Source organism: Paraburkholderia sp., assembly GCF_047605525.1.
Classification (GTDB): domain Bacteria; phylum Pseudomonadota; class Gammaproteobacteria; order Burkholderiales; family Burkholderiaceae; genus Paraburkholderia.
Genome location: NZ_JASGFN010000011.1, coordinates 115,343 through 173,013, shown reverse-complemented (window position 1 = coordinate 173,013; position 57,671 = coordinate 115,343). Strand labels below are relative to the sequence as shown.

Annotated in this window: 53 protein-coding genes and 1 pseudogene (2 of these 54 running past the window's edge); 16 read left to right on the top strand and 38 right to left on the bottom strand. The window is 61.3% G+C overall.

Annotated features, from left to right (window positions below):
* The 13 genes and pseudogenes from QM685_RS17615 to QM685_RS17555 all read right to left on the bottom strand — a co-directional run.
* Positions 1 to 854, bottom strand: partial view of an efflux transporter outer membrane subunit gene (locus QM685_RS17615; protein WP_415117651.1) — the 5' portion only. Its footprint begins 640 nt before the window's first position; 854 of the gene's 1,494 nt are visible here — the first part of the coding sequence; it begins with the start codon at positions 852 to 854; the stop codon falls past the left edge of the window.
* Entirely contained in the window at positions 847 to 4,044 is a 3,198-nt protein-coding gene (locus QM685_RS17610; RefSeq protein ID WP_415117650.1) for a multidrug efflux RND transporter permease subunit, read from the bottom strand. Before QM685_RS17610 ends, QM685_RS17615 begins: the two co-directional genes overlap by 8 nt.
* Before the next feature lie 11 nt (positions 4,045 to 4,055).
* Positions 4,056 to 5,252: an efflux RND transporter periplasmic adaptor subunit gene (locus QM685_RS17605; RefSeq protein ID WP_415117649.1), complete on the bottom strand. Its 1,197-nt coding sequence runs from the start codon at positions 5,250 to 5,252 to the stop codon at positions 4,056 to 4,058.
* A 300-nt stretch (positions 5,253 to 5,552) separates the two neighbouring features.
* Positions 5,553 to 5,879, bottom strand: coding sequence for a hypothetical protein (locus tag QM685_RS17600; RefSeq protein ID WP_415117648.1), 327 nt, complete (start codon positions 5,877 to 5,879; stop codon positions 5,553 to 5,555).
* Positions 5,876 to 6,190: a tlde1 domain-containing protein gene (locus tag QM685_RS17595; RefSeq protein WP_415117777.1), complete on the bottom strand. Its 315-nt coding sequence runs from the start codon at positions 6,188 to 6,190 to the stop codon at positions 5,876 to 5,878. Before QM685_RS17595 ends, QM685_RS17600 begins: the two co-directional genes overlap by 4 nt.
* Positions 6,191 to 6,252: 62 nt before the next feature.
* A pseudogene (locus tag QM685_RS17590) lies at positions 6,253 to 6,492 on the bottom strand (Hcp family type VI secretion system effector); the annotation flags it as partial.
* Between the two features lie 191 nt (positions 6,493 to 6,683).
* Entirely contained in the window at positions 6,684 to 7,034 is a 351-nt protein-coding gene (locus tag QM685_RS17585) for a hypothetical protein (protein ID WP_415117647.1), read from the bottom strand.
* Between the two features lie 692 nt (positions 7,035 to 7,726).
* Positions 7,727 to 9,193 carry an amino acid permease gene (locus tag QM685_RS17580; protein WP_415117646.1) on the bottom strand — a complete coding sequence of 489 codons (1,467 nt, stop codon included), beginning with the start codon at positions 9,191 to 9,193 and terminating at the stop codon, positions 7,727 to 7,729.
* A gap of 402 nt (positions 9,194 to 9,595) precedes the next feature.
* Entirely contained in the window at positions 9,596 to 10,273 is a 678-nt protein-coding gene (locus QM685_RS17575) for an RraA family protein (RefSeq protein ID WP_415117645.1), read from the bottom strand.
* A 163-nt stretch (positions 10,274 to 10,436) separates the two neighbouring features.
* On the bottom strand, positions 10,437 to 11,540 hold the full coding sequence (locus QM685_RS17570) for a pyridoxal phosphate-dependent aminotransferase (protein WP_415117775.1): 1,104 nt from the start codon (positions 11,538 to 11,540) through the stop codon (positions 10,437 to 10,439).
* Positions 11,541 to 11,581: 41 nt separating this feature from the next.
* Positions 11,582 to 12,376, bottom strand: a complete 795-nt coding sequence (locus tag QM685_RS17565) for an amino acid ABC transporter ATP-binding protein (RefSeq protein WP_415117644.1) — start codon at positions 12,374 to 12,376, stop codon at positions 11,582 to 11,584.
* A 40-nt stretch (positions 12,377 to 12,416) separates the two neighbouring features.
* A complete protein-coding gene (locus tag QM685_RS17560; protein WP_415117643.1) occupies positions 12,417 to 13,361 on the bottom strand; it encodes an amino acid ABC transporter permease in 945 nt (314 codons plus the stop codon).
* A gap of 59 nt (positions 13,362 to 13,420) precedes the next feature.
* Positions 13,421 to 14,275, bottom strand: a complete 855-nt coding sequence (locus QM685_RS17555; RefSeq protein WP_415117642.1) for an ABC transporter substrate-binding protein — start codon at positions 14,273 to 14,275, stop codon at positions 13,421 to 13,423.
* 314 nt (positions 14,276 to 14,589) lie between these two features.
* Between QM685_RS17555 and QM685_RS17550 the strand changes: the two genes are divergently transcribed.
* From QM685_RS17550 to QM685_RS17505, 10 genes are all read left to right on the top strand, one after another.
* The gene (locus QM685_RS17550) at positions 14,590 to 15,492 is read left to right on the top strand and encodes a LysR family transcriptional regulator (RefSeq protein ID WP_415117641.1); all 903 of its coding nucleotides are present in this window, start codon (positions 14,590 to 14,592) and stop codon (positions 15,490 to 15,492) included.
* 18 nt (positions 15,493 to 15,510) lie between these two features.
* On the top strand, positions 15,511 to 15,744 hold the full coding sequence (locus tag QM685_RS17545) for a hypothetical protein (RefSeq protein ID WP_415117640.1): 234 nt from the start codon (positions 15,511 to 15,513) through the stop codon (positions 15,742 to 15,744).
* 14 nt (positions 15,745 to 15,758) lie between these two features.
* A complete protein-coding gene (locus QM685_RS17540; RefSeq protein ID WP_415117639.1) occupies positions 15,759 to 16,049 on the top strand; it encodes a nucleotidyltransferase family protein in 291 nt (96 codons plus the stop codon).
* A complete protein-coding gene (locus QM685_RS17535; protein WP_415117638.1) occupies positions 16,046 to 16,405 on the top strand; it encodes a DUF86 domain-containing protein in 360 nt (119 codons plus the stop codon). Before QM685_RS17540 ends, QM685_RS17535 begins: the two co-directional genes overlap by 4 nt.
* Before the next feature lie 221 nt (positions 16,406 to 16,626).
* A complete protein-coding gene (locus tag QM685_RS17530; protein WP_415117773.1) occupies positions 16,627 to 17,181 on the top strand; it encodes a recombinase family protein in 555 nt (184 codons plus the stop codon).
* Between the two features lie 247 nt (positions 17,182 to 17,428).
* Positions 17,429 to 18,298 carry a MurR/RpiR family transcriptional regulator gene (locus QM685_RS17525; protein WP_415117637.1) on the top strand — a complete coding sequence of 290 codons (870 nt, stop codon included), beginning with the start codon at positions 17,429 to 17,431 and terminating at the stop codon, positions 18,296 to 18,298.
* A 96-nt stretch (positions 18,299 to 18,394) separates the two neighbouring features.
* Positions 18,395 to 20,602 carry a gamma-glutamyltransferase family protein gene (locus QM685_RS17520; protein ID WP_415117636.1) on the top strand — a complete coding sequence of 736 codons (2,208 nt, stop codon included), beginning with the start codon at positions 18,395 to 18,397 and terminating at the stop codon, positions 20,600 to 20,602.
* A 180-nt stretch (positions 20,603 to 20,782) separates the two neighbouring features.
* Positions 20,783 to 21,292, top strand: a complete 510-nt coding sequence (locus tag QM685_RS17515; RefSeq protein WP_415117635.1) for a sigma-70 family RNA polymerase sigma factor — start codon at positions 20,783 to 20,785, stop codon at positions 21,290 to 21,292.
* Positions 21,255 to 22,325: a FecR domain-containing protein gene (locus tag QM685_RS17510; protein ID WP_415117634.1), complete on the top strand. Its 1,071-nt coding sequence runs from the start codon at positions 21,255 to 21,257 to the stop codon at positions 22,323 to 22,325. Before QM685_RS17515 ends, QM685_RS17510 begins: the two co-directional genes overlap by 38 nt.
* Before the next feature lie 165 nt (positions 22,326 to 22,490).
* Complete coding sequence (locus QM685_RS17505; protein WP_415117633.1) at positions 22,491 to 24,998, top strand: TonB-dependent siderophore receptor; 2,508 nt, start codon at positions 22,491 to 22,493, stop codon at positions 24,996 to 24,998.
* A gap of 71 nt (positions 24,999 to 25,069) precedes the next feature.
* Here the strand turns inward: QM685_RS17505 and QM685_RS17500 are convergent, their stop codons facing one another.
* The 10 genes from QM685_RS17500 to QM685_RS17455 are packed head-to-tail and all read right to left on the bottom strand — an operon-like array spanning position 25,070 to position 35,156.
* Entirely contained in the window at positions 25,070 to 26,059 is a 990-nt protein-coding gene (locus QM685_RS17500) for an NADPH:quinone oxidoreductase family protein (RefSeq protein WP_415117632.1), read from the bottom strand.
* Between the two features lie 4 nt (positions 26,060 to 26,063).
* A complete protein-coding gene (locus QM685_RS17495) occupies positions 26,064 to 27,182 on the bottom strand; it encodes a CaiB/BaiF CoA transferase family protein (protein ID WP_415117631.1) in 1,119 nt (372 codons plus the stop codon).
* Positions 27,179 to 27,835: a 3-hydroxyacyl-CoA dehydrogenase family protein gene (locus QM685_RS17490; protein ID WP_415117630.1), complete on the bottom strand. Its 657-nt coding sequence runs from the start codon at positions 27,833 to 27,835 to the stop codon at positions 27,179 to 27,181. The genes QM685_RS17495 and QM685_RS17490 overlap by 4 nt, the downstream gene beginning before the upstream one ends.
* A 2-nt stretch (positions 27,836 to 27,837) precedes the next feature.
* Entirely contained in the window at positions 27,838 to 28,713 is an 876-nt protein-coding gene (locus QM685_RS17485; protein WP_415117629.1) for a 3-hydroxyacyl-CoA dehydrogenase family protein, read from the bottom strand.
* A 10-nt stretch (positions 28,714 to 28,723) separates the two neighbouring features.
* The gene (locus QM685_RS17480; RefSeq protein WP_415117628.1) at positions 28,724 to 29,890 is read right to left on the bottom strand and encodes an acyl-CoA dehydrogenase family protein; all 1,167 of its coding nucleotides are present in this window, start codon (positions 29,888 to 29,890) and stop codon (positions 28,724 to 28,726) included.
* A gap of 13 nt (positions 29,891 to 29,903) precedes the next feature.
* Positions 29,904 to 30,659: an SDR family NAD(P)-dependent oxidoreductase gene (locus QM685_RS17475; RefSeq protein ID WP_415117627.1), complete on the bottom strand. Its 756-nt coding sequence runs from the start codon at positions 30,657 to 30,659 to the stop codon at positions 29,904 to 29,906.
* Positions 30,652 to 31,422, bottom strand: coding sequence for an enoyl-CoA hydratase/isomerase family protein (locus QM685_RS17470; protein ID WP_415117626.1), 771 nt, complete (start codon positions 31,420 to 31,422; stop codon positions 30,652 to 30,654). Before QM685_RS17470 ends, QM685_RS17475 begins: the two co-directional genes overlap by 8 nt.
* 2 nt (positions 31,423 to 31,424) lie before the next feature.
* The gene (locus QM685_RS17465) at positions 31,425 to 33,113 is read right to left on the bottom strand and encodes a class I adenylate-forming enzyme family protein (RefSeq protein ID WP_415117625.1); all 1,689 of its coding nucleotides are present in this window, start codon (positions 33,111 to 33,113) and stop codon (positions 31,425 to 31,427) included.
* 14 nt (positions 33,114 to 33,127) lie between these two features.
* Complete coding sequence (locus tag QM685_RS17460) at positions 33,128 to 33,907, bottom strand: enoyl-CoA hydratase-related protein (protein ID WP_415117771.1); 780 nt, start codon at positions 33,905 to 33,907, stop codon at positions 33,128 to 33,130.
* 19 nt (positions 33,908 to 33,926) lie between these two features.
* Positions 33,927 to 35,156 (bottom strand): CaiB/BaiF CoA transferase family protein, encoded by a 1,230-nt coding sequence (locus tag QM685_RS17455; protein ID WP_415117624.1) that lies wholly within the window; start codon positions 35,154 to 35,156, stop codon positions 33,927 to 33,929.
* 266 nt (positions 35,157 to 35,422) lie between these two features.
* On the opposite strand from QM685_RS17455, the gene QM685_RS17450 reads away from it, so the two are divergent.
* Positions 35,423 to 37,093, top strand: a complete 1,671-nt coding sequence (locus QM685_RS17450; RefSeq protein WP_415117623.1) for a sigma-54 interaction domain-containing protein — start codon at positions 35,423 to 35,425, stop codon at positions 37,091 to 37,093.
* Positions 37,094 to 37,294: 201 nt separating this feature from the next.
* On the opposite strand, the gene QM685_RS17445 is transcribed toward QM685_RS17450, so the two are convergent.
* From QM685_RS17445 to QM685_RS17415, 7 genes are all read right to left on the bottom strand, one after another.
* The gene (locus QM685_RS17445; protein WP_415117769.1) at positions 37,295 to 38,518 is read right to left on the bottom strand and encodes a porin; all 1,224 of its coding nucleotides are present in this window, start codon (positions 38,516 to 38,518) and stop codon (positions 37,295 to 37,297) included.
* 671 nt (positions 38,519 to 39,189) lie between these two features.
* A complete protein-coding gene (locus QM685_RS17440) occupies positions 39,190 to 40,248 on the bottom strand; it encodes a TauD/TfdA family dioxygenase (RefSeq protein WP_415117622.1) in 1,059 nt (352 codons plus the stop codon).
* A gap of 18 nt (positions 40,249 to 40,266) precedes the next feature.
* On the bottom strand, positions 40,267 to 40,506 hold the full coding sequence (locus tag QM685_RS17435) for a hypothetical protein (protein WP_415117621.1): 240 nt from the start codon (positions 40,504 to 40,506) through the stop codon (positions 40,267 to 40,269).
* Positions 40,507 to 40,520: 14 nt separating this feature from the next.
* Positions 40,521 to 41,369, bottom strand: a complete 849-nt coding sequence (locus QM685_RS17430; RefSeq protein WP_415117620.1) for an amidohydrolase family protein — start codon at positions 41,367 to 41,369, stop codon at positions 40,521 to 40,523.
* Between the two features lie 13 nt (positions 41,370 to 41,382).
* On the bottom strand, positions 41,383 to 42,039 hold the full coding sequence (locus QM685_RS17425) for an RraA family protein (RefSeq protein ID WP_415117619.1): 657 nt from the start codon (positions 42,037 to 42,039) through the stop codon (positions 41,383 to 41,385).
* A 148-nt stretch (positions 42,040 to 42,187) separates the two neighbouring features.
* Entirely contained in the window at positions 42,188 to 42,928 is a 741-nt protein-coding gene (locus QM685_RS17420) for a maleate cis-trans isomerase (RefSeq protein ID WP_415117618.1), read from the bottom strand.
* A gap of 71 nt (positions 42,929 to 42,999) precedes the next feature.
* Positions 43,000 to 43,761 (bottom strand): SDR family NAD(P)-dependent oxidoreductase, encoded by a 762-nt coding sequence (locus QM685_RS17415; protein ID WP_415117617.1) that lies wholly within the window; start codon positions 43,759 to 43,761, stop codon positions 43,000 to 43,002.
* A 372-nt stretch (positions 43,762 to 44,133) separates the two neighbouring features.
* Between QM685_RS17415 and QM685_RS17410 the strand changes: the two genes are divergently transcribed.
* The 5 genes from QM685_RS17410 (at position 44,134) to QM685_RS17390 (ending at position 49,597) form a co-directional block, all read left to right on the top strand.
* Complete coding sequence (locus tag QM685_RS17410; protein WP_415117616.1) at positions 44,134 to 45,582, top strand: FAD-binding protein; 1,449 nt, start codon at positions 44,134 to 44,136, stop codon at positions 45,580 to 45,582.
* Between the two features lie 35 nt (positions 45,583 to 45,617).
* The gene (locus QM685_RS17405; protein ID WP_415117615.1) at positions 45,618 to 46,463 is read left to right on the top strand and encodes an isocitrate lyase/PEP mutase family protein; all 846 of its coding nucleotides are present in this window, start codon (positions 45,618 to 45,620) and stop codon (positions 46,461 to 46,463) included.
* Positions 46,464 to 46,482: 19 nt separating this feature from the next.
* Complete coding sequence (locus QM685_RS17400) at positions 46,483 to 47,466, top strand: Bug family tripartite tricarboxylate transporter substrate binding protein (protein WP_415117614.1); 984 nt, start codon at positions 46,483 to 46,485, stop codon at positions 47,464 to 47,466.
* Between the two features lie 91 nt (positions 47,467 to 47,557).
* Positions 47,558 to 48,058: a tripartite tricarboxylate transporter TctB family protein gene (locus QM685_RS17395; RefSeq protein ID WP_415117613.1), complete on the top strand. Its 501-nt coding sequence runs from the start codon at positions 47,558 to 47,560 to the stop codon at positions 48,056 to 48,058.
* A gap of 6 nt (positions 48,059 to 48,064) precedes the next feature.
* Positions 48,065 to 49,597, top strand: coding sequence for a tripartite tricarboxylate transporter permease (locus QM685_RS17390; protein ID WP_415117612.1), 1,533 nt, complete (start codon positions 48,065 to 48,067; stop codon positions 49,595 to 49,597).
* A 136-nt stretch (positions 49,598 to 49,733) separates the two neighbouring features.
* Here the strand turns inward: QM685_RS17390 and QM685_RS17385 are convergent, their stop codons facing one another.
* The 8 genes from QM685_RS17385 to QM685_RS17350 all read right to left on the bottom strand — a co-directional run.
* Complete coding sequence (locus QM685_RS17385; protein WP_415117611.1) at positions 49,734 to 50,294, bottom strand: nuclear transport factor 2 family protein; 561 nt, start codon at positions 50,292 to 50,294, stop codon at positions 49,734 to 49,736.
* 83 nt (positions 50,295 to 50,377) lie between these two features.
* Positions 50,378 to 52,357 (bottom strand): hydantoinase B/oxoprolinase family protein, encoded by a 1,980-nt coding sequence (locus QM685_RS17380; RefSeq protein ID WP_415117610.1) that lies wholly within the window; start codon positions 52,355 to 52,357, stop codon positions 50,378 to 50,380.
* Positions 52,354 to 54,432: a hydantoinase/oxoprolinase family protein gene (locus QM685_RS17375; RefSeq protein WP_415117609.1), complete on the bottom strand. Its 2,079-nt coding sequence runs from the start codon at positions 54,430 to 54,432 to the stop codon at positions 52,354 to 52,356. The genes QM685_RS17380 and QM685_RS17375 overlap by 4 nt, the downstream gene beginning before the upstream one ends.
* Positions 54,433 to 54,487: 55 nt before the next feature.
* On the bottom strand, positions 54,488 to 55,243 hold the full coding sequence (locus tag QM685_RS17370) for an SDR family NAD(P)-dependent oxidoreductase (protein WP_415117608.1): 756 nt from the start codon (positions 55,241 to 55,243) through the stop codon (positions 54,488 to 54,490).
* A gap of 77 nt (positions 55,244 to 55,320) precedes the next feature.
* A complete protein-coding gene (locus QM685_RS17365; RefSeq protein WP_415117607.1) occupies positions 55,321 to 56,244 on the bottom strand; it encodes an alpha/beta hydrolase in 924 nt (307 codons plus the stop codon).
* Between the two features lie 9 nt (positions 56,245 to 56,253).
* Entirely contained in the window at positions 56,254 to 57,138 is an 885-nt protein-coding gene (locus QM685_RS17360; protein WP_415117606.1) for an NAD(P)-dependent oxidoreductase, read from the bottom strand.
* 17 nt (positions 57,139 to 57,155) lie between these two features.
* Positions 57,156 to 57,548 (bottom strand): carboxymuconolactone decarboxylase family protein, encoded by a 393-nt coding sequence (locus tag QM685_RS17355; protein WP_415117605.1) that lies wholly within the window; start codon positions 57,546 to 57,548, stop codon positions 57,156 to 57,158.
* A gap of 11 nt (positions 57,549 to 57,559) precedes the next feature.
* Positions 57,560 to 57,671, bottom strand: the 3' portion of a protein-coding gene (locus tag QM685_RS17350) for a flavin-containing monooxygenase (protein ID WP_415117604.1). Its footprint extends 1,538 nt past the window's final position; only the last 112 of its 1,650 coding nucleotides appear in the window; its start codon lies beyond the right edge, outside the window; it ends in the stop codon at positions 57,560 to 57,562.

Sequence of the window (57,671 nt, the reverse complement as noted above, 5' to 3'; positions counted from 1 at the left end):
GGGTCCAGCGCGCCGAACTGCGCGGCGTCGGCGATAGGCGGCGCCTGAGGTAGCGTGTCCCGCAGCGTCTCGTCGAGCGATCCGCCGATCAGCACTTCGAGCAGGTTGCGCTGCTGCGCGGTGGTCCGTTGCAGCTCGGCAAGCTGGGTCTGCGCCTGCGTGACGAGAATCGCGGCCTGCTCGTAATCGACCATCGACGTGACGCCCGCGTCGAGCCGCAGCTTCGCGACTTCGAGCGCGTAGCGGCGGCTCTCCAGCGTGCGCCGCGCGAGCTCGATGCCTTCGTCGCCCGAACGGATCGCGTAGTAGTTCGACGCGACATTGCCGATCAGCGACAGACGGAACGCGTGTTGTGCTTCGACGCTCGCGAGATACCGGCGCCGCGCGGCTTCGCTCGTGTTGCGCACGCGCCCCCAGAAGTCCAGCTCGAACGACGTCACCGCGGCCTGCACGTTGTACTGGTTGAACTGGACGGAGATGTCGGTGTTGTCGAACTCCGGGTCGATCGAACCGAGCGGCGCTTTCGTGCGCGTCGCGCCCGCGTTCGCGTTGACCTGCGGCAGACGCGCGGCGTTCTGGATGCGATAGAACGCGTGCGCCTGTTCGATACGCGCAATCGATGCCGCGAGATCGCGGTTGTGCGCAAGCGCCGCCTCGATCAGCAGCTTCAGTTGCGGATCGGCGAAGAAGGTCTGCCAGTCGATTTCGCTCGCGAGATGCGTGGCGGCCGGGTTGCCGGTGTCCGTCATGTCGAAGTGATCGGCGATCGGCAATTCCGGCTGGCGATAGGGCGGCGCGAAATTGCAGGCGGCGAGCGAACAGCAAGCTAGCGGAATCAGCAGGCGCTTACGCATCGTGCCGTCCTCCGCCCGTTTCGCCGGCCTCGGGGGCGAGCGGCGGCAGATCGTCGAGATCGATGCCGCGCTTCCTGCGGCTCAGCCAGCGGCGCGCGGCCACATAGAAAAGCGGCGTGAAGAAGATGCCGAACAGCGTCGCGGTCAACATACTGCCCATCACCCCGGTACCGACCGCGCGCCGGCTCGCCGCGCCCGCGCCGGTCGCGAGCACGAGCGGCAGCATGCCGAGCACGAACGTCACGCTCGTCATCAGGATAGGGCGCAGGCGCTGCTGCGCGCCGTTCTTCGCGGCCGTCATCGCGTCCTTGCCTTCGGACTCTTCCTTGATTGCAAACTCGACGATCAGAATCGCGTTCTTCGCCGCGAGCCCGATGATCGTCACGAGACCGATGTTGAAATACACGTCGGCGGACAGGCCGCGCATCATCGTCAGCAGCACGGCGCCGATCACGCCGAACGGGATGATCAGCAGCACCGCGACCGGAATCGCCCAGCTCTCGTACAGCGCCGCGAGCAGCAGGAACACGACCACCAGCGACAGTCCGAGCAGCATGCCGATCTGGCCGCTTGCCTGTTTCTCCTCGAACGCGGTGCCGGTCCATTCGTAAGTGAGGTTGCCGGTCAGCACATGCGACGCGATGCGCTCCATCTCCGCGATTGCCGCGCCGCTGGAACGGCCGGGCGCGGCCTGGCCCGACAGCGTCGCGGACGGAAAGCCGTTATAGCGTTCGAGCTGCTGCGGACCGGAAATCCAGCGCACGCGCGTGAACGCCGAGAACGGCACCATCTCGCCGCGGTTGTTGCGCAGCCGCAGCGAGGTCACGTCCTCGGCGCGCATCCGCTGCTCGGCATCCGCCTGCAGCAGCACGCGCAGCACGTTGCCCTCGAACACGAAGTCGTTCACATAGTTCGAGCCGAACGTCAGCGCGAGCGCCTGATTGACCTGGCCGATCTGCAAGCCGAGCGCGCGCGCCTTCACGCGATCGATCTCGACATAGAGCTGCGGCGCCTCCGGCATGCCCTCCGAGCGCACGCCCGCGAGCACGCTGCTTTGCGACGCCTCGATCATCATGCGCCGCGCCGCCTGTTGCAGCGCTTCGCCGCCGACACCGCTGCGGTCCTGGATCTTCATCGTGAAGCCGGTCGCGTTGCCGAGCGACGGGATCGGCGGCGGGTCGAGCGCGAAAATGAACGCCTCGGGAATCTGCCGGAACGCGGCATTCGCGCGGCGCACCAGCGCGCTCGCCGAGTTCGCTTCGCCGGGGCGCTCGCTCCACGGCTTCAGATCGACGAACGACAGCGCCGCCGACTGCCCCTGGCCGAAGAAGCTGAAGCCCGTCACCGACGCCACGTTGCGCACCTGCGGCTGTTGCCGCAGAAACGCCTCGACCTGGTCGATCGCGCGCTGCGTGCGCTGCTCGGTCGAACCCGGCGCGCCGGTGTAGGTGATGAATATATGCCCCTGGTCCTCGGTCGGCAGAAAGCCGCTCGGCAGACGCATGAAGAAAAACACGGTGATCGCGCAGGCCGCGACGAACGCCAGCAGCCAGCGCAGCGGCGAGCGCAGCATCGCGTCGACGCCGCCGATATAGCGGTCGGTGCCCGCGTTGAGCCCGTTGTTGAAGCCGTCGAACACACGGTGCATGAGGCGGGAAGCCGCGTTTTTCGGCCGCGTGCGGTCGGCGCTTTCGCTGCGAAGCAGCGCCGCGCACAACGCCGCGCCGAGCGTGAGCGCGAGCAGCGTCGACAGCAGGATCGATACCGCCAGCGTGACAGAGAACTGCCGGTAGATGCCGCCCGTCGAGCCGGGGAAGAATGCCATCGGAATGAACACCGCGACCAGCACGAGCGTGCTTGCGATCGCCGCGCCGGAAATCTGCCCGATCGCCTTGACGGTTGCGCGCGGCGCGCTAAGCCCTTCCTCGCGCATGATCCGCGCGACGTTTTCGACGACGACGATCGCATCGTCATTGAGGATACCGATCGCGACCACCATGCCGAACAGCGACAGGATGTTGATCGACAGCCCGAACAGATAGAGCCCCGCGCAGGTGCCGATCAGCGCGACCGGCACGACGAGGGTGGGAATCAGCGTCGCGCGCCAGTCCTGCAGGAACAGGAATACGACGACGGTGACGAGCAGCAGCGCCTCGACCATCGTCTGGATCACGCCGTGCACCGAGGTCGTGATGAACGGCGTGGTATCGAATGGCACCGTCCAGGTGACGCCGCGCGGGAAGGTCGGCTGCAACTCGGTCATGCGCTTGCGCACCGCGTTAGCGACCGCGAGCGCGTTCGCGCCGCCCGCGAGCTGGATCGCGATGCCGGCCGACGCCTTGCCGTTGACGGTGAGCCGGTTGCCGTAGCTGTCGTTGCCGAGCTCGACGCGCGCGACGTCGCCCACGCGCACGGTCGAGCCGTCAGGATTGGCGCGCACGATGATTTCGCGGAACTGCTCGGGCGTCGAGAAGCGGCTTTGCGTGACGATCTGCGCGGTGAATTCGGAGCCTGGCGCGATCGGTTGATCGCCGAGGCCGCCGCCGGCCGTCTGGCTGTTCTGCTCCTGGATCGCCTGCAGCACCTCGCTCGCCGACAGGCCGAAGCCCGCGAGCTTGCGCGGGTCGAGCCAGATGCGCATCGCGTACGACGAGCCGAACAACTGCACGTCGCCGACGCCGTCGATGCGGCGCAACTCGTTGACGATGTTGTTCGACGCGAAGTTACCCATCGCGACCGCGTTGGTGGTGCCGTCGGTTGCCTGCAGCGCGAGCAGCATCAGAAAGCCGGACGATGCCTTCGTCACGCGCACGCCGACCTGCCGGACTTCGAGCGGCAGGCGCGGCTCGACGCGGCTCAGGCGGTCCTGCACCTGGGTGCGCGCGATGTCGAGATTGGTGCCGGGCTTCAGCACGACCGTGATCTGCATCGTGCCGTTCGAGCGGCTCACCGACGACATGTACAGAAAATTCTCGATGCCGTTCATCTCGTCTTCGATGATCGACGTGACGGTACGCTCGAGCGTGCGCGCGTCGGCGCCGCTAAACGCCGCGGTGATGCTGAGCGACGGCGGCGCGACATCGGGATACTGCTCGACCGGCAGCAGTGCGACCGCGATCGCGCCGAACAGCACCGTGAAGAGGGCGATGACCCACGCAAAGACCGGACGGGCGACGAAGAAGCGATTCATCGGCGGGCCCGTCAGCGCGTGGCCGAAGCCGGGGTCGGTGCCGCGGCCGACGGCGTTTCAGGCACGGGCCGCGCGTCGACACGCTGGCCGGGCTGGACCTTCTGCCAGCCGTCGACGATCACGCGCTCGCCGGGCTTCAGACCATCGCGCACGGTCCAGCGTCCTTCGCCTTGCTCGCCGAGATCGATGTTGCGGTGGACCACGGTGCCGTCGTCGGCGACCAGCGCGACGCTCGCCACGCCGTTGTCGAGCTGCACCGCGCGCTCCGGAATCCGGATGCCTTGCAGGTTGCCCGCCGCGATGATGCGCCCGCGCACGAACTGTCCCGGCAGCAGCGTGCGGTCCGGATTCGCGAAGCGGGCGCGCACCGTTTGCGTGCCGGTGGACGGATCGACGACGAGGTCGGCGAAGTCCAGAAAGCCGCGCTCGTTGTAGACCTGGCCGTTCGCGAGGACCAACTGGACCTCGACGTGCTTCATATCGGTCGGCTTGCGCGTGCCGGACTGGATCTGTTGTTCGACGTCGAGCATTGCCGTGTTCGACTGCGTGAACACCGCATTGATCGGCGTGAGCTGGTTGACCTGCGTGAGCAGCGTGGCCGCGCCGGCGCTCACCAGCGCGCCTTCGGTGACGAGCGCGCGGCCCGCGCGCCCGGCGATCGGCGTGCGCACGATGCAGCGATCGAGCCGCAATTGCGCGAGCGAGACCGCGGCCCGCGCATCGGCCACGTTCGCCTGCGCCTGCTGCATCGTCGCGAGCGCGGCGTCGTATTCCTGCGCGCTGACCGCGTGACGGCCGACGAGCGGCTTGAAGCGGTCCACGACCGAAGCCGCGTTGTCGCGCACCGCGCTCGCGCGCGCAAGCGCGGCCTGCGCCTGCTGCAATTGCGCGCGATAGTCGCTCGGGTCGATCTGGAACAGCGGGGCGTTGGCGGGCAGGTCGGTGCCTTCCTGATAGAGCGTGCGCTCGACGATACCGTCGACGCGCGCGCGAATCTCCGCGGTGCGCACGGCCTCGATGCGGCCCGGCAATTCCACGACATCGGGCACGGCGGAGGTGGACACCGTTTCGACCAGTACGGGAACCGGCGGCATGGACGCCGCGGTGGGGGTTGCCTGCCGGTCGTTACAGGCGGCGACGAGAAGCGGCAAACCGGTGATCAGAAGCAATACGGCACGACTACGCAGGTGGGATGCGAAGCAGAGCAAGAGAAACTCCTCGGTAAAGGCACTCTTTTTTTGCGTGTTAGATCGGTTAGGGTTTGACGGCTTACGGTCTGAATAAGGGTTGAATAGACGGCATGATAATGCCTGGAAAAGATTTCCACTGATCGTACCGCGTCCTGGTGGCTTGTCAATTCATTCGTGGCCCTTGCGAATGAATTGAACTCGCTGGAGACGGGGGGTATCGCGCGAAGGGGGGGGCGTCAATATTGGCGGGTGGGGGCACGATGAATGCCCCCCGCCTGGTGCAGGGGGCAATAAATAGGGATTTTTAATGTCGCCGTTTTACAACCCTTTTCTCGCATACAGGCGGCATATCGTTTTCACACCGGCATAAAGAAGCGCGGCGACTATCAGCGTAGACAGTGCCCAATAGAAAAGCAGCGCAAGTATTTCCATGTCGTCGAGGTTCGCCAGATCGTCGTGTCCTGTTAGTGACAGGCAAAAGCGGATGAACATGTCCACCGGGTAAGGCATGTTGCTGCACGGGAACACATCGACTATGTTGCCGCACGGGATCACATCCGGGAGAAGCGCAAGAAACCAGCCGCCTATCACGGATGCAACCACGAATGCGACACCAGCCAAAAGCTTCATGACAAGTTTTTTCATTTCACTTCGACCGTTCCGTACGCTCGCAATGCTGTACCCGGGACAGACAGACGAGCCCCCTGCGAGCGGATGAATTTTTGCAGTCGGTCAAATTCATAGGGGTGTACGACAGTAATACATCCCTCGCTTAGCCCCATTCTTCCCGCTGGATGTAGTCTGAAATTACCCCGTTTGATCCCGTTGATGTTCGTCGTGTCTCCCGAAACAGGGTTCCACAGCATGAACCAGTTCCGTCTGTCGGTGGATCCGAAACCGTAGGCATCCCACAGGTCACGGAGCGGCCCGAGATAGCCCCCCGATTGCCGGTCTATCAGGTAATACGTGCCTTTGGGAAGCGGGCCGATGTTTTCGACGGCAGTAGCATCGGGATTAGATCAATACGACTGCCGGTAAAGCAGTATCTGGCCAGGTTCGGGCTCGCGCGATCCAGCGCGTGTGTGAACCCCAGTTCGGAAACAGTAGCCTTGCTGATGCCGCCGCCGGCCCCTGATTGCATGGCGGACTGTTGCGAGACCTGCCAACGCCATCCAACCACGTCGATTTCATTGAGATGCGAAGCGTCTTGCGATTCGCCGTCTATACCGTTAATTTTGATGAAGATATCCTGCGTCATCATCGTCCTTCCTGCCTTCTGAGTTGTTGTGAAAGACGCAGGTTAAGCAGACGCGAGGATCGACGGAATCGGAAAAAGCTGAAAAATTGCAGAGTCAGGAATAACGGCTATTTGGGATCGATATCCCGCAATGTTCATTGCGTGACGCACATCAAGCCATTGACGCACGAAACGACGGGTGAGCGCAGTCTTTAAATTGATTTTTGTGAATTTTTTCTCACGCAACGATGACACACCGCTCGAACACCGGAGTACAGAAGCGCGCCAACGAGCAGCGTGGACAGTACCCAGTAGAAAATCAAGGCAAGCACTGCCATATCGTCGGGGTTTGCCAGGTCGTCGTTTCCGGTTACTGACAAACAGAAGCGGATAAACATCTCCACCGGCTCCGGCATATTGAACGGCAACATATCGATCACATACGTCAGTTGCCATCCCCCGATCATAGAAATCGCAACCAGAGTTATGGCGATCGGGATCTTTGCGGAAGCTTTGCGCATATTGCCCAGTGATCCAGAACCGGCGCACTGTAACTGTTCCATACGCCTTCAGTGTCGTCTTCGGCACAGGCAAGGTCGCACGCTGCGAGCGAATGTGTCGTGCGAGCCATTCAAAATCATAAGGATTCGCCACGGTGATACATCCCTCGCTTTGCCCCATTGGTCCCGCCGTATCGTCCGGATTGTTTCGCCCCGCGTTTTTGCCAGAAAAAGCCTCGACGCCGCCTGGTCCGCGGCATGTGAGAAAGGACGTCGCTTTTCTATTAAGAAGGAATAGACAGTCTGCTGACATATGTGTCTCCGATATTGGCTCGAACTACCCGATTGCCTTTGCTGTCCGGCAGGGTAGAGCAACGTGGAGATCAACAGAATCGGAAAAAGCTGAAAAATGCCGCGAAGTCTGAAGCGGTGACCTTGATATACCGGTGTTGGCATCTCAAAAGTCAAACCATGGCAGCGATAGACAACAGAACGTAACCTTCACACTCCCGAATTTGCCCCCGCAATGGAAGCAGCCGCATCGATCTCCACCGCATCAACACGCTTCGCCGGCTTCGACCTCGACATCCACGAGGGCGAGAACTATCCGGACGACCTGAGAAGGGAATCGGCGAGTTGCCGGACCGGAGTCTCGTGCCGTGTCTCGCCGATGAGGTTTGAACGCGCGCCGGTTTTACCCGCGTTGCGTCGTCGCCTCGGTCATGGGTCACCGCGCTCGCGCGCGGTCGAAGCGCTCACGTCCGCCGGCGCTCCGGGTGACGCAGCACCGAATGATGGCGGCCGTACGACAGATAAATCACCATGCCGATCACGAGCCACACGACGAGCCGCATCCACGTGACGAGCGGCAAGCCCACCATCAGCAGCAGGCAGAACAGGATGCCGAGCACCGGCACGATCGGCACGCCGGGCACGCGGAACGGGCGCATCGCGTCGGAGTCGCTGCGCCGCAGATAGATCACCGCGCCGCACACGAGGATGAACGCGAACAGCGTGCCGATGCTGACCATCTCGCCGAGTACGCCGATCGGCGTCAACGCGGCCACCAGCGCAACGACCACGCCGATCAGTGTCTGGCTCAGATAAGGCGTATGCAGCCGATCGTGCACTTGCGCGAAAAACGGCGGCAGCAAGCCGTCCTGCGACATCGTGAAGAAGATGCGGCTCTGCCCATACAGCAGCACGAGAATCACCGTGGTCAGCCCGGTCAGCGCGCCGATCTTGATCAGAATCGAAAACCAGTTCAGGCCGATCGCGTCGACGCCCTTCGCGATCGGATCGGGGACGTTCAGCTCGGTGTACGGCACGAGTCCGGTGAGCACGGCCGCGACGAGGATGTACAGCACCGTGCAGATGACGAGCGAGCCGAGAATGCCGATCGGCATGTCGCGCTGCGGCTGTCGTGCTTCCTGCGCGGCGGTGGACACCGCATCGAAGCCGATGAACGCGAAAAACACCACGGCCGAACCGCGCAGAATCCCGCTCATGCCGAAGTTGCCGAACTCGCCGGTATTGGCCGGGATAAACGGATGCCAGTGCTCAGGCTTGATGAAGAAGAAGCCGATCGCGATGAACGCGATCACCACGGTCAGCTTGACCGCGACCATGATGTTGTTGATCCGCGCGGATTCCTTCGTGCCGAGCACAAGCATCGTGGTCAGGATCGCGACGATGAAGATCGCCGGCAGATTGACGAGACCGGTGGCCGTCGTGCCGTCCGCGAGCTTGACGATAGTGCCGGGCGCGGCGGCGAGAGTAGGGGGAATCTCGATGCCGACGTTGCGCAGCAGGCTCACGACATAGCCTGACCAGCCGACCGCGACGGTCGCCGCGCCCATCGCGTATTCGAGGATCAGGTCCCAGCCGATGACCCACGCGAAGATCTCGCCGAGCGTCGCATACGTGTACGTGTAGCTGCTGCCGCACACGGGCAGCATCGCCGCGAGCTCCGAGTAGCACAGGCCGACGAACGCGCACGCGATGCCGCCTAGCACGAACGACAGCATGATGCCCGGTCCCGCGAACTGCGCGGCCGCCGTGCCGGTCAGCACGAAGATGCCGGCCCCGATGATCGCGCCGATGCCCATTGCGGTGATGCTGGTGGCGCCGAGCGTTTTCGAGAGCTTGTGGCCTTCGTCCACATCGGCGCTATCGACGATATCGGCAACGGTTTTCCGTGCCATGTAACCCGTATCGGCCATGATGAGTCGTCCCGTTCAGATGTTGATTGGGCACGAACCGGCTCGCGTTGCGTCGGCTCGCGAAGCACGACAGACAGCAGCCGTCGCCGCCGGGCGGCAACGGTGAAGCGGAAAGCCTTTTGGCGGATGAAAGTCTGAGTTCAGTCTATGCCGGATCAAAAACAAAGTGAATATCCGGCTGACTGATCGGCTGCGATCGGGCAGTGGAGATGCGCATCGGATCGCATCGGGCGCGTTGCTTGCGAGCGAGGGGATTCGCGGTTTGCGATTGCAACGATCGTCCCATCTGCCGTCCGGTTCCGAACGGCGTGGCGATGTGCACTTGCGGAAAATCGCCCCGGAAACAGGGCGATTTCAGCGTGAGATCAGGGTGAGTTCAGGCCGGCCTGGTCCGACGGCGTGTTACAGGCCTTCGCAGCCCAACCGGCGCAGGGACTCGTCGATCCACGATTTGTCGTCGAACCTGTTCGCCAGCGTGTTCTCGAGGATCTTCGCTTCGCCCGCGCTTTTCTTCGCAGCCATCGCGTAGACCGTCTCGACATCGTCGTAGGGCACGCACACGAAGCCGTCCGCGTCGCCCACGATCAGATCGCCGGGCTCGACGAGCATGCCGCCGAAAGCCACGGACACGTTGATCTCGCCGGGGCCGTCCTTGTAGGGGCCGCGGTGAGTCACGCCGGCGGCGTAGACCGGCATATCGTGCTTGCTGATCCAGTCCGAATCGCGGATGGCGCCGTTGATGACCATGCCGGCAAAGCCGCGCTTCATCGCGTAGGACAGCATCAGCTCGCCGATGATGGCATTGGTCAGATCGCCGCCGGCGTCCACCACGATGACGTCGCCCGGCTGGGCCAGCGTCAACGCCTTGTGCACCATCAGGTTGTCGCCCGGACGGGTCTTGACCGTGAACGCGGGGCCGCTGAGCACGCCGCCGGCATGCATGGGGCGCAAGGTCGGGCCGCCCGCGGTCATGCGCGACATCACATCGCTGATGCAGGCCACGGGCACGCCGGCAAAGCGCCTGGCCACTTCCGCGCTGACCGCGCGCTTGCGGTCGAGAATTCTGAATCCGATTGGCATATTGGGGGCTCCTTGAAAGGCCCGGCACAATCCGGGCCGTGAAATGAATCGCCGTGGTCTGCTGCCGGCATGCGTACGGGTTCCCGGCAGGCTGTTACGGCAATAGACCCCGGGGGAATAGCCGAGCTTTTGTCTCAGCGAAGGCAGGAATCAGAGGCGGGAATCAGGAAAGGAGGCGTCCCAATCGCGCCACACCTTCTTCGATCGAGCGTTCATCGGTCGCATACGACAGCCTCAGCGCATGCCTGCCGCTGCTGCCGAACTCTTCGCCGCGCCTGACCATCACACCCGCTTCGGCGGCCCTGGCGGCGACTTCCAGCGACGTCCCCAGCTTGTCGGGATAGTGCAGCCAGAAATAGAAAGCGCCTTCGGAGCGTCTGAACCGGATGGAGGGAATCTTGCGCAGGCACGCCTCCATGAGGTCACGCCGCGTCTGGAAGATACGTCGCATCTTCTCCGCGTCTTCGCCCGCCTTCAGCAGCGCGGTCGCGCCGGCGAGCTGGTTGGCCGAATTGATCGCGCCATTGAACGTGCGGTGGGCCGTGGAGGCGGCCGCAACCAGGCGCGGCTCGCCGACGAGGTAGCCCAGCCGCCATCCGGTCATCGCGTATTTTTTCGAAAACGTGCGGCAGACGATCAGGTTGTCGCCCAGACCGGGTATGTCGAGCGCCGACACGAAATCGTTGTCGTAGGTGAGTCCTTCGTAGGCCTCGTCGCACAGGATCACGAGGCCGTTGCGCCTGACGATGTCCGCGAACGACGCCCATTCGATCGGGCTGATGACGGCCCCGGTCGGATTCGACGGATGGCACAGGACGATCAGTTTGGCGCCCTTGGCATCGTTGTTGATCGCGTCGAAATCGAGCTTCCCGTCCGCGTCCCTGGAAAACCGCTTCACGTTGGCGCCGACCAGATTGATCGCGTCCAGATAGAGGGAATAGGTCGGGTCTTCCAGCAGCACCACATCCCCGGGATTGAGGAGGCCCACAATGGTGGCGGTGAGGCCCGCCGAGCCGCCATGAGTGACCAGTATGTTCTCGGACGAAAAAGCTTTGCCGGCGACGCCGACCGCCGCTTGCAAGATCGCGTTCACGAGCTCGGAGCGGCCTTCTTGCGGCGAGTAATGCGTATAACCGGACCTGATCGCCTGTATCTGGGCATCGATGACCACTTGGGGCGTATCGAAGTCCGGCTCGCCGATGGCGAGCGAAACTTTGTCGGTAACGCCCGGAATCAGGTTCTTGCCCCGCAGGGACTGGCTCCTCACGCGCAATACGGCGTCGGATGAAATCGAGGGTAGGGGTTGATTCAATTTACTTTCTCCATTTTCCTCGGCACGACGCCAAGGAATTCCCGGGTTCTCTGTTGCCTGGGGTTGTCGATGACCTGATGCGCGGGACCTTCTTCCACGATGCCGCCATCGGCCATGAATACGACGCGGCTGCACACTTCACGGGCAAAGCCGACTTCGTGCGTGACGACGAGCATGGATATGCCGAGGGAGGCGACCTCTTTCATCACGTTGAGCACTTCGTTCACCAGCTCCGGATCCAGCGCGGAAGTGGGCTCGTCGAACAAAATGACTTCCGGGTCCATCGCCAGCGCCCGGGCTATCGCGACCCGCTGCTTCTGGCCACCGGACAGTTCCGACGGATAGGCGTTCACGCGCTCGCCCAGGCCGACCCGCAGCAGCAATTCGCGCCCGCGGGCGACGGCTTGCTCGCGGGGTGTTTTGAGAACATGCACCGGACCTTCGATGACGTTTTCCAGCGCGGTCTTGTGGGGGTAGAGATTGAAGTGCTGAAACACCATTCCCACTTTCTGCCGCTGCCTGGCAAGGCGCTTGCCGAAGATTTCCCTGAGCGTGTCGCCGCGGCGTTCGTAGCCGATGTAGTTGCCGCACACCTTGATGGAACCGCTCGTCACCTCTTCCAGGTGGTTGACGCAACGCAGCAGCGTGGATTTTCCGGACCCCGAAGGGCCGAGAATGGCGACCACCTCGCCCTTCATCACGTGGAGATCGATGCCGTTGAGCACGACCTTGTCGCCAAACTGCTTCTTGACGTTGACTATCTCAACAACCGGCGCTTCGGATTCGGCCATTGTCGTTTCCCTTTCTATCTATCGCTCGCCACGGAGGTGCTTAGGCGGTGTCCATATTCACGTTGATTTTTGCCGCGCCGTTTTTCCTGCCGTTGGACCGGTTATATCCCTTGCCTATCGTGCGCTCGAGATAGTATTGGCCGAGCGTGGCGACGGTAACGAGCGCGAGATACCAGATGGTGGCTACCACGAGCAGCGGCATGACCGCGTAATTGACGGAGTAGATCTCCTGGACATTGCTCAGCAGGTCGCCACCGGAAATGAAGGCCACCAGCGCGGTCGCTTTCAGCAGATTGATCGCCTGGTTGCCGGTGGGCGGCACGATGACTCGCATGGCCTGCGGGAGGATGATCCGGCGCATCGCCTGGCTTTCGGTCATGCCCGTCGTGATTGCCGCTTCCCGCTGGCCGGGATCGACCGACATGATGCCCGCGCGGACGATTTCGGCCATATAGGCGCCGTCGTGCAGGGAGAAGCCCACGACGGCGGCGGTGAAGCCCGAGATCACCGCATTGGTCTTGAGCATGATGCCGAGGTTTGTAAAGGGCACGCCCAGAAACAGGACCGGAAACAGCGCGGCGAGGTTGTACCAGAAGATCAACTGCACCAGCAGCGGCGTGCCGCGGAAAAACCAGAGATAGCCGTTCGCGATGGTCACGAATATGCGGCTTCTGGAGAGCCTCATGATTGCGACCAGGGTGCCGATGATGATCGCGAGAATCTGGCATACGATGGTGACCACCAGCGTCACGCGCACTCCGGACAGCACGTGCGAATCGAAGAGGTAATGGCCTATCACCGGCCATTGCATGTTCTCGTTGTCCGCGATGCGGAATAGAAACGAGAGCAGAAATATCAGGACCACGACACCAATCGCTATCTGGACTGGATGCTTGCTGCGAATAATGCGCAATTGACGAGTGCGCTCGTCATTCTGTTCCATCGAAGGGTCCCTCGCGTTCAGAGCGTCCGGCGCGACCGCCATTGCCTGGCGCTACGGTGCGCAGAGGCTACGCACCGTAGCGATGATTCACATGCCGGGTCTTAATTTTTCCCTTGCATGGCATTGATCACCGGGCTGTCGATCCGCATTTGAGACACGCCATAGAAATCGACGATCTGCTTGTCGATCCCCTGTTTGGAAATGCCCTCGAACGCGAGTTGCAAGGCCTTGGCGAGCTGCGTGTTGCTGGTCTTGACGGCCGCGCCATGGAGTCCGGATTCGAAAAGATCGCCGGTCAGCTCGGCCTTGTCGCCCGAGGTCTTGACGATATTGGCCGCGATTGCATAGTCGATGCCCATCGTGTCGATGCGTCCGGTCCGCAGCGCGAGGTCCGAAGCGCTGGCCGACGGATAGCCCTGCACGGTCACCGCCGGTTTGCCGGCCTTGGTGCAAGCCTCGGACTGCCGTTGGGCGATCGCAAGCGAGAGGCTGCCGACAGGTCCACCCGCGGTGGTGCCGCAAAGATCCGTCACGGAATGGATGTTCTTCGGATTGCCCTTGGCGACGATCAACTGCTGGCCGGTTTTCGTGTAGTCGACGAAGGTCACCTGCTTTTCACGCTCGGGCGTGTCGGAGAAGTCGGACATCGCCACGTCCAGGCGGCCGGAGGTCAGGCCTATCACCATGGACCCGAAATCGGTATTGATGACCTTGATATGCAGCCCGAGCGCCTGGCCGAGCGCCTGCATGAAATCCGCTTCGATGCCAGTAATGCCGCCATTCTCGCGATAAAGGTACGGGGGCAGGGTGGTTTCGCCGCCGATGGTCAGAACGCCTTTTTCCTTGATGTCCGCCGGCAGCGCGGCCACCGCGGCCGGGTTGAGGGTCGCCTTCGAGATTTTCGAATTGATCACGAAACCGTCGGCGTTATTTTCGGCATGCACCGAGCCGATCAAACCCAGAGAAACGGCGCACGCGAGCGAGATCGCGGAAATTGCCCTGAATCCATTTTTCTTAAGCATGGTTACCTGTTTTCAGTAAGAGGAGGTGGCTTCAAAAAACATCTGAACATCCCGGCCAATACTCAGGGTTTTCCCTTCGGGGTGCACCTGTCGCTCGGCGTATTAGCGTGCATCTACTGAAAGCGTATCGGTACAAATTCATGCGAAAAAGCGAATTTTTTATTTCTGATAGCATCGCTTTTTTTCATGTATCGGGTCGCCGTCGAATTGGGCCGGATCGATCCGCTCGAGCATGGGGGAGGGGAGCGGTGATTACGTTAAAGCAGGTCGAGGCGCTGTACTGGATTGCGGAGCTCGGCAGTTTCGATGCGGCCGCCTTGCGGCTCAGCACGACGCAATCGGCCATTTCAAAGCGCATCCAGGAACTCGAAAGCCGCTTCGATCTTCTGATCTTCGATCGCAGCCGCCGCGCCGCCGTCCTGACGCCCAAAGGCGAGGAGATCCTGCGTTCGGCGCGGCAACTGCTGAGCATGCGCGATGGCCTGCTGGTGCAACTGGGGGCGAAGGACGCGATGTTCCGCAGGCTGCGGCTCGGTGTGACGGAACTGACGGCGCTGACGTGGTTGCCTATGCTGGTGGCGCATTTGCGCAAGCGTTTTCCGCAGTTGGAGATCGTGCCGGAAGTGGGCTTGGGCCATATGCTGTACGAACGGCTCGCCGATCACACCATAGATCTGATCATCGTGCCCGATGTGTTCCACGACCCGCGCTTTTCCGTCATGCCGGTGGGTACGGTCAGGAATGCGTGGATGTACGCCGATGGCGTCTTGCCGGTCAAACGCGTTTTTCCCCTGACCGAGATCGCGCAACAAACCCTCATTGTCCAAGGCAAGGATTCCGGCATGGGCATCGCCTATGGCCAATGGTTCCGGGCCCACGGCATCGACACGCCCAGAACCGTCGTGTGCAGCAACCTGGTGGCCCAGATCGGCCTGACGGTGTCGGGGCTGGGCATCAGCTTTCTACCGAGGGAATGCCTGTCGCACCTGATAGCGCACGGCGCGCTGCGAACCGCGACAACGACGCCGGCATTGCCGAAAATCCAGTACGCCGCCATGTATCTGCCTACCGAGCACGTGGATTTTCTCGGCGAGGTGGCGAGGCTGTGCAGGACATGCTGCGATTTTTCCCGGCTGGTATTGCAGGTGTGAAGCAGGTGTGGACGGCGATTGAAAAGCGACAAAACGCGCGCTTTGGCTGCTCGCGCGTCGCGAATCGGTGACGATAGGCCGGTTCGCTTTTCGGTTCTCCGGAATGACTCGATCGGCGCGTTGTCAACGCAGTTTTCTCGTCGACAAGCTCGCCAAGGTAACCGGCGCGGCACTGAAATCAAGGCATTGAAATTCTCGAAAACAGTTCTTGAAACTCAATTCTTGATTGCATATCATCTCAACGAGTTTTGATAAGAAGGATGACCATGCGACCGTCCGTTGTGCTCGACATGAAGCGAAGCGCCGTGCGCGAAGCGGCAAGCCGCTTCCGTGCCGCGAATCCGCGCGTCTTCGGTTCGGTGCTGCACGGCACCGACCGGGATGGCAGTGACCTCGATCTGCTGGTCGATGCGCTGCCCGGTGCAACGCTGTTCGACCTGGGCGGCTTGCAAGACGAACTGGAATCCCTGCTCGGCATCCACGTCGATCTGCTGACTCCGGCCGACCTGCCGCCCAGGTTTCGGGCCAAGGTGCTCGCGGAAGCGGAGCCGGTATGAGCGAGAGTCGGCTGCCCGATTACCTGGACCACATGCAGCAGGCCGCGACTGATGCGTGCAGCTTCGTGGCAGGCCTGGCCAAGGACGACTTCCTCGAGGACAAGCGCACCCAGCAGGCCGTCATCATGAGCCTCATCATCATCGGCGAAGCAGCCACGAAGGTAATGGACGGCTATACCGAGTTCGCGCAGACGCACCCCGAAGTACCTTGGCGCGGCATGCGTGGCATGCGCAACCGCATTGCCCACGGCTACTTTGACATCAACCTCGACGTGGTGTGGGACACCGTGCAAACCGCGTTGCCGGAACTGCTCAGGCAATTGCCCGCTGTCAGCCCGGATGTTGAAGACGAATGAGTTGAAGTGGTCACAAAAGCAAGAACCTCATAGCCCGGTACTTGCAGCGCAAGGACAGACTATTGGGTGTGATTCGGCTCCATGCGGTCGCCGTGTCCAAGGCCAATCAGATGCCCGATCCTCGAACTCGCCAGCGTCATGTGGGAAGCACCTGAGCATGACGAGATTGCAGACTTCCATGCCACTGTCCCTACGGATCACGAGAGCTGAAATTGACAACGTTGATCGGTTACGCTCGTGTCTCAACCCACGAACAGAACCTTGAATTGCAGCGTAAAGCTCTGGTCAATGCCGGATGCCAAAAGCTTTTTGAAGATAAGGTGAGCGGCCCGCGGGCTGACCGCCCAGGCTTGACCAAGGCTCTGGAAGTGCTGCGTGAGGGCGATACATTGGTTGTCTGGAAGCTCGACCGACTGGGCCGCGGCGTCAAACAACTGGTCGATCTGATCGGTGATCTGCACAGGCACGGCGTCCAATTCCGGAGCCTCGCCGACTCTATCGACACCGGCACGCCGTCAGGCCGGTTTTTCTTCCACGTCATGGCCAGCCTGGCCGAGATGGAGCGCGAACTGACTATCGAGCGCACCCGTGCCGGGCTTGAAGTTGCAAAGCAGCTTGGCCGCAAAGGTGGTCGCAAGCCCAAGATGACCGACAGCAAGATCGAGTCAGCCAGGAAGCTGCTGGCCAGTGGTGTGCCGCCCAGGGACGTGGCCAGGAATCTCGGCGTGTCGGTTCCGACGCTCTACCGCTGGGTACCTGCCTCAGCGCACGCTTAGCGCACGATTTTTCCGTTTTCTGAACGTCGACGACTACGATGCGCTCCCGCATTGGAAAATCCACCGCCGCGGATGAGCAGACAGATGCCGACTTACTCAGCTCACAATGTAGAAAAATAAACAGTTGAGCAAGGGTAAATGCTTATTTTTTAAGCCTTGCTGCATCAAATTTTCCGAATATAGAATTACATTGTAATAAAACCAACCCTTCACGATAAAACGAAAGCAGAACGCAAGCAAAGACCGAATGCGTGATCCGATCAAACTGCGAGTGCAACAGAAAGCGTCGGGCTTCACTCCGTCAGAGTTGAAGATCGCAAACGTATTGCTGCGCAACTATCCCAGCGCCGGCTTGACTTCGTTGTCCAGTCTGGCGGCGCAAGCCGGGGTCAGCGATCCGACGGTTCACCGGATGGTCGTCAAACTCGGGTTCGACGGTTTCCCCGCGTTTCAGCAAGCACTGCTCGCCGAAGTCGATGCGCGAATGAATTCACCGCTCTCGATGCTGGAGGGAATGGCTTCCGACTTCATCGACGACGATGTGCAAAAAAGCGTGTTTCGACATCTGGCGGTTTCCCTCGCCAAAGTCGCGGAGCAGGGCACGAGCGCGGACTTCCGGGCGGCCGTCGATTTGCTCGCCGATACCAGTCAGGCGGTTCTGTGTTGCGGAGGCCGGGCGAGCGTGTTTCTCGCGTGGCGACTCGCGTCGCACCTCAATCAGATTCGTCCGCGGACCATGCAGGTCGATCCGTCGATCGACCGGGCGAGCGCCAGTCTGATGGACATGACGCCCGGCACTCTGCTCGTCGTGTACGACTTTCGCCGGTATCAGGAAACCGTCATCAACTATGCGCGCGAGGCAAAGAAACGTGGTGCAAGGATCGTCCTGTTTACGGACGAGTGGAAGTCGCCCATTTCCGGTTTCTCCGACATAACGCTCACGAGTGCGGTGCAGAACCTGTCTCCATTCGACACCAAGGTACCCGCGCTCGCGCAGTGCGAGGCGTTGATGGCTGCGTTGTTGCGCGCGATACCGGAACAGGCCAGAACGCGCATGCGTGCTCTCGAGGCGCTAAGGCTGGCTGAAGGAAGTCGGCCGGAGGAATTCCCGGAATGACGGCGCGGGGCAAAACCCGACGCCGCGATTGCATCCGGTGACGAAGGCATCGCCACGCATTTTCCACTTCAAGTCAATACAGGTGCGGGAAGACCCATGAGACACGGAAAGTACGGAAATCGGACCATCACAGGCGCGTCGCTGCTTGCGACGTCGATCGTCCTCGCGTCGTGCGGGGGAGGTATATCGTCGGGCAGCACGACGACGGGCCCGGCGCCGGCTTCGGACACGCCGCCGGAGAGCCCGCCGCCCCGTCAGGTCAAGTTCGACCCTACGCTGTGCACGCCGCAGGCAAACGCGCCGTATGGTCAAACGGTCGGCATCACGGGCACCAACATGATGGTGACGTCGGCGGATATCAACGCGTCGGCGGCCGGCTGCAAGATTCTGGCGACCGGCGGCACGGCGATCGATGCGGCGATTGCCGTGCAAGGCGTACTCGCCGTGGTCGAGCCTTTTGCATCGGGGCTCGGTGGAGGGAGCCTGATTACTTACTATGACGCCGCGACGCAGAAGGTGCGCGCATTCGACGGCCTCGCGGCGGCGCCGTCCACCACCGGCGGCGTGTCGTCGATCTATCAGGCGGCGGTGGCGGACGATCTGAAGTGCAAGTCCGGTCTGAAACTCGGCGACAGCCTTTCGGCATGGCAGGGCAACACCAATATCTCCGGACGAGCGACGGGCGTACCCGGGACGCTGAAAGTACTCGACATGGTGCATCAGGCTTACGGCAAGCAGCCATGGAACGCGCTGTGGACCGATGCGATCAATTACGCCACCAACGGCTTCCCGATGTCGAAGTACATGTACTCGACGCTCTATAACGCCGGCACCGACTACGACGAGGATACGGGATTGCCGCTGCCCGCCGGCGGCGAACCTGCTTGGATCAACAGCACGGGAACAGCGAAGGGTGCCGTGCGTTGCAAGTACACGGACATTCACAATCGCTACTGCGATACGTCGGATCCGAATTCGGCGTTGCCGCTTCCGGTCGGCACCACGATCAGGAACCCGCAGTTGGCTACCACGCTCGCGCAGGTGCGCGATGGCGGCGCAGCCGCGTTCTATGACGCCAATGGTCCGATCGTGGCGGCGATTCTTGCGCGCTTCGCCGCCGACAAATATCTGCCGGGCACCACGACCAACAATTGCTACACGCTGTATTCGTCCTCCAATCCCGTGCCCGCGCGTATTCCCAGCCTGATGACGGCGGCGGACTTCACGAACTATCGGGCTGTCGAACGGAAACCGTTGAGCGCTTCGCGCTTCGGTACGACCGTGTATACGCAGCCGGCGCCATCGTTCGGGGGCACGGTCGTGCTGTATACGCTGGGTTTGCTGGAGCGAAAAAACATGGCTGCGCAGACATTCGGCAGCGAGGAATACACATATCTCGCGACTGAAGCCAGCCGTCTTGCGAATATCGATCGCCGTACTTATCTCGGCGATCCGGCTTATTCCAATACGGATGCCCGCGTTCAGGCATTGCTCGCGGACAGCTATCTCGACAGCCGGGCGGCGTTGATGAGCGAAACCGCATTGCCCACGGTGAGCGCGGGTACCACCGCGCAGGGCATTCCCGCTTTTGTGGCGACGGACCCGGCTACCTACAACCCGTTGGCGGCGAATCAGGCGCAAAGCGCGGTGCGGCTCGCAAGCGCAGTGCGCAAGCCGCTCACGCGTGCCCAGATCGGTGGGCCGGGACTGCGCAACGAAGACTTCAATACCACCAGCAACGTGGCGATCATCGACGGATACGGCAACGCGCTTTCGATGACGACCACCATCAATACGCACTGGGGTGCTCACATCGAAGCCGCGGGCATGATGCTGAACGACGCCTTGTCGAATTTTTCCGCCGGCGCGGTGGGAAGCGACGTCAATGGTCTTGCGCCTGACAAGCGTCCGCGTACCTCGATCTCTCCTTCGCTGGCCTTCGACGGGCAGAATCGTTTGCGTCTCGTTTGGGGTTCGGCGGGCGGTGGTCCGATTCCGGACTACATCGTGAAGGCGTTCCTCGGCAACGTCGTATTCGGGCAGGATCTTCAGGCGTCGCTCAATGCCGACAACTGGAGCGGGCAGGACAGCGCGGACTCCGTTGCGGAACTGGAGACGGGCAAACCGATTGCGTCGATGCTGAACACACTCACGACAGATCACGCTTATAAGAGCGGGACGATCGCGCTCGATGGATTGGTGAGCGGTTTGTCCGGGATCGCGGTTTCCTACGACGCCAATGGATATCCGGTTTACTCGGGCGCCGCCGATAATCGCCGGAACGGCTCGGCATACGGGTATTGAGGGTTTTGAGCATTCCATGCGAGGCTCGGTGACGAGCCTCGCATGCGGGGTCGGCGCCACGGCGCTCACGCCGGGTGTTGCGTCATGTGCTTTGATCGGGGTATAAATGCGGAATAATTCTTATTTGCAAATACACCAAATCTGACCGCACAGTGTCGGAGGAAATGGGGCCGCATTCCTATGTCCATCGTCGAACTTGCCCTGCACCAACGGGTAGAAACGCTCTACAGCGACCATCACGGGTGGCTGTACGGCTGGCTGCGCAGGCGCATCAGCGATGGCTGCGAAGCGGCGGATCTGGCACAGGACACATTCCTCAGCATCATCGACGATGGAACGGCGAGCGACATTCGCGAACCTCGCCCTTTTCTCGTTACGATCGCGCGCCGCCTGATGGCGCGCCGTCATCGACGCAGACTCCTGGAAGCCAGCTATCTGGAAATGCTGGCCGCCATACCCGAAGAGCTGGCGCCGTCGCCGGAAGTGCAGCTTCTCGCACTGGAAGCCCTGCAGCAGCTCGACCGGGCGCTCGACGGCCTGCCGCCGAAGGTCAGGGAAGCGTTTCTGCTCGCCCATCTCGAAGAGCTCAGCTACGCCGACATCGCGGCCAGACTGAAGGTCTCCGCCAGTTCGGTCAAGCAGTATCTGACGCGTGCCAACCGCCAGTGCCTGTTCGCCCTGGCAGCATGATCAACCCGCCGCCCGCGCCATGTCCCTGTCTTCTTCATCGCGGCCAACGCCGCTAGCCGGCGGCCAGCCGATCAGCGACGCCGTCGCCGACCAGGCGGCCGGGTGGCTGACGCTGTTGATGTCCGGCGAGGCAACGGACCACGATCGCATGCGTCTGCAGCAGTGGCGCGATGCGCATGCCGATCATGAGCGCGCGTGGAAGCACATCGAAACGGTGACCGGCCGGTTCAGGCTGATGGAACCGGATGCGGCCTACAAGGTGCTGTCGCCCTTGAACGGGCCGAAGGCGCTCGCCCGGCGCAAAGCCCTGAACCTGTTGCTCTGGGGCGGCGCGATCGGCGGTGCCTGGGTGCTGACTTCGCGTACGCGCACCTGGCAAACCGCCATCGCCGACTATCGCACCGCCACGGGCGAGCAGCGTACCGTATCGCTCAGCGACGGGACACGGATCCTGCTCAATACGGCCAGCGCGATCGACGTGCGATACGACGGGCAGCGACGTCTTGTCCGTCTCGTCGCGGGCGAGGTCATGATCGTGACCGGACATCGCGAAGCCACCGGTGGCATCGACCGGCGCCCGTTCGTGGTCGCAACCGACGAAGGGCACATCCGTGCGCTCGGTACCCGCTTCACAGTGCGTCAGGATGATGGCCGCACCGCCGTCGCCGTCTTGCAGAGCGCGGTGGAGATTCGCCCGAACGATACGTCCGACGTGCTCGTGCTGCGCGAAGGAGAGCGCACCACCTTCAGCCGCCGCGCCATCGATGCCGCGTTGCCGTCGCCGGATCGCGACGCGGCCTGGACGCGCGGGCAGATCGTCGCCGACAACGTGCGTCTCGGCGATTTTCTTGCCGACCTCTCCCGCTACCGCCCCGGCATTGTGCGCTGTGAGCCGGACGCCGCGAATCTCCGCTTTTCGGGCGTTTTCCCGCTCGATGACACCGATCGCATCCTCCAGACCTTGCCTACGGTGCTACCGGTCGAAGTAGTGCTGCGCAGCCGCTACTGGGTCACGGTGAAAGCAACGTCGTAGTGCCGTCCCCCCATCGTTTTGCCGAAAAAGCTCGGCGAATTGTGGCTCACCTGCGGCTGTTACAAATTTCTTTGCGGATTTTCGCGTTTTCCCTGCCCGTTTTCCCTTCCCGCGGCACCTGTTCTCCGACGACTTCGTTTTCACTTGCCGATTTGTGGGGAGATCATGCCGAGTAACGGGCACCAGCCAGCCTTCATCCAGAACAACCCGCCCGCATCAGCGATGCGCCGAACGGGCCCGCACTTCAGGCCGCGGGTGGTGGCCCGCGCCGCGACCGCCATTATTTCCGGCGCTGCACTGTCCGCCGGATTTTCGACGCTTTCCCATGCGCAATCCGCTCCCGCCCAGCAGGCGCCCGCCGCCGGGAAGGCGTACAGCATTCCCGCGGGTCCGCTGGCGCCGGCGCTGCGCAGTCTGGCAAGCACGGCGAACGTACTTCTGACGTTCACGCCGGATCAGACAGAGGGAAAAACCACCCGCGGGATCAGCGGCCAGTACACGGCCGAAGCTGCGTTTAACGCGTTGCTGGCCGGCACCGGCCTCGCAGCCTATCAATTGAGCAACGGCGCCTGGGTACTCAAAACTGCGTCGCCCGCGTTGTCCGATGCTGTAGTCGAGGGTGGAACCTTGCCGGCGAAGGCGGTACATGCCCAGGCGGTCGATTCGAGCGGCCTGCCGCCCCCTTATGCAGGCGGTCAGGTCGCAAGCGGAAGTCACGTCGGCATCCTCGGGCAAAAAGACGTGATGGACACGCCATTCAGCACCACCAGCTACACGCAGGTGAAAATCCAGGATGAACAGGCCCGCAGTGTGGGCGATGTGCTGTTTGCCAATGATCCTTCAGTCCGGACGTCGATCGGGGCCAGCAACCGCTACGACGCCTTCACGATTCGCGGCCTGCGCGTTGCAAACAGCGATGTCGCCTTGAACGGCCTGTACGGACTCGTGCCCAACTGGCGCATCGGAACCGATTCACTGGAGCGCATCGAGTTGCTGAAAGGACCCGGCGCCTTTCTTTACGGGATGGCGCCCGGCGGCGGCGTCGGCGGCAACGTCAACATCATCACGAAACGCGCCGACGCCGAACCGCTGACGGAAATCACCACCGACTACTCGTCCGATTCCGTCTTCGGCGGACATGTCGACATCGGCAGACGGTTTGGAGATCAGAAGCAGTATGGCGTTCGCCTGAATGCGTCGATGACCGGAGGGTCGCCTCCCTATGACGGGGAATCGATGCGCAGTGGCGACGTCTCGCTCGGCCTGGACTACAAGGGCGATCGCTTCCGGCTCTCCGGTGACTTCATTTACCAGAACGACAGAACCACCGCGCAGGAGCGTGGCTACAGCGTCACGCCGGGTATTGCGGTTCCCGCGGCGCCCGATCCTCGCATCAACCTTAGCCAGCCCTATGATTTCTCGCGCTCGCAAAGCACGACGGGTCTCGTGCGTGGCGAGTATGACCTGACTGACCGGGTGACGGTCTTCGCAGCAATCGGCGCCAATACCTTTCACTTCGACAAACGTGAAACGAACGGCGGCACGATACTGGACGATGCCGGCAACGTGAACATCACGGCAAACGCGCTGCAGAAGGGCCAATACGACACCGTGACGGGAGAGGTCGGGATTCGCGGCCGGTTTTCCACCGGACCCATCGACCACGAAGCAACCCTTAGCGCAAACGCCCTTAACCAGGTGTACAAGCTTGGCCAGACCGCATTTGCCGACTACATGAGCAACATCTATGCGCCGGCCCGGGTCTCGACCATGGCCACCTCGTCCTATCCGGAATCGAAGGCAAGCGAACTGACGCTGGGTAGCATCGCACTCGCCGATACCATGTCGTGGCACCACGACCTCGTCCAGTTGACACTCGGAGGACGCGAGCAGCATGTCGATTCGAAGAGCTACTCGAGCACGACCGGACTCGTGACGCGACAGTACAACGACAGCGTATTCACGCCGGCGGTCGGTCTCGTGATCAGGCCGGTCCATCAATTTTCCGTTTATGCGAACTATATCGAGGGGCTGACGCCGGGACCCACGCCGCCATCGACGGCGGTCAATTCCGGCGACGTCTTCGCACCTTTCAAGTCAAAGCAGTATGAAGCCGGCGCGAAGTTCGATTTCGGGCATATCGGATTCGGCTTGAGCGCATTTCAGATCGAAGTTCCGAACGGCATCACGGACCCCACGACTCACATCTTCGGTCTCGATGGTCAGCAGCGTAATCGCGGCATCGAATTGACGACTTTCGGCACGATCACGCCGAGGGTTCGAGTACTCGGCGGCGTTACCTTCTTCGACGCCCGTCAAACACATACCGCGGGCGGAGTGACCGATGGCAGGTTCGCGATCGGCGTGCCGCACACGCAGCTCACGCTTGGCGGCGAGTGGGATGTACCGTATGTTTCGGGACTCACGCTCACCTCTCGCGTGATCTACACCGGAAGAACCTTTGTGGACGCAGCCAACCAGCAACCGGTGCCCGCGTGGACGCGTCTGGATCTCGGCGCACGGTACGCGTTCCAGGCGGGTCGAATCCCCGTGGTGGTGCGAGGGACGATAACGAACGCGCTCAATCACCAGTACTGGGAAACCAATCCGTCAGGTTATGTGATCGGCGCGGCACCGTTGATGGCCTGGTTGTCCGTGACGGCCGATTTCTGAGTAGCGCTTCTGTCTGCCCAGGAAGGTGAGGGCGCCGCATGACGGCGCCCTCGTTTAAAGAATCGAACAGATCAACCGACCGTCAGAACGTACTTGCCCGACACGTGACCCGAAGCGAGCCGCGTCAATGCTTCGCCGGCGCGTTCCAGCGGGAGCGTTCCCGCGATCTGCGGCCTGATTGCGCCTTGCTCGTAGAGCCGGAAGATGTCCTGCTGCACGGCGTCGACTTTCTGCGGTTGCCGCTCGCGATAATCGCTCCACTGCAACCCGCTTACGCTGATGTTCTTGACGAGCAGATAATTCGCCTTCACTTCGGGAATGCGTCCCGCCGCGAAGCCGATGATCACCGCCCGCCCACACCACGCCATCGCGCGCAGCGATGCATCGAAGGCGTCTCCGCCGAGCGTGTCGAGCAGCACGTCCGCGCCGTGGCCCGCGGTCGCGGCGCGCACCTGTTCGCGCACGGCATCGCGCAGATTCGGCACGCTCAGGTCGATGATCGCGTCGGCACCCATGTCGTGGAGAAGCTTCGCCTGCTCGTCGCTATTGACCGCGGCGAGCACGGTGCCACCGAGACCGTTGACGAGTTGCACCGCCGCCGAGCCGACGCCGCCCGCCGCACCCGTCACGAGCACCTTTTCTCCGGGCCTGAAGCCGCCCCGTTCGACGAGTGCAAAGTAAGCAGTCTGATAGACGAGACCCATCGCAGCGGCATCGGTAAAGGACATGGAGTCGGGGAGTTGGAAGCATGACTGCTGAGGCGCGCTCACGAACTCCGCATACGCGCCGTATTCCAACTGGGCGACTACGCGATCGCCCGGCTTGATACGCGTTACGTTGCTGCCGACCGCGCGCACGATGCCGGCCGCGTCCTTGCCCGGCGCGAACGGGCGCTCGGGCAGGATTTGATATTTGCCCTGCACGACGAGCAGGTCGGGGTAGTTGACAGCGGCCGCGCGCACTTCAATGAGCACGCTGTGATCGTCCAGCGATGGGTCCGGCAGGTGCCCGATCGTCAATTGCTCCGGCGGTTTGAATGCGTCGATAACGATGGCTTTCATGGATTCAGGCTCGATGGTCCAGCAGATGATTATCCGCACCGAGATCGGGCGAGGGCTGCTGCGTTTCAGTTGCGCGGAATACCTCGTCGATCGGCACGGGCAGTGCGGGGAGCGTCGTGCCGGAAGAAGTTGTCACGCTTCGGTCGAACAGCTTGCGAGCGGCAAAATGAGGATCGCGCGTGGCCTCTTCGAGACTCACAATGCGGCTCACGCAGACGTCGTGTCCCGAGAAGCGTTCGAGCCAATACGTGGCCGGGCGCTGCGAGATCGTGCGGGCGACGGTGTCGGCAGCTTCATGCGGACACATGCCGTTCAGCGCGTCGACATCGAGCCCGACGAGCGCAACGAAGTTGCTCCAGAACTTGTCCTCGATCGGCGCGCATGCAAGAAACTGTTCGTCCGACGTGCGGTAGATGCGATAGCGCGACGAGCCTCCCGTCACGAGATCCGATGCGGGTTTCGGCCACTGCCCCTGAGCGCCGCTGCCGAGTCCCCAGTAAAGGAAGGTGAAGAGATTGTCCGCCATCGACACGTCGAGATGACAGCCCTTGCCGGACTCGTCGCGTTGACGCAGCGCGAGCAGGATGTTGATCATCGCTGGATACGCGCCGCCCGCGATATCGGCGATCAGCGCCGGCGGTAATCCGGGACTACCATCCACGCCGGCGGTCAGCGACAACATGCCGGCGGCGGCCACATAATTCAGATCGTGCGCCGCTTCGGTCGAGCGCGGACCATGCTGGCCGAAGCCCGTGATCGAGCAGTACACGAGACGCGGATTGATTTTCGCGAGCGTCTCGTAGCCGAGGCCGAGACGGTCCATCACGCCGGGGCGAAACTGTTCGAGCAGCACGTCGGCTTCGGCCACGAGGGGCAGCAGGCTGTCGCAGGCGGCCGACGACTTGAGATCTATCGCTACCGACTTCTTGCCGCGATTGAGCAGGACGAAGTTCGCGGAATCGAGGCCGGCTTTCGGCTCATACGAACGCATTTCGTCGCCGCGCGCGGGCCGTTCAAACTTGATGACTTCCGCGCCCGCTTCGGCAAGCAGTAGCGAACACAATGGGCCGGGCAGCAGTGTGCTGAAGTCCAGCACTTTTACACCGGTGAGCGGTTGGGTCATCGCGCGCCTCGCGATTCGCGCTGCGCCGCCACGCGCGCGCGGCGCGCGGGCGCGTACGGCTCCTGGCCGAGCGCTTCGTAGAGCGCCTGCGTTACCCTGAAATGCTCGGCGAGCCCCGTGCGCTCGAGCAGCGAGATCGGTCCTTCGGGATAGCCGAGGCCGAGGCACAGGGTTTTGTCCATGTCGGCGGCGCTCGCGAGCTTTTCGTCGAGCCTGCGCAGCGCGGCATTGAAGTAAGGCCGGATCAGCCGGTCGACCATGCGGCCGGGAAAGTCATGGCACACCGCCACCTTGAGACCGGCTGTTTCGAACGCGGCTTTCGCCGCGTCGATTGCCGCGGGCTGCGTACCCGGCTGCCTGACGAGTTCGACGAGCGCACTGGGCTGCGCATTGCCGAGCCTGAAGCGGGCAAAGCCGACGACATTCGAGCTTTCGAGGCCGCTTTGCTCGCCCGTATGAAAGCCGAGACACTCCGTGCCGAGCTCGATGGCGACGAACGTGCGCGCGTCGTGGCCCGAGGCACCCGCGAAGGCGGAGCCCGCATCGGCGCCGAGATAGACGACGCTGTCCGCCTGCCGCGCCGCCTGCTCGATGAATGCATGCGACACGGGAAACGAGCGGCTTTCGCCCGACTGAACGATTTCGTATTGCATGCTCACGCTCCAAACATTTTCGTATCACCGTAGACATGAAAGCCACGGCCGGTCTTCTTGCCGAGGCGCTTCGCCGCGATCATCCGGCGCACGAGCGGCGGACAGGCGGCGCGCGGTTCGTGCGTCAGGCCGTGCATCGCTTCGCAGAGCAGCTTCTGCGTGTCCATGCCGATGAGGTCGAGCAGTTCGAGCGGGCCCATCGGATAGCCGAGCGCGGTCCTGATCGCGAGATCGATGTCGGCGGGTTCCGCGACACCCTGCTCGACGAGACGGATCGCATCGTTGTTGAAGGGGATCAGGAAGTAGTTGAGGATGAAGCCGGGCGTGTCCTGCGTCGCCACGGGCTTCTGTCCCATCGCTTCGGCGAATGCCCACGCACGTCTGAACGTTTCTTCCGACGTTTCGAGTCCCGGCGACATTTCGATGAGCTTCATCAATTGCGCGGGCAGACAGAAGTGCATGCCGACGAAGCGATCGGGCCGACCCGAGCCGCCCGCGATTTCGGTGATGGAGATCGTCGAGGTGTTCGAGGCGAACAGCGTGCTCGCGGGGCATACCTCGTCGAGCTTGCCGAACAGCTGATGCTTGACCGACAGGTCCTCGAAGATCGCTTCGATGACGATGTCGCATTCCGCCAGCCTGTCGATCCGCGTCGTGCCGCTCCAGCGCTCGAGGCTCGCGGCGGCCGCTCCCGGCGGCAGCTTGCCTTTCTCTTCCGACTTCCTGAGAAACGCCCCGGTCTGTCCTTTGGCGCGGTCGAGCGCGTCCTCGCGCGTGTCGAAGACGATCGTCCTGAAGCCGGCACGCGCCGCCACGATCGCGATGCCCGCGCCCATGGTGCCCGCGCCCGCGACGCCGACGGTCTGGATGTCGTTCATGTTCTTCTCCTTATTTTCTGAGGAAGCTGCGGCCGATCAGTTGACGATGCACCTGATTCGTTCCTTCCCAGATTTGCGTGATCTTGGCGTCGCGCATCAGGCGCTCGACGCGATAGTCGTTGCAATAGCCGTAGCCGCCGAACAGTTGCACGGCGTCGGTCGTGATGCGCATCGCGGCATCGCTCGCGCGCTGCTTGAGTACGGACGCCTCGACGCCGAAATCGCGTCCGCCCGCATCGACCATCCCGGCGATGCGCCACAGCAGCGACTCGCACAGCATCAGCTCCGAGGCCATGTCGGCCAGCATGAACTGGATGCCCTGGAATTCGAGAATGCGCCTGCCGGACTGGCGGCGTTCGTTGATGTAGTCGACCGCATCTTCGAAGGCGCCGCGCGCGATGCCGAGAGCATGCGCCGCGATGCTCGGGCGCGAGCGGTTCAGCGAACCGAATAGGATGCGCAGGCCGTCGCCGGGATTGCCGATCAGATTCGCGCACGGCACGCGGCAGCCGTCGAACGCGAGCGACGCGGTGCTCGATGCGCGTGTGCCCATCTTGTGCTCCGTGCCGAGCACGCGCAGTCCTTCCGTGCCTTTTTCCAGCACGAGCACGGAGATCGCAGATTTCGGATCGCCGATTTCCGACCATTTGCCGAACAGAAGGTAGAGGTCGGCCACCTCGCCGTTGGTGATGAAGGTCTTGCCGCCGTTGACGACGATATCGTCGCCATCGGGCGTGAAGGTCGTGCGCATGCCGGTCGCGTCCGACCCCGCCGACGGCTCGGTGATCGCGAGCGATGCGAGGCCGCCTTCAGCGATGCGCGGCAATAAACGGCTCTTCTGCTCGTCGCTGCCATATTCGATCAGCGGCTTGATCGCGTGGAAGTTGGTCGCCCAGATGATGCCGGTCGACGCGCACGCCTTCGAGATTTCGCGCACGCACGCCAGATAGGCGAGGTAGGAGAGTTGCGCGCCGCCGTATTCATCGGGGATGAACATGGCGTTCAGGCCGAGTTCGTTGATGCCGCGCACGTTGTCCCACGGGAACTCGCCCGTGCGGTCGTAGGTCGCCGCGCGCGGTGCGATCTGCTTGCGGCACAGCTCGGCGACGCTGTCGAGCAGCATGCGTTCGTCGTCCGGGAACCCGAGGCTCGCGTCCAGTCGTTCCAGAATGTTCATGGTTCGTCCTTCGTCAGAGCGCCATGCCCTGGCCGCCGTCGACATACAGCGTCTCGCCGGTAAGGAATGACTGGGGCAACTGGAACAGCAGCGCCACGAGGCGTCCGATGTCCTCCGTCCTGCCCGGGCCGCCGGCCGGGATGCGCTTCCCGAGAAATGCCCGCAACGCGCCTTCGCCGAGTTCCGCGCGGTTCAGGTCCGTTTCGATGTAGCCGGGCGCGATGTTCACGACGCGTATGCGGTCGCGCGCCCATTCGACGGCGAGGCAGCGCGACATCGCGCCCACTGCGGCCTTCGACGCGCAATACGCGAGGTTGCCTTTCACGCCGAGCTTGTCGTAGAACGAGCCGATATTGACGATCAGCGCCGAGCCTGCTTCGCGCAGGTGCGGATAGGCGGCCTGGCTCGTCAGCAGCACGGAGGTCGCGTTGGTGGTCATGACGTGTTCGTAGTCGGCGAGCGCGAACGTGGCTGAAGGGCCTTGCAGATGCACGCCCGCGTTATTGACGAGGCCCACGACAGGCTGGCCGTGCGTCTGCGACAGGATCGAGAAGACGTCGCGCACCGAGCCGGCATCCGTGACGTCGCAGCGCATTCCGGTCAGGCGCTTGCGGGTGTCGTCATCGAGACCGGATGTAGGGGGCAGCTCGCCGGAGCGCGAGAGACACGCCACCTGGAAGCCCAGCATCGCGAGTTCGACGGAAATCGACGCGCCGATCCCGCGGCTGCCGCCCGTCACCACTACCGTGCCGTTTCTGAAGTCAGGCATCTTTAAACTCCGGCGTACGTTTTTCGATGAAGGCGCGCATGCCTTCGGTCGCGTCGGCGGTGCGGTAGGCGAGCGTCGACAGATCGGCTTCGATCGCGAGGCCTTCGGCAAGCGTCGTCGCCATGCCGCGCCGCACGGCTTCGCGCACGAAACTTGATGCGCACTTGCTGTAGCCGATGAACTCCGCCATGAACGCCTTGCCGAGTTCGACCGGCTCGGCCGTCTGCACGATGCGATTCACGAGACCCCAGCGCTCGGCTTCGATGGCATCGACGGTTCGGCCGGACATCATCAGTTCGGTGGCTCGCGCTTCGCCGACGAGACGCGCAAGCCTTTGCGTGCCGCCATATCCGGGGATCAGGCCGAGCCTGATTTCGGGCAGCGCCATGCGCGCCTTCTCGGTTGCGATGCGAAACGTGCAGGCCATCGCGAGTTCGAGACCGCCGCCGAACGCATAACCGTGCAGGACCGCGACCGAGGGAATCGGCAATGCGGCGATCTTTTCGAACGTGCATTGGCCGAGTTGCGCGCCGCGCCGCTGCGCCATCAGATCGCGGTCCAGCAGTTCCTTGATGTCGGCACCTGCGCAAAATGACTTCGGTCCCGCGCCCGTCACGATGAGCGCGCGTGCAGCAGATGCCGCGACGCGTTCGAGTGCGTCGTCCAACGCTTCGAGCATCGCGAACTGGAGCGCATTGAGGGCTTCGGGCCGATTGAGCGTGATGAGCGCGTAAGGTCCGGTGAATTCGAGTTCGATCGCCATGTTCATGCTCCCACGACGGCCACGGTCGGCGCCTTGTAACGCACGGGAATGGGCTTCAGATCGCCGCGCGAGGTCATCTCCACCAGTTCGCGCTTGACGATCTTGCCGCTCGCGGTGAGCGGCAAGCGCTCGAGTGCGACGTAGTATTCGGGCATGTCGTACCTGGATAGACCGCAGCTTGCGAGGTGGGCGAGGACATCGTCGGCATCAAGCTGCTGTCCGGCGCTGACGATGACGGCGAGACACACCTTTTCGCCGAGCCGCTCGTCCTGCACGGGATAAGCCGCCGCACGCTCGACGAGCGAATGCCGCATCGCCAGTTCCTCGATGCGTGCCGGATGAATGTTGTGCCCGCCGCGAATGATGAGATCTTTCTTGCGTCCGACGATGACCATGCAGCCGCTTTCATCGAGGATGCCGAGATCGCCGCTCATGAACCATCCGTGCAGGTTGAAGGACGTTTCGGTCGCCACCTGATTGCTGAAGTAGCCGAGCATCAGCAGGCCGCCGCGTCCGCCGATTTCCCCGATTTCGCCGGGCTCCGCCTCGACATCGGGATTGTCCTGCTTCCACAGCTTCACCTCGAAGCCGCGGCATGCGCGTCCGCACGTCGATACGATGGTGTCTTGCAGGTCGGTAGGACACGTGTAGTTATGCGAGCCGTTTTCGGTCATGCCGTAGACGTTTTGCGGCGTGACGCCCAGGCTGACAAACTTCTGCGCGACTTCGCGCGGAATGGGCGAACCCGCCATGTAGAAGGTGCGGACATCGCCGAGCGAGCGCATGTTGCGATTGCGCAGTGCCTCGAGAATGTCCATCGCATGCGTAGGCACGCCCATCACGTAGGTCGCGCGCGTTTCCAGTATCCAGTCGAGCGCATGCTTTCCGCCGCGCAGATTGGTCATCACCAGTTCGAGACCCGCGACCAGCATCTGCTCCATCGCCACGGTGGCGATGTGGTGGCTCATCGGACTCAGCGTCAGCAACGTGGTATCGGCTGTGTGGCCCCAGTCTTCCACCAGTGCGCGGCCGTTGGCGAGCAGCGTATTGTCGCTGTGCATGACGCCCTTGGGTAGACCCGTCGTGCCGGACGTGAAGGCAAGGTAGACGATCTTGTCCGGATTCAGGTCGGGCGGCGCGAGCGCGGCGGGCGGCTGGCGATCGGGAAAGGGATCCACGCCGGAGGGAAAGGTGGCGTCGGCAACGAGCGGATTGGCGAGCACGAACATCGCGGTGAGCGTCGGGATGGCCGCGGCGCGCGTGAAGACGGAATTGCGGTCTGCGTCCGCTCCGTATCCCGGCATGCAGAAAAGCGCGCGGCACTGAATACGTTCGAGCAGGATGCCGATCTCGTCGACGGTGTAGTTCTGATGCAGCGAAGGGCAGCACACGTAACCGTTGCGCGAGCACGCGAGAAAGACGATCGTCGTCTGCAGCGCGTTCGGCAGCCAGATCGCCACGCGGTCGCCGGGACGCAGCCCTTTGCGATGCAGCGCTTCCGCGACGCTGTCGGTCCACTCCACCACTTCGCGCCAGGTGAGCCGCAGGTCGGCGTCGCGCAGCGCGCACGACGTAGGCCGCTCGCGCGCGTGACGTCGGGCGAGCGTGTAGAGCGTGTCCTGCTGCCAGACGCCGGACAGATAGTAATCACGGGCGTTTTGCGGATTGTGCAGCGTCAGGATGTTTTGCATGATCTTCACCGTTCTCAATGCCCGAACTTCGACGTGTCAGGCTTGCGACGCCCGGCGAATGCGGCGGCGAGTTCGTCGTGCTCATCCGAATCCAGATAGCCACGCAGCAACAGATCGTGCGCCATGCGCGAGAGTCCGCTCACGCCGCCATGACGCGCGGTGAAGGCGCTTTTCAGCGAAGCGAGCGCGAACGCGCCGCGCTCGGCGATTTCGAGCGCGTACTGGCGCGTCGCTTCTTTCAGTTCCGCGTCGGCTACCACGCGATTGATCATGCCCATCTCGAGCGCTTCGCGAGCCGTGATCCTGGGATTACGGAACCAGATGTCCTTTGCTCGCTTCTTTCCGACGAGGTCTTCGAGATACCAGGTGCCGTAGCCGCCGTCGAAGCTTCCGACCATCGGTCCGACCTGGCGGAAAATTGCCGATTCCCTGGCGATGGTCAGATCGCACACCACCTGCAGCACATTGCCGCCACCGACGGCAAAGCCATTCACCGATGCGATGACGGGCTTTTGCAAACGGTCGATGCTTTCGTACATTTCGAGCGTCGGGAGTACTCCCGCATAGAGCATCGAGTCCTGCATGCCGTCCTTGCGCCCGCCGGTGCAGAAGAACTTGTCGCCCGCACCGGTGATGACGATTACCCGCGTGCGTGTCTCGCGGCGAATCTCGTTGATGCAGTCGCGAATCTCGTGACACATGGTTTCGGTGAACATGTTGCCGTCGTCGGGGCGATTGAGCGTGATGGTGCCGATGGGGCCGTCTTCTTCGTAAAGGATTTCCGTGTACGTCATCATGTCTCCCGTTTCGCTGTCAAACAATTTCCGATTCGATAAGGCCCGCGATGCAAGTCGCGGACATGGCGAGGCGCTCCCTGAGGATGCGCTCCGTGTGCTGCCCGAGCGCCGGCGGGGCGCTGCGATAAACGCTGCTGCTTGCGTCGAAATGGATGCCGAGTCCCACCTGCGGGACCGGACCGCGCACGCCCGGACCCGCGAAGAACATGCCTTGCTCGCGTAAGGGAGCGTCGTCGACGAGTTGTTCGATGCTGTTGATCGGGCCGGCCGGAATCCGATGTTCCGCGAAGAGCGCGAGCCAGTGCGCGCGCGGTTGCTTGAGCAGCAGTTTCGCGATCACGTCCACGACGCGCTCGCGTTCCTCGCGTCGCTTCGCATTGGTCTCGAAGCCTGCTTGCCTGCCGAAGTCCGCCTGACCGACGGCCTTCCAGAAGCGCTGCCAGATCGCGTCGTTGCCCAGGCCGAGCGTGAGCGGATGATCGGCGGTGTCGAAGACCTGATAGATCGCGATGACCGAATCGGTGCCGCCGGAACGCGTCGGCGCGTCCCCCGATCCCATGTAAGGCACGATGCGTGGCGCCATGAAGCGGGTTGCGGTCGCGACCATCGAGATGTCGATATGCTTGCCCGCGCCCGTGCGCTGACGCTCGAAAAGCGCGGCGAGCGTGGCCATCGCGATGTCCTGTCCGGCAAGCAGGTCAGCCGCGGGCGTACCGACTTTCTGCGGCGGCCGGTCCGGCTGGCCGGTCAGATGCATGACACCCGAATAGCCCTCGGCGATCAGGTCGTAGCAGGGCAGGTCGGCGCGCTCGCCACGAAGCCCGAATCCCGTCACCGACACGTGCACGAGTTGCGGATGAATGCCGTGCAGCGTCTCGTAGTCCAGTTCAAGCTTCCGTTGAATGCGCAGGTTCGAGTTCACGACGACGACATCGGACTGCCTGACGAGGCCATGTGCGATCGCGCGGCCTTCGGGCCGCGTCAGGTCGAGCGTCATGCTGAGCTTGTTGCGGTTCATGCTCAGGAACCAGAGCGACTCGCCGTCGAGGAACGGCGGACCCCAACCGCGTATGTCGTCCCCGCCCTGGCGCTTCTCGACCTTGATGACTTCCGCGCCCAGGTCCGCCAGCAGCAGTGTCCCGTACGGACCCGCTACGGAAGTCGTGAAGTCCAGCACGCGGACCCCCTTGAGGCATTGAAGCCCGGCGCATGTGCCGATCGTTGGAAGTGTATCTAGAACATTCATAGCCGTCGGTTCGAATTGAATGCGGCCATCTCTGCAAGCTATATGCCAAAAATTGGGCACGATATTTGCGGGACACTATGATGTGCCGTCGAGCCTTGTCGCACGCAGGCTCGAGTGCGGATTCCGGGTGCAAAGGGCTATGGAGTTTCATCGCCTCGCGCATTGTGCATGTGTGTTCAGGCAGCCAACCGGTGTCCACTAATGTCAATTGTGTATTTGTCGCGTACACAATAGCATTCAGAAAGATCACAGAACATGGTGGGGACATGAAACGCGAATCGGAAGGCATCCTCGTTCTGGACGAAAACGGAATGGAAGTTTTCGCCAGCGGACTGGGGCATGACACGTTGATCGGCAGTTCGCTGCAGCAGTTATGGAAGAATCGGCATCGCGCGCCGGTGAAACGCGTGTCCGCCATCGCCAACCTCGAACGCCCATTGACGGTCGCCGCGGTGCCGACCGGCGACGCCGTCTGCTTCATGATCTTCGCGAGCGAAGGCGCCGATGAACTCAGCGAGTTCCTCGCCAACGTGGAGTCGGCGGAAGACATCCTGCGGCACTTCATCACGGCGCCGTATGAGGCGATGGTCGTCGTCGACACCAGTGGCAAGATTACTTACATGAGCCCGGTGCACGAGCGCTTCTTCGGGCTGAAGCACGGTGAGGCAATCGGGCGGCATGTTACGACGGTCGTGGAAAACACCAACTTGCATGAAGTGGTTGCGAATGGCAAGGCGCAGGTCGGCCAGCTCCAGGAGATGAACGGCGTCATACGAGTCGTCACGCGCGTGCCGATTTTCGACCGTAACAAGCGCGTCGTGGCGGCGATCGGTCAGGTCATGTTCAAGGGCCCGGAAGCGATTCGCGATCTCACCGCCGAGCTCGCGCAGGTCAAGCAGGAGCGCGATTTCTATAAGCGTGAGCTCTCCGGCATTCGTAACCGCAGCTACGGGCTCGAGCAGATCGTCGGCAGCAGCGAGGCCGTGCGGCGGCTCAAGGAAGACATCCTGCGGGTCGCGCCGCTCGACGTGCCCGTGCTGCTCGCGGGCGAGAGCGGCACCGGCAAGGAGATGGTCGCTCACGCAATCCACATGCTGAGCCCGCGCAGCGACAAGCCGCTGATTCTCGTGAACTCCGCCGCGATGCCACCCAATCTCGTCGAGAGCGAACTGTTCGGGTACGAGCCCGGCGCTTTCACGGGCGCGGATCGCAAGGGGCGCAGGGGCAAGTTCGAAGCGGCGGATTCGGGCACGCTGTTTCTCGACGAGATCGGCGACATGCCTATCGACATGCAGGTGAAGCTGCTGCGCGTGCTGCAGGATGGACATTTCGAGCGTATCGGCGGTGACCGGGCGCGTCATTCCGACTTTCGCCTGATATCGGCGAGTAATCGGGACTTCAAGGACATGATCGCCAAGGCCGAATTCCGACTCGACCTGTTCTACCGGATTAGCGCCGTGACGCTGCGTCTGCCTCCTTTGCGCGAACGCCTCGAAGACATTCCTGAACTCGCCGATACCTTCCTCGAAGCGTTCGCCTGTCGTCATGCGGCGCCGAAGAAGACCATTTCCGATGCAGCCTTGCGGTTTCTTCAATCGCGGGCGTGGCCCGGCAACATCCGCCAGTTGCAGCACGCACTCGAGCGCGCCGCAATCTTCTGCGATGGCCACGTCCTCTCCGTTGAAAACTTCGGTAGTCTCGATGGCGCGGATCAACTGCCTGAAACCGGCGAAACCGAACTCGCGCAAACGCCCGTTGCGAAGACGAGAACGGATATCCGCGAGGCGCGGGAGCGCGTTGAACTCGAGTTGATCGTCGCGGCGATGAAGCGTACGCGCGGCAACAAGAAGCGCGTCGCGGAGGAACTCGGGATCTCGCGTTCATATCTCTACAAGCGGCTGGGCGAAATGGGCGACGCGTTCAGTGACGAGTTATAGCCTCGTGGAAACTTACTCAGCTTCGTTTGCGTAGTGCAGGCTGCCTGAACCGGCAAACCGGTGGCTGGCGGAGAGGGCGCGCCGACAGGCGCGCCGACAAAATCTTCGCCGGGCGTCGTTGGCATATGGTGAAGTTCGCATCGCCTGGCGGAGATGCGAACTTCAGGTCGCGGCGAAAGTGTCGCCGCGGAAATTCAGAAATCAGAATAAATGGCGGATCCCCACGCGTACCGCAACCTGTCTGTTGTTCGTCGATGCTGTCATGCCGGTGATCTGCGCAACCGCCTTTTGTCCTTCCGAATCCGTTCCGCTTGCAGTCTCGAACATCGCAAGCGTGTAGAGATCCGTCCGTTTGGACACGAAATAGTGCAGCCCCGCGCTGAACAGATTATAGTTTGCTCCCCCGCGGCCGCCCGCGCCCGCGTTGCGCGTATAGTCGTATGCGAGGCCTGTCTCTAACGATGGCGTCAGAAAATAACTGGCATTGATTTCCAGGTTATTGAACGATGCCGTTCCGACGTAATTCAACGTATTCGGGCCGCTCGATGAGCCCAGTCCTTCGAACCGGGTATTCGAATACGCGAGATTGATATTCATGCCGGAAAATTTCACGCCGGCGGCAACGGCCGCGATCTCGAGCCGGTTGGCCGATGCGTATCCCGCGTACACCGGATTGTTCTCGGGACTTGTGGCACTTCCAAAGCTTCCCAGATTATTGCTCGTTGCCGGGCCGGCATTCGGATTCGAGCCGAAGAACGACGTATTGGGATTGCGTATATTCAGGTATCCCGCTCCAAGCGAAAAAATACCGCCGGTATAGGAGCCACCGACGCCCCAGATCCAGTTGTTTGAAAATGAACCTGGTGTTCCCCCTAAATTCATTAGCGCATCGACTGTCAAGCCTCGATAGTTTGCACTTTGGAACTTGATTGAATTGTTCGTCCGTCGCGTTTTCAGTGCATTGTCGAGGTCGCCCGGGTGAGCCGCCATATAGCCACCCCATGCACCCGCAAGAAACGGCGAATACATATCCTGCACGGGATCATACTGGCGGCCCATCGTCAACGTTCCTACCGGACTGCTGAGCCCGACGAAAGCCTGTCGCCCGAATTGCGCGCCGCCTTGAGCCAGCGAACCGTTATTTATCAGAAAGCCATTCTCGATCGTAAAAATAGCACTGAAGCCTTGTCCGAGTTTTTCGGTTCCCGTGAGTCCCCAGCGACTACCCAGCGCCCCACCGGTGCCGCCGTCCATCATCACGAACTGATGTCCGCCGGTGCGCCCCGCGGCCGTGTTCGATGTTTGTGCGTTGTTAACATAATTCACACCCGCGTCCAGCGCGCCATATAACGTAACGCTGCTTTGAGCCTGGGCGCTCCCAGCGAATACAGACAGCACTGCGATCGATAATACGATCTGCTTCATAAATGTCGCTCCTCCAAATGAATGTTTTTCTGGTTGCCTCATCGCGGACACCATTGTTTTTCCATGCCGGCCGCGACCATCAAAATGGAACATGCGATGACTCGCGCCGTCACTGTCGACATACAGCATGGCGTTACTCGACGACATCAAGTTCCGGTGTATGAGGCCCAAGGCGAAAAGCAAGTCTTGCGCCAATCGGATGAAACCCGCCGCGGGAGCGGCAGTGCACGTCGAATCAATATGTCTGCCCGACGAAGTGTCCGCTGTGCATGCACATCGTGTCGTTCGAATACACGACAACGCGCATTGCCGGCCATTCAGGCAGGCATCGATGCGCGGCCCACACGTCGACCGCGGCGAATGCGCATCGAACGCAGGATGGCGATGCGCGGATCCAATCTGTCGAGGCTAGGGAAAAGGACTATGCGCCGCATCAGCGCGCACGCAGAGAATAGGGGTGGTGAAAACTGTTCCGCGGGAGAGCCCGTTGGAGATGTGGCGTTTGAAGCACAACGTGTATGCAGAGGACGTATGCGGCGAAACTCAAGAATCCGGTCCTGAGGATTCGACGGAGTGGCTATGGCGACGCGGCTCTGCTCGACAACACGACACACAGCGCCGGAGTGGGGAAGAATTCGCACCCACTCCGGAGGAAGAACGATACGACCGGATCAAAGTACTCGAGTCTGCTTCGCGACGTCGTGCTTCGTCTCGGTGACATAGCCACCCACGAACCCCTCGGGAAGCGAACGTGATGCCGGATTATGAAGCCATAAACGCAGCATGAGCCGCTTACGTTCCCATTCCGGAGCATCCACCCAATCCGTACGGCTATGCAGGATCGTATAGTTGTTCAGCAGTTGCAGGTCGCCGGTACGCATGTCCATTTCATACTTCAGATCTTCACGCTCCGCGGCTTCCCGCATGGCGAGCATCGCTGCCTGTTCCTCCGGGTCGAGTTCTCTTCCAAGCTTTTTCGCGCCGGTATAGACCGTCGCAGGGTGATGATTACAGGACAGCTTGCCGTCATAGTACGTATAGACAGGGATGCGTCGGCTCGTCACTTCGTGACCGTCCGCTCCTTTGCCGCGGAGGTCGTGGTAAAAGCCGCTGTAGAGCGCGGGCAGTACTTCGGGCTGATCCTCGAGAAGTTCGTTGTAGATCCGGGTCGAGCTGACGATGTGACTTACGCCGCCTTTAAGAGCGGGGCGCACGCACAGCAGCGCCACATAATCCGATGGATCGCAGTGCGGTTCGAGATCGGCATTGCTGCGGTTGCGGTCGGCGTTTACCGCGTTGGGATCCATTCCTTGGTCGATGATATGTCCGACGAGATTGTCCTTGATGTTGAGCAGGTTCACCCGCTCGGTTTGTTTCAAGCCTCGGCCGAGGTAAGTCCCAATACCCCAGAGGATCTTCGTCGCATCTTCGTCGTCGACGGGATTGACTGGCAAGCCTCGTATGAGTACGACGCCGCGTCCGTCTTCCATCTGGCGCACGATTTCCGGCATCACGGCGGCGAGGGTCGGAAGTGGAAAATCCTCTTTTCCGAACTCTCCGGCTCGCAGGTTCTTTGCGTTGACCGCCGAAACAGCCGCGCGCACCTCCTGGGCCTGCGCGGGCGTCAATTGAAAAATCCACGAAGGATCGGCGGCAAGCTCGCTGCGCGACCATGCGCTCGCTTCCGGCGTGGGTGTCTGCAGCATAGACGTCTTGCTTGTCTCTTTCATAAGCAACTCCTTTGATTTTTACTTTGGCAAAAGCATGTCGGACAGGACGCGAACCAGTTCGACATAGCTACGGACGATGAACCACAGGATCGGAGCTGCAATGATTGCAGCGACCAGCGGCCACCATGCCGTCGTGGCAAGCCATGCCCATACGCCCGCCACCAGGGGCAACAAGCCAGCAATGATGGCAATCAGATTCCCATGTTTCGTGATGACTTCGAGAGCCGGATACGGCGATTTGTAAATCGGGACGGTCATGGAAGCTCCTTTGTTCATGCATTCCATCCCAGCCATTCAGACAAGCCTCGCCCCATGATCCATTCCTTGTCCGTTTCGTTGAGAAAGGGCAACTCTTCGGTGAACATCGTGACCGCCTGTCTATAGGTACATGGCAGACGCGTCATGTCGGTTCCCCAAAAGCAGCGGCGTGGACCGAACGCATCGATCAGTCGATTGAGATAGACGTGGATATTCCGGTATGGATAGCTTTCGCTGGAGTAGGTGGGCGCGGCGGAGAGCTTGATCGCCACGTTCGGATACGCGGCAAGACGCAATGATTGATTGATGAACGGCTCGATCGCATCGTCAGTGGTGTGAATCAATATCCCCATATGATCGAGAATCAACCGGAGATCCGGATGACGCCCGGCGATCTGGCATAGCTCGTCAATGGCCGTCGGCGCATGAATCATCACGGGAATCCCCAACCTCGATGCCTCCTGCCATAGCCATTCGCAACTCCCGTCGACAAGCCTGGCCCGGCGGTCTTCGCGAGCAAATGTCTGTCGCATGCCGAGCATGCCCGGCTGCGATGTCCAATTGTCAAGCACTTGCCTGCCTGCCCGCTCTTCGGTGGGGATGTGCCCCATCACCGCAAAACGGTTCGGGTAGGCTTTGGCGGCCTCCAATGCATAGTCCACGCGGTCGCCTTCCCAATACGGAGGAACCAGAATGGCGCCATAAACACCCGCTTTGTCCATTTCCCCCAGTAGTTCCTCGTAGCTCAGCGGCTCCGCTCGATACGCGGCGAACTCATGAAGCCGCGTCCTGGCGACCGGATCCCAGGGGCGCTCCGGAGAGTCCGCCTTCCATACGTGAACCTGTGCGTCGATGATTTTCATGGTCTCTGCAAACTCAGTCGACAGTCGAATCAAGTTTCAGTCCGAGCTCTTCATATGCCTTGCGGCGCTTGGCACGATCGGCATCACGCAGCGGTTTCGCGCGATGAGCGATCTCGACGGCGATTTGCCGAGGCACGACCATGACGCCGTCATCGTCACCGACGATAACGTCGCCGGGATTCACGACCACGCCGGCGCAATTGATCTGCCTGTTTTCCGATGCGAGCACGATTCGCGCGGTCGCGTGCTGGCCTGAGAATGTCGTGCTGAAAATCGGCATTTTCTGGGCCAGGCATTCACCCAGGTCGCGACACGACCCGTCGATCACGAAGCCGACCGTCCCCTTGCTGCGAAAGCGAAGCGTGTTGTGGCCGCCGATCATTCCGGCTCGAATGCCCCGTGCGTCGATGACCATTACCTCGTCAGGCGCGCCACCAGCATGGGGCACCCATGCGGCCTCGGGCGACAACGTGCCATCGGGATCGCGCAATTTGTCCGTGACGCGATACTCGTAGGTATGGGCGATGCCCGCGAACGTGATTCCAGGCATGATCGGGCGCATCGATGCGTTCATCTCGAACCTTCCCTGCAAACCGATCCCGTCCAGTGCATCTGAAATGTCGGCGGTTCGCAAAAGACGGTAGATATTCAGCGTTTCTTTATCCAGCATATTGTCCACCTCTAAACATGGATTTAACGGAGTACGGATTGTCGAGCCGCTCCCTGTCGGCGACACCCGCGCAAATGACACATGTACGGCAGTACTTTCCACCTTGAACCCTTGCTCCGGGGTTCTTGCGATACTTACTCGCGCCGCGCTAGTTCCGTCGCACGCCGAGGTGGTCGCGAAGCAGAACCCCATAGCCGGAAATCGATTTGCTCACCGGTAGGTGCTCGAGCGCACCCCATAAGCTCACCTGGTTCGTCGATAACACAGGCTTGCCGAGTCTGGATTCCAGTCGGTCGATGACCCCCATGGTTTGCCAGTTGCCGCATGCGAGCATGATTGCGTCGGCGTCGTCACTATCGTGCTTTTCCGCTAACTCACATGCACTGTCCTCCGGCAATCTGCCTACATCCAGGTTGGCCTCCACGCCCAGTTGGCCCATCGACACAACGCGGATGCCGTTCTGTTCCAGGAAAGCGGCAACGGTAGCGTTGACTGCCGGACTCCACGGCGCGACGAGCGCGATCCGTTGCACCTCGAACTTCGCCAGCGCCTCCAGCATCGCCGTGGATGCGGTAGTGGCTCGGCGTCCACCCGACGCATCGCATATCCGCGCCATCAGTTCGCGGTCGTATCCCATGCCATTGCGAGAAGACGGGGCTGTCGCCGCCAGGACGATGACATCGACATCCGCGTCCGCCAACTTGCGGGCTTCGACCTCGAGTTCCTCGACGATCCGTCGCGTCGAGCCCGCATCGATTTGCGTCAGCGACAGGCGCGCTACGTGATACGACATGGTTCGGGGCAGCGCTTCTCGAAACTCCCTCTCGATGGTCGTATTCGATGACGGCACCAATAGGCCGATCCGGTACACCCTTTCTTCGTGTTGCATAACCAATCCTTCGAAATCCGGATTTCAGCTTTCCATGAGGAAACGTTCGAAACGTACTTCAATACCTTCGACTACATCATTACGAATCCACCGTTGACATCCAAAGTGGCGCCCGTCACGAAGGCCGCTTCATCCGAAATCAGATAGAGCACCGCCGATGCAATTTCCTCGGGTTTGCCGAGCCGCCCGACGGGGATGCGCTCCGCCTGGCTGGTCTTGATTTCGTCCGTGAAGGTGGCGAGGAGCGCTGTTGCGGTCGGCCCGGGGGCGACGCAGTTTGCGGTGACACCGAACGGCGCGGCCTCATAGGCAAGCGTACGCGTCATGGCGATTACCGCTGCCTTGCTCGCGGAATAGGCGGCGCTCACGGTTTTGGAAATAGTGCGCGCACCAGCAGAACTGATATTGACGATGCGGCCGAATCCGTGTGATTTCATGAGTGGGAGGACGCCGCGACAGAGCAGAAACGGCGCGGTGGCGTTCACCGCCATCGTGATCGCCCACTGTTCGTCCGTCACGTCTTCAAACGAAAATTTCGTTCCCTCATTCTTGATGTGGATCGCCGCGTTGTTGACCAATACGTCGACCCGCCCGTAGCGTGCGCTTGCCTTGTCGATGAAATTGCGGATCTGGCCGGAATTGGACAGATCGAGGACGAAAGCTTCGGCCGAGCCGGCAGTGTGGGACGACAGGCGCGACGCGACCTGCTCGACTGCCGGACTTCTGTCTATCAACACAAGCGTATATTCCTGTGCCGCGAGTTGTTCCGCAACGGCGAGACCAATCCCCGATGCAGCACCTGAGACAACCGCAACCTTATTTTTTTTGATCATCTGACGGACCTCATTGCATATTGAGAGCCGTGGCTTACGCAAATTCTGCGCCAGATATCGATCAATCAACGGCGGACAGACCGCTATACCGGCATGAGCATCGGCCGCGCCGCCGAGGGACGATGAACTCGTCGCCGATGAAGACACCTTGATATCGCTATTGTCTTTTCACGGGACAGTTCGTGTCTTTGCGCGAGACAGTCCATGGCGTAGATGTGTACTCGGAGCGCGCTGTCTTCGGTGCCACGTCTGTCGATGAGCTCGTGCAACGATGGCATATCCATTGCTTGATGTGTTTTGCGCACGTGAAGCTCAGCGCGATTTTCCGATCGATATTAAAAGACGCGATCACTGCCCGGGCAGTACATCGATATGCTGCCCGGCGACATCGCCACCAAGGAGACAGTCATAGTTAATCTCAAGTCAAAACCAGTACACCTGGTCGTGATCGGCGGCGGCATGGCGGGGCTCGTTGCCGCGGTTCGTGGTGTCGAGGCCGGCATGAAGGTGACGCTGGTGGAAAAAGGGGCGACCGATCAATATCCGTGCAACGCGAGGATGTCGGGTGGACTTTTCCATCTCGGCTTCAGCGACGTTTCGTTACCCCCGGATGAGTTGGTCTCCATTATCGAAACCAGGACCGGCGGCGCAACCGATCCACAATTGGCGACGACGCTCGCACGCGGCGGTTTGGCGCTCGTGGACTGGCTGCGGGGCCACGGCGTCCGCTTCATGCGTCCACCGTCGCCGTGGCAGTTCTGGACGGCCGCCCCGCCTCGAAGCCTCGGGCCCGGACAGGACTGGAAAGGGCGGGGTCCCGACGTATTACTGCGGCAACTCGCCTTGGCGTTTCGCAAACTTGGCGGGACGATGCTCATGCAGACCACGATAACCGGGCTGAGGATGACGCAAGGCCGTTGCCACGGCGTGGATGGCGTCGGTCCGTCCGGCGCGATGCAAATCGATGCGGATGCCGTAATTATCTGCGACGGTGGTTTTCAGGGAAATCTGGAGATGCTGCGCGAACATGTTTCGCCCGCGCCAGAGCGCCTGAAGCAGCGCGGCGCAAGCACCGGCACCGGAGATGGATTAAGAATGGCGATGGCGGTCGGCGCGGCTACTTCCAGACTCGACAGCTTCTACGGTCATCTGCTGTCGCGCGATGCGATGACCAATGACAATTTGTGGCCATACCCGGAGCTCGACGCACTCGCTGTCTCGGGGATATTAGTGAATGCCGAAGGGACGCGCTTTGCCGACGAAGGGCGTGGCGGAATTTATCTGGCCAATTCGGTGGCACGGCTATCCGATCCGCTTTCCGCAACGATCGTGATTGACGCAACCATCTGGGCTACCGCCGGACGTGCCGCCAGAATCCCGGCCAACCCGCACATCGTGAATGGCGGAGCGACGATTCATCAAGCTTCGGATATTGCCGGGCTAGCGACAAAGGCGGGTCTGCCGCGCGAACAACTTGAACAGACCGTACGCACGCACAACGACGCGGTTCGGCGATCATCGCTGAATGAACTGTCGCCCGCCCGGACGCCGGGACTTCGTCCCGCGGCGCCGATTGCGCAAGCACCGTTCATGGCCATTCCTGTATGCGCGGGTATCACGTACACGATGGGTGGCATCCGGGTGAACGAGCACGCCCAGGTATTGAAAACGAATGGTGAGCCCATCGAAGGCCTATACGCCGCCGGCACCGCGGTTGGCGGGGTCGACGGCGGAGATTTCTGCGGCTACGTTGGCGGGCTCGTCAGTTCGGGCGTGTTGGCGACGGCGGCCGTCGAAGCCGTCGGCAAGCGCGTGGCCTGAGATCGGCGGTTGCCATTTCATTCGAAGGAGCAGTGATGCCTCAAACTTTCAGGGCACTTCTCAATTCCGGGAAGGTGATCCTTGCGCCCGGCGTGTTCGATGGCCTATCGGCGCAATTGGTGGAAGGCGCCGGCTATAGCGCAATGTATGCGAGCGGTGGTGCTATTTCGCGTGCGGCGGGGTATCCGGACCTCAACGTGCTGAGCTTGACCGAAGTTGTCGAGCGTCTCGAAAAGATTGTGTCCGCCACCGCTCTTCCCGTGATCGCCGACGCCGACACGGGTTTCGGAGGAGCGGCCAACATCGACCGCACGGTGCGGCTGTTTGCACGTGCGGGCGTCGCCGCCTTGCATATCGAAGATCAGGTTTTCCCGAAAAGATGCGGACGCCTGAGCGGCAAGAGCATCATCCCGATCGACGAGATGTGTCACCGCCTGCGCGTCGCGCGACATGCGATCGGCAGCGGCGACGTCGTGCTGATCGCGCGGACCGATGCCAATTCAGAAGAAGGCTTTGAAGCCGCGCTGACTCGCGTCAAGGCATACGAGAGCATGGATGTCGACATGGTATTTGTCGAAGGTGTAGCCAGCGCGGCAGAAATCGAACGACTGGGTACCGAGATAAAGGTGCCCAAGCTTATCAACATGTACTACGGCGGCAAGACGCCGCTGATGCCAACGGAAGCGTTGCAGCAAGCCGGCGTTCGCGTTGTGATCGTTCCCAGCGACTTGCAGCGCGCCGCCGCCAAGGCGATGCAGCGTACGCTGCACGCGTTGAAGGAAGACGGTCATAGCCGGGCCGTCGCACATGATCTGATCAGTGTGGCGGAGCGCGATTCGATATCGCGTACTTCCGAATATATTGCACTCGATAATCTATAACACTCGACATGGAGACGTCATGGGAATTTTCAGAGCCGCCCGTTTATTGTTAACTGCACTCGTGTTGGCGATCGCCGTTGCTCCTGCCGTTGCCAAGGCGGACGAATATCCGACCAAGCCGATCAGACTTATCATCCCCGGCCCACCGGGCGGCAGTACGGATCTGCTCGGTCGGCTCGTGGCCGCCAAGCTGGCCGACCGCCTCGGGCAGCCGATCGTGGTGGACAATCGCCCCGGCGCGAATGGCGTGGTGGGCGCACTCGCGCTGGAAAGCTTTCCGGCGGACGGCTACACACTGGAACTGACCGTCTATCCGGCCGAACTTATTAATCCGTTGATCATGGCCAAACCGCCCTATGATCCGATCAGGGACTTCGCGCCAATCTCGACATTGTCAGTTAGTCCTTTGGTGCTGGTCGTCGGGAATTCGGTACCGGTCAAATCGTTGAAGGATTTTCTGGCGTATGCAAAAGCCCAGCCGGGCAAGGTGAACTACGGGTCCTCGGGTGTCGGTTCGGCAGATCAGTTAGCCGTGGAATTGATGAGCTACAACAACGGTATCAAGCTCAATCATGTCCCGTACAAAGGATCGGCACCACTGCTGGTCGATCTGATCGGTGGCCGCATTCAGATGAGGATGGGTAGCGTGCTCACCAATCTGGGGGCAATTCGCGCGAATCAGGTGAAACCTCTCGCAATCGATAGCCAGACGCGAGATCCGTTGATCCCCGATGTTCCGACATTCACCGAAGCTGGTATTGCGCCGTTGGATGTAAAAGTGATGTTCGGAATAGTTGGGCGGGCAGGGACGCCTCAACCGGTAATCGACAAGCTGTCCGCGGCAATCAACCAGACTTTGACGATGCCCGGCGTGCAAAAATTCGTATCCGACAACGGCGGCCAGACACTGATTTCCACGCCGGCCGAGTTCGCGAAAATTATCGAACACGACCAGGAGAAATACGGGAAGGTAGTCAAAGCCGCCAATATTAAAATCAATTGAAAAAGACCGATCTGGCTGGAAATAAGCGCGTTTACAGAGGTTCCGTAAATGAGTATGTCCGGCGCAGCGACGTCAATCCGGAGAACGAGCAATGACTGGCAGTGACGGCAAGTCTCAATTTATTAGCGGATATAAGCGGGAATATTACGGCGGGGGACTCATGATTCTAATTGGGGTGGGTGCCATCGTGAATGGTATTCAATATAGTGTGGGTTCACTGACCGAAATGGGTCCTGGATTTTTTCCGGTATCCCTTGGCGTCATTCTCGGCTTCATCGGACTATTGATCGCCGGCACCGCGAAGCGGACGCGGACACAGACCGAACATGAAGGTCTGGTACACGAGACACCGGAGCGAATGGACTGGCGCGGCTGGATATGCATCACGGCGGGCGTGATGTCATTTCTCGTGTTGGGGAAGTGGGGTGGACTGGTGCCCGCGACTTTTGCGATCACATTCATCTCCGCGCTTGGCGATCGCGACAACACATGGCGATCCGCGCTGACGCTTGCCGCAGTCATCACCGTCGTTTGCATCGTCATCTTCTGGTGGGCGCTGCAGGTGCAATTCCCGCTATTTACGTGGGGCTGAAAAGTTATGATTGGACATTCGCTGGCTGACTTGTTGCAAGGCTTTGGCGTCGCGCTCGAGTGGCATAATTTTTTGTGGTCTTTCTTCGGCGTGCTTGTCGGCAATCTGATAGGGGTGCTACCCGGGATGGGGCCGCTGTCTGCGATTTCGTTACTATTGCCGTTGACTTACACCATGCATCCCGTCCCCGCTATCCTGATGCTCGCGGGAATTTTCTACGGATCACAGTACGGCGGCGCAATTGGCGCGATCTTGCTAAACCTGCCTTGCCATCCTCCACACGCGGTAACCTGTCTCGACGGTTACCCAATGACACGGAAAGGGAAGGGCGGATCCGCTTTGGGAATCACGATGATGGCATCGTTCTTTGCCGCGTCCGTGGGTATCATCGTCATGATCTTCGCGTCACCTCTGCTCGTGAACGTCGCGTTTAAATTCGGTCCCGCGGAATTGTTCTCGATCATGTTGCTCGGTCTGCTGGCCGGCGGAACGATGTCGAGAGGTTCACCCCTCAAGGGTGTTGCGATGACGGTGGTGGGGCTTCTATTGGGCACGGTGGGTACGGATGTCAACACGGGTGTAATGCGATTCAATTTCGGTTTTCCCCAACTCGCCGACGGTGTGCAACTGGTCGCGCTCGCGTTGGGACTTTTCGGCGTGACGGAATTTCTTCGAAACGTCAACCGGATTCAGACAGTCGGCAGCAGCATGAACGTGCGCATGCGGGACATGCGTCCGTCTTGGGCCGAAATCAGGCAGGCATTCCTCCCTATCGTACGCGGCACGTTTGTCGGCACGCTGTTTGGCGCGATGCCCGGTACCGGCCCAACTATCACCACCTTCATTGCATATGCGCTGGAGAAGAAAGTGTCGAAAACTCCGCAACGCTTCGGTAAGGGGGCGCTCGAAGGGGTGGCGGCACCGGAAGCCTCGACGCACTCGAAAATCCAGGTCGATTTCATTCCGACCATGAGCCTCGGCATTCCGGGCGATCCGGTCATGGCGCTCATACTCGGCGCGTTGCTGATTCAAGGTATACAGCCCGGACCGCAGTTGATCACCGAGCATGCGGACATCTTCTGGGGGTTGATTGCGAGTTTCTGGGTCGGCAATGTACTGCTGGTTCTCCTGAACGTGCCGCTCATTCAGCTTTGGGTAAAGGTACTTAAGGTTCCGTACAGATATCTGTTCCCCGCCGCGTTGTTTTTCATCGCGATAGGTGTGTACAGCACGAACAACAGCCTTTTTGAGGTCGGCGAGGTATTGGTGTTCGGTATCATCGGCGCGATATTCGTGGTGCTCGATTTCCCGGTATCGCCGATTTTGCTCGGTTTCGTGCTCGGACCGATGGTGGAAGAAAATTTCCGACGCTCGCTGTCGCTCTCTCACGGCTCTATGTCGGTATTTATAGAGCAGCCGCTCAGTGCTACATTCATCGGGATCTGTTGTTTGCTTGTTCTGGTAAGAATCTACTTCGTTGGCCGCGCCGCAATTCGGCGACGCAAGGAGAATTCTTTGATGCGTCTGGTCAAAAGATAGGTTCCAAATCCCTACAAGGCATAGAAACTCGTACCTTGGGGACCATTTGGTGGGCACTAAAGTAGCCAAACTCAGCGCCGAACTCTATACGGCGCCGAGGACTCGCTTACGGACAGATGGCAGTCCGCACTCCAGCTTATTTACCCTGGAAAATCTCGGCACGCAGCTCGTATAGCCTGTCCTGGCCATCACGCCGTCCCCACCGGTGATTCCCATACCGTCTGCCGCCAAGCGCGACCGCGCTGGAAAAGGCTTCTCGAACAACGGTCCGATGGGCGACCTTCCATTCGGCGTTGCGCCGTTCGAAGCGATCGACATAGCGTCCCCAAAGCTCACGGGCTATGGCATCCTCCGGACCGGCAATCGAGCCGTCTACCTCCGAGGCAGGGCGCAGCCGCCTGCTTACGAAGTAGGTTTCAACCAGCGCGACGTCGGGTCCCGAAAACTCGATCAGGCTGTTTCCGAGAAAGTGGACAGAGTTGTCTATGTCCGAGAACCGGCGATCGAGGTATTCAATAAAACCGTCGATGCCACCTACATAATCCCCATGCTCATCGTAGGCGTCCGCATGATACGTAGATCGAACCAGGTCCCAGTCGCCCCTATCTACTCCGCGAGCGTATCGACAAAGCGATTCCCTGATTTCCTCTTTGTCCAGCAGACGCTGCAACATCGACATTCTTTGCGAATCGAACATCTAGATAACTCCTACGGGGTGTTAGCGGAAATCCGTTACTGGCACGAACATATCCCAAGTCCCCGCTACCAGCAAACAATCGATCAAATAGTCTTCGACAGTTCGCTGAACGCGGATCGGGCCAGGCGAATACTCTCTTCGTTCGCGGGCGACTTCGGGAACCCTTTCGGCAGCATGGACAAGATTCCGTTTACCGCCTCACGTCTGTATTTCTGCCGCCGTGCCAACGGCTGCTTCAGAAGCATTGCGTTGAAGCGATCCATCTGCGCCGCACAAAATACGCTGTCCCACGCTTCCCGTTCGGGGCCGAATGCAATATCCGGACTGGGCACGCGCTCCGTTTTCCTCAAGGAGGCCGTCGAAATCTGGTCGACCGCGTCGTCGCGAATGACGACTCCATAGTCTCTTTGCGCCCCCTCGATCGTGACCAGCCCATTCTGAACATCGGCCAGAACGGCCGCCGCATCACGCTCGTACGGGTCGCCCCAGCCGCCGGCGCCCGGCATATGGAAGCTGACGATGTCGCCCCGGCTCAATTCAATGACGTCGATCTTGCCCAACCGACGCTCGTCCGCCTTGCCTTCGTTCACGACGAGGCTGCCCGGCTGACCGGGCCCGCCTCCGCAACGCCCCCACGGACGGAAAACGAGCCGCTCCAAACCGCGCGCCAATACGTAGCTACCCTCCACGAGGACACGGAATGTAAGTTCGACGCCACAGCCGCCGCGCCACTTGCCGGGACCGCCGGAATCCGGCCTTAGCGCGTAGCGAATTATTTCGACTGCGATTTCGGCTTCCACGGTTTCGACGGGATTGTTGGCAAGATTAGCGATCCCGCAGTCTCGCCCGTCTATGCCGTCGTGGCCTTCCCACGCTCCCGCTCCGCCGATCAACGGTTCGAGCACCTGCACGTTGTGCCCACCCGCATCGTCGGGTTCGGCCAATACCACCGGCACGATGAGGCCGGACGCCGCCGCGGGCATTACCGAAGGAAGCGCGAGGCCGAACGCGCCATTGAGCACGTCGTTGACGCGGGTCGCGGCCGCATGGCGCACACCTGTCGCCGCCGGTTCTTCCGGGTTCACGATGGTCCCGGGCGGAGCCGTGACGGATACCGGACCGAGCAGGCCCGCGTTGACGGGAACCGTCTTGTCAAGCGTGTGAATCAGCGCAACGACGCGCAGCGTCAGCCACGAGTGGGGACGGCCGCGCGATGGAATGTTCATCGCGGCCGCGACCTGGGGATCGGTACCGGTGAAGTCGAGGTTCACGGTTCCGTTATCCACGGTGACGGCAAGCGCGAGACGCACCGGCAGGGAACTGACGGCATCGTCGTCGAGATAGTCGACGAAGCGGTACGTGCCGTTCGGAATGGTCGAAATGACGCTGCGTGCCTTGATATCGGCATAAGCGACAAGATCGCGCTGGCCGTCCAGAAGCGCATCGACCCCATGCTGTTTTATCACCTGCGCAATACGTCGTTCGCCGGCGGCGAGCGTTCCGATCATTGCGCGAATGTCGCCCATATTTGCATCCGGCGTGCGGCTATTGGCGTCGAGGAGTGTGCAGATGTCGTCGTTGGTTTTTCCCGCCCGCATGAACTTGACCGGCGGGATGCGGATGCCTTCCTGGAAGATTTCGGCATTGGTCGGCGAGATCGAGGAGGGCACGCGGCCGCCGATATCGGAGCAATGGACGAAGCACCAGCCATAGGCCACGATCTTCCCTTCGTGAAAATACGGCTTGATCATGTGGAAATCGGGCAGGTGGGTCGCGAGTCCTTCCGACCGATAGGGGTCATTCGTCAAGATGATGTCGCCGGGCTCCAGCGGACCGACCGCCTGAATCGCCGGCAGGCACTCCAGCCCGACGAATCCGGAGATGCCGATCGAGCGCGGATAAGCGAAGAAGCGTCCGTCGAGCCCTACCAGCGCACATGCGAAATCGGCGGTCTCCTTGACGTAGAGCGTGCGGCCGGTACGTTGGAGCGTCAGGCACATCTCTTCGGTAATGGCGGCGACCTTGTTATTGAGGATCTCAAGTGTGACGGAATCGAGTTTCATATGACTCTACCTTCGAGATGAAGATTGCCCGCGTGGTCGACGCGCGCTGACCAGCCTGAACGAATGACGACCGTCGTGTCAGGCTGTTCGACAATCGCGGGACCAGAAATGGACTGGGACGCGGCCAGCGCGGCGCGGTCGTAGACCGTCGCTTCAACCCATACGCCATCCTGGAAGATATTCCGCGTTCCTTTCGGCGTCGCCGGCACATCGCTGCTCCGTAGCGTCGGCACGGGCAAATCGGGCGTCTTGCCGGTCGCGGCGAGCCGCGCCGTGCCGAGTTCGATGCTGGCGTCCGGGTCCCTGAAGCCGTAGATTCGCTCATGCTCGCGATGGAATGCTTCCACGATCGTATCGGCATCGATCGTCAGGTCATGAAGCGGGACACGAAGCTCGTATGCCTGGCCGACGTAGCGCATGTCGACGGCACGCTCGAACGACACGCCTTCGCGTGTACCCCCTTCGGCGGTCAGCCATGCCTCGCCCTCTGTCTGCAATACGTCGAAAACGTTCACGAGCGTGCAAACGTTCGGCGGATTCAGCGGCACGCGCAGCGTGCGCACGAAATCTCGCCGTAGATCGGCTGCGGCGGCACCCATCGCGCAGAACGTACCAGCGGCGGGAGGCACGATGACATGCGGAATGCCGACTTCCTCGGCCAGCAGGGTGGCATGCGTCGGGCCGGCGCCGCCGAACGGCACCAGCGCGAAGCCGCGCGGATCGAGGCCGCGCTGGGCCAGCGTCTTGAAAAGCGCGCTCGCCATCCCCGCCGTAGTGACGGCCAGCGCGCCTTCGGCGGCACGGGCGGCTAAATTCTCTTCGCCGTCCAGGCCGATTCTCCGAGCAATCGACGAGAGCGCGTCGCGGGCGGCCTGAGCGTCGAGCCGCATCCGGCCACCGAGGAAGGCGGCCGGGTCGATATAGCCCAACGTCAGATAGCAGTCCGTCACCGCGGGTTCGGTACCGCCGTGACCGTATGAGACGGGGCCCGGATTCGCGCCGGTACTCCGTGGGCCGACTTTCAATATCCCGTGTTTGTCGACCCATACGATGGAACCGCCGCCCGCCCCGATGGCGCTGACGTCGACGACGGGCAAAACGAGTGGCAAGCCGCCGACGTCGGTCCGCGTGGAGAGTTCCGGAGCGCCTGCCGACGCGATCGCGATATCGGACGACGTGCCTCCCATGTCGAACGTGATGATGTGGGCCATGCCTGTCGACTGCGCGAGGCGTACCGCGGCCATCACGCCCGATGCCGGCCCCGACAGGATCGTCTCGACCGGCCTTTTCAAGGCCGACCCGGCGCTGAGCGAGCCGCCGTTCGAGGCCGTTACGATAATCGGCGCCTCGACTTCGCGCGCACGCAGCCCCGTCCGCAGTTTGTCGAAGTAGCGGACCATCAGAGGCTGGATGTAGCTGTTCAGGCATGCAACGAGCGTGCGCTCGTATTCACGGATTTCCGGCCAGATGGCCGCGGCTGAAGTGATTTGCAATCCTCCCGCGGCGATGGACAGCGATTCCGCCAGGCCGGCTTCGAGTTCGGGATTGGCATAGCCGTTGATCAGCACCAGAGCAGCCGCATCGACGTCGAGCGCGGACAGCGCGGCGCCGACTCGCTCGATCTGCGCCTGCTCAGGCCACTCGGTCGGCTCTCCTTTGGCCGAGAAGCGCGCGCCGATCTCCAGGACATGGGAACGCGGGATCAGCGGCGTTTCCTTCTCGGCGTGAAAGTCGAACGACGACGGCATCCGGCAGCGCCCGATCTCCAGAATATCCCGATAACCGTTCGTTACGACCAGGCCGATGCGCGCGCCGGTCCGTTGAATGATGGCGTTCAGACCGATCGTGGTTCCATGCATCAGGACCGATATGTCCCGCGGGCCTAGCCCGAGTGCTTCAAGTAGCCCGGAGAGGCCCTCGATGAGCGCGCGGGCGGGCTCGTCCGGCGTGGACGGCTCCTTGTAGAAAAAAAGACTGTCATCGCGCGGATTAAATGCAACGAAATCCGTGAATGTCCCTCCGACGTCGATCCCGATCTGCAGGCCGCCATTGTTTTTTGTTTGCATGTCCAGCATTCGTTTCCTTCCTTCGGATTTGAGAAGAAGCGGGAACAGGGTTGCGGCCTTTCTCCTAGTCCCACACGAGACCGCAGTCGACGTTGAGCGACTGGCCGGTGATGTTTCGAGCCATATCGGATGCGAGGAACAGAACCGCATCCGCGATGTCGGCCGGTTCGTTTGTTTTCCCGAGCGCCGTTCCCGCGGCGAGTTCGGCTTGCCGCTCAGGATGCGCGGCCGTCAAGCGCCTGAGCAGGTCTGTCGCTGTGAGCCCGGGACACACCGCATTGACCGTGATGTTGTGCTTGCCCAATTCGACGGCGGCCACGCGCGCGACGGCGATGGCCGCCGCCTTGGACACGGCATAGCTCGCATTCGAGGCGCCCTTGAATCCTTTCCCGGATATGGACGACATGTTGATGATGCGTCCGCCTCCCGTTTCTTTCATATGCCGGGCGACACGCTGCAGACAGAAGAACATCCCGCGGGTGTTGATGTTTTGTATCCAGTCCCATTCTTCGACTGAAAGATCCAGGATCTCGATGCGCCGCGTCACGCCGGCGTTGTTGACGAGAACGTCGATTTTTCCAAGCGTGCGGGCCGAAAATTCGACCAACGCATCCAGTGACGCCGGGTCGGAGATATCAGTTTCGAAGTACCACGCTTTTCCTCCCTGGTTGCGAATCTTTTCCGAGCTCTCCTTTCCCCGCGTCGCGTCCACGTCGGCAATCACGACTGCTGCACCTTCGCCGGCGAGGCGCTCCGCCACGGCCCATCCGATCCCCGCCGCGCCTCCGGTAACGATAGCGGTTCTATTTTCCATCAGCATGTTCTGCGTCTCCGATTACGCCACGCGGCTATTTGCGGTGGCTGCTTTTTGAATATGAACGGGTGCGCCGGACATTTTCATCCTGGCGCAATTCGCCGCCGAATGGCTTCGGCCGCTGCGTCGATCGCCCGGTGCGCCGTATCCACGAAATTGACCATTCGTGCGAAGCCATGCACCATCCCGTCGAACCGCACGAGTTCCACGGGCACGCCCGCCGCCGCCAGTTCACGCGCATAAGCCTCGCCTTCGTCGCGAAGGACATCGTATTCGGCCGTGGCTATCCATGCCGGAGGCGATTGATCGAGGCGCGGGTTGCGCAGCGGTGCGATGCGAGGATCCGCCCACATTTCCGGTGGCGCGTAATGCTTGAGAAACCACAGCATGTCGTTGCGGCCCAGACGGGGGCCGTCCGCGAATTCCCGGTAGCTGCCGTTGTCGACATCGGTGTCCGTGACCGGATAGAACAGCACCTGCAGGGCAATGTCGAGTAACCGTCCGAGTTCCGCTGCCGCCGCCGTCGCCAGATTGGCACCAGCGCTATCGCCGGCGATGACGAGCGGTCCAGCCGACCCGCACAGACGGGCACGATGCACGCCGGCCCAGCGCAACGCGTCTTGCACGTCCTCGAAAGCCGCCGGAAAGGGATGCTCCGGCGCCAGCCGGTAGTCGAGAAGCAGCGCCGCGCAGGAGCAGCGCGTCGCCAGGTGCCGAGCTAGCGCTTCGGAGCTTGCGATCGACCCGGTGATCCAGCCGCCGCCATGCAGATACACGATCAAGCCGCGTTCCGTTTCACCCGTGCGCAGCAATCGACCATCAATGTCGCCATCACGCGTCGGTACGCGCAAATCGGAAACCGCGTATACCTCGGGGCCTTGCCCCAGCAATTGAGCGGAGCGCTCTACCTGGTCGCGCGCTTCCTGCACGGTTCCCGCGGATAAGCGTTTTCTCCCTATGGACCGTTCGGCTTCTATCAATTGGGAAATGGCAGGGTGCAAAGGCATCACGGGCCTCTAATGAGAAAAACCGATTCCCGCTTGCCGCTCGAGCACTCGTACGATTTCCGTGAAATCGGATTGCGCCCCCGCGATGGATTCCACCATTTTCCATTTATCGAAAACCGCACTGGCGATATCCGATTGCACGCCGGAGGCACACGCCTCGTCGAGATAGAGGGAGACGTCTTTCACCATCAATCCCGTGGCTGCGCCGGCGCGAAAAGTCCGGGGCAGGACCGCGCAAGGAAACTTAGTCTGCGTCGCGCTGTTGCGCCCCGTGCCGCTGTTCAGGATGTCGATCATCATCGTGGGATCCAGGCCCGCCTTCTCGCCCAGGACGAAAGCTTCAGCGGTGACCGCCAATGCCGTGGCCGACAAAAGGTTGTTGATCAGCTTCATCGTCTGGGCCGCGCCGCGTTTTTCGCCAAGGAAAAAGGGCCGACCAATCAAGGTAAGGACTTCGCGTACCGACTCATAAACCGGTTTCGGACCAGAGACCATCAACGTGAGATCTCCGCGTTCCGCCCCCTGCACACCGCCGGACACCGGACAATCGAGCAAGCCGATGTGCACGCTTTCCAGTTCCCGCGCCAGCTCGACAGCCGCGTTGGCGCCGACCGTCGACAAATCGACCACGGTACGCACCGCGCTGCCTTCCCGGATACCATGCCGGCCGAGCACGACCTCGCGAAGCGAATCCTCCGAAGGCAGGCAGGTAAAGATGAGCGAAGCTCGTTGAGCGATCTCCATACCCGTCGAGACGGCTTCGATGCCTTGCTCCTCGAATGGCGCGCACGCGTCGCGTTGGCGATCGCAGACGACGAGTCTATTCGCGGATGCCGACAGTCGCCTGGCGATGGGACTGCCGATCTGCCCCAGTCCAATGAATCCGATGTCCACGCTGTTTCTCCTTGCATTCAGACGGAGGGATCCGCGTCAGCCATCTTGTCGAAGGCTTGACTCGCAACCCTGAATGCAGAAACGGCACACGGAACACCCGCATAGGCACCGACCTGAATAAAAATCTCCCTGATCTCTTCTTTCGACAATCCGTTGCGCAATGCCCCTCCGATATGCAACTCCAGTTCATGCTCCCGGCCAAGCGCACACAGGACGGCCACATTGAGTGCACTGCGCATTTTGAGACTCAGGCCGGGGCGCATCCACACCGCACCCCAGACGTGCTGGGTCACGAAATCCCGATAGGGCTGGCTGAACTCGTCGACATTCATCCGCGCTTGCGTGACATATTCGGTCCCCAGAACGGCACGCCTGATACTGTCTCCCTCCTGGTAAAGTTCATTGTCCATCGTGTGTCTCCTTACGCTTCAGAGGAAATGCGGGTACGGGCGCTGGATTGACTGATCACGAAACCCTCGTATCCATTGGCGGCAACTTCGTCGCACTTGTGCCTGAACGCCTCGAATCCACCG

What these genes read in the sequence shown, in the direction of transcription:
- QM685_RS17405 (WP_415117615.1), top strand. Translation starts at nt 45,618, where the DNA reads ATGCCTCAAACTTTCAGGGCACTTCTCAATTCCGGGAAGGTGATCCTT.
- QM685_RS17395 (WP_415117613.1), top strand. Translation starts at nt 47,558, where the DNA reads ATGACTGGCAGTGACGGCAAGTCTCAATTTATTAGCGGATATAAGCGG.
- QM685_RS17440 (WP_415117622.1), bottom strand. Translation starts at nt 40,248, where the DNA reads ATGAAAGAGACAAGCAAGACGTCTATGCTGCAGACACCCACGCCGGAA.
- QM685_RS17425 (WP_415117619.1), bottom strand. Translation starts at nt 42,039, where the DNA reads ATGCTGGATAAAGAAACGCTGAATATCTACCGTCTTTTGCGAACCGCC.
- QM685_RS17575 (WP_415117645.1), bottom strand. Translation starts at nt 10,273, where the DNA reads ATGCCAATCGGATTCAGAATTCTCGACCGCAAGCGCGCGGTCAGCGCG.
- QM685_RS17505 (WP_415117633.1), top strand. Translation starts at nt 22,491, where the DNA reads ATGCCGAGTAACGGGCACCAGCCAGCCTTCATCCAGAACAACCCGCCC.
- QM685_RS17580 (WP_415117646.1), bottom strand. Translation starts at nt 9,193, where the DNA reads ATGGCCGATACGGGTTACATGGCACGGAAAACCGTTGCCGATATCGTC.
- QM685_RS17495 (WP_415117631.1), bottom strand. Translation starts at nt 27,182, where the DNA reads ATGACCCAACCGCTCACCGGTGTAAAAGTGCTGGACTTCAGCACACTG.
- QM685_RS17470 (WP_415117626.1), bottom strand. Translation starts at nt 31,422, where the DNA reads ATGGCGATCGAACTCGAATTCACCGGACCTTACGCGCTCATCACGCTC.
- QM685_RS17385 (WP_415117611.1), bottom strand. Translation starts at nt 50,294, where the DNA reads ATGTTCGATTCGCAAAGAATGTCGATGTTGCAGCGTCTGCTGGACAAA.
- QM685_RS17415 (WP_415117617.1), bottom strand. Translation starts at nt 43,761, where the DNA reads ATGATCAAAAAAAATAAGGTTGCGGTTGTCTCAGGTGCTGCATCGGGG.
- QM685_RS17610 (WP_415117650.1), bottom strand. Translation starts at nt 4,044, where the DNA reads ATGAATCGCTTCTTCGTCGCCCGTCCGGTCTTTGCGTGGGTCATCGCC.
- QM685_RS17370 (WP_415117608.1), bottom strand. Translation starts at nt 55,243, where the DNA reads ATGCTGATGGAAAATAGAACCGCTATCGTTACCGGAGGCGCGGCGGGG.
- QM685_RS17475 (WP_415117627.1), bottom strand. Translation starts at nt 30,659, where the DNA reads ATGCCTGACTTCAGAAACGGCACGGTAGTGGTGACGGGCGGCAGCCGC.
- QM685_RS17450 (WP_415117623.1), top strand. Translation starts at nt 35,423, where the DNA reads ATGAAACGCGAATCGGAAGGCATCCTCGTTCTGGACGAAAACGGAATG.
- QM685_RS17390 (WP_415117612.1), top strand. Translation starts at nt 48,065, where the DNA reads ATGATTGGACATTCGCTGGCTGACTTGTTGCAAGGCTTTGGCGTCGCG.
- QM685_RS17500 (WP_415117632.1), bottom strand. Translation starts at nt 26,059, where the DNA reads ATGAAAGCCATCGTTATCGACGCATTCAAACCGCCGGAGCAATTGACG.
- QM685_RS17430 (WP_415117620.1), bottom strand. Translation starts at nt 41,369, where the DNA reads ATGAAAATCATCGACGCACAGGTTCACGTATGGAAGGCGGACTCTCCG.
- QM685_RS17420 (WP_415117618.1), bottom strand. Translation starts at nt 42,928, where the DNA reads ATGCAACACGAAGAAAGGGTGTACCGGATCGGCCTATTGGTGCCGTCA.
- QM685_RS17380 (WP_415117610.1), bottom strand. Translation starts at nt 52,357, where the DNA reads ATGAAACTCGATTCCGTCACACTTGAGATCCTCAATAACAAGGTCGCC.
- QM685_RS17435 (WP_415117621.1), bottom strand. Translation starts at nt 40,506, where the DNA reads ATGACCGTCCCGATTTACAAATCGCCGTATCCGGCTCTCGAAGTCATC.
- QM685_RS17365 (WP_415117607.1), bottom strand. Translation starts at nt 56,244, where the DNA reads ATGCCTTTGCACCCTGCCATTTCCCAATTGATAGAAGCCGAACGGTCC.
- QM685_RS17355 (WP_415117605.1), bottom strand. Translation starts at nt 57,548, where the DNA reads ATGGACAATGAACTTTACCAGGAGGGAGACAGTATCAGGCGTGCCGTT.
- QM685_RS17410 (WP_415117616.1), top strand. Translation starts at nt 44,134, where the DNA reads ATGCTGCCCGGCGACATCGCCACCAAGGAGACAGTCATAGTTAATCTC.
- QM685_RS17485 (WP_415117629.1), bottom strand. Translation starts at nt 28,713, where the DNA reads ATGAACGACATCCAGACCGTCGGCGTCGCGGGCGCGGGCACCATGGGC.
- QM685_RS17525 (WP_415117637.1), top strand. Translation starts at nt 17,429, where the DNA reads ATGCGTGATCCGATCAAACTGCGAGTGCAACAGAAAGCGTCGGGCTTC.
- QM685_RS17490 (WP_415117630.1), bottom strand. Translation starts at nt 27,835, where the DNA reads ATGCAATACGAAATCGTTCAGTCGGGCGAAAGCCGCTCGTTTCCCGTG.
- QM685_RS17540 (WP_415117639.1), top strand. Translation starts at nt 15,759, where the DNA reads ATGCGACCGTCCGTTGTGCTCGACATGAAGCGAAGCGCCGTGCGCGAA.
- QM685_RS17375 (WP_415117609.1), bottom strand. Translation starts at nt 54,432, where the DNA reads ATGCTGGACATGCAAACAAAAAACAATGGCGGCCTGCAGATCGGGATC.
- QM685_RS17455 (WP_415117624.1), bottom strand. Translation starts at nt 35,156, where the DNA reads ATGAATGTTCTAGATACACTTCCAACGATCGGCACATGCGCCGGGCTT.
- QM685_RS17445 (WP_415117769.1), bottom strand. Translation starts at nt 38,518, where the DNA reads ATGAAGCAGATCGTATTATCGATCGCAGTGCTGTCTGTATTCGCTGGG.
- QM685_RS17560 (WP_415117643.1), bottom strand. Translation starts at nt 13,361, where the DNA reads ATGGCGGTCGCGCCGGACGCTCTGAACGCGAGGGACCCTTCGATGGAA.
- QM685_RS17600 (WP_415117648.1), bottom strand. Translation starts at nt 5,879, where the DNA reads ATGAAAAAACTTGTCATGAAGCTTTTGGCTGGTGTCGCATTCGTGGTT.
- QM685_RS17480 (WP_415117628.1), bottom strand. Translation starts at nt 29,890, where the DNA reads ATGAACATTCTGGAACGACTGGACGCGAGCCTCGGGTTCCCGGACGAC.
- QM685_RS17515 (WP_415117635.1), top strand. Translation starts at nt 20,783, where the DNA reads ATGTCCATCGTCGAACTTGCCCTGCACCAACGGGTAGAAACGCTCTAC.
- QM685_RS17520 (WP_415117636.1), top strand. Translation starts at nt 18,395, where the DNA reads ATGAGACACGGAAAGTACGGAAATCGGACCATCACAGGCGCGTCGCTG.
- QM685_RS17565 (WP_415117644.1), bottom strand. Translation starts at nt 12,376, where the DNA reads ATGGCCGAATCCGAAGCGCCGGTTGTTGAGATAGTCAACGTCAAGAAG.
- QM685_RS17465 (WP_415117625.1), bottom strand. Translation starts at nt 33,113, where the DNA reads ATGCAAAACATCCTGACGCTGCACAATCCGCAAAACGCCCGTGATTAC.
- QM685_RS17460 (WP_415117771.1), bottom strand. Translation starts at nt 33,907, where the DNA reads ATGACGTACACGGAAATCCTTTACGAAGAAGACGGCCCCATCGGCACC.
- QM685_RS17585 (WP_415117647.1), bottom strand. Translation starts at nt 7,034, where the DNA reads ATGGAACAGTTACAGTGCGCCGGTTCTGGATCACTGGGCAATATGCGC.
- QM685_RS17535 (WP_415117638.1), top strand. Translation starts at nt 16,046, where the DNA reads ATGAGCGAGAGTCGGCTGCCCGATTACCTGGACCACATGCAGCAGGCC.
- QM685_RS17400 (WP_415117614.1), top strand. Translation starts at nt 46,483, where the DNA reads ATGGGAATTTTCAGAGCCGCCCGTTTATTGTTAACTGCACTCGTGTTG.